This is a genomic window from Streptomyces polygonati (assembly GCF_042650325.1).
Classification (GTDB): domain Bacteria; phylum Actinomycetota; class Actinomycetes; order Streptomycetales; family Streptomycetaceae; genus Actinacidiphila; species Actinacidiphila polygonati.
Genome location: NZ_JBHSBB010000007.1, coordinates 119,288 through 175,101, shown reverse-complemented (window position 1 = coordinate 175,101; position 55,814 = coordinate 119,288). Strand labels below are relative to the sequence as shown.

Genomic DNA, 55,814 nt, shown 5'->3' with positions numbered 1-55,814 from the left:
GTCGCGCCGGTGCTGCTCGCCTTCCTGGCCGCGCAGAAGTCCTTCCTGCAGTCCATCACCTCCACCGGTCTCAAGGGCTGAGCCGCCCCGCCGAGCCCGGCGCCCCACCGACCACGACCGCCTCCACCACCACGGGACACCGGATGCCGCACCACTTCGACCTGCTCGTCATCGGGGACGCCAACCCCGATGTCGTCCTCGGACCGCTCGACGCCCCGCTTGCCTTCGGCCAGCGCGAACAACTCGTCGACACCGGTCTGCTCACCCTGGGCGGCTCGGCCGCGATCATGGCCTGCGGCGCCGCCCGGCTCGGCCTGCGCACCGCCTTCGCCGGCCGGGTCGGCGACGACGACGCCGGGCGCTTCGTCCGCGACGCGCTGGCCGCGCGCGGCGTGGACACCGGGGCGCTCCGGCTCGACCCCGACCTGCCCACCCCGCTGACGGTGGTGCTCAACCGGCACGACGACCGCGCCGTCCTCACCGCGGCCGGCACGCTGAGCGCCACCTGCGCCGAGGACGTACCCGCCGCGCTGCTCACCGGCTGCCGGCACGTGCACGCGGCCTCGTACTTCCTGATGCCCGAACTGGCCGCGGCGCTGCCGACGTTGTTCGGCGCCGCGCGCGAGGCGGGGGCCACCACCTCGCTCGACACCAACGACGACCCGAGCGGGCGGTGGGCGCCGCCGGACTTCGGCGCGGTGCTGGCCGCCACCGACATCCTGCTGCCCAACGCGGCCGAGGCGTGCGCCCTGGCCGGTCCCGGGGCCCGGACGCCGCAGGAGGCCGCCGCCGAACTCGCCGCGCGCGGGCCGCTGGTCGTGGTCAAGGACGGCGCCGACGGCGCGCTGGCCCACGACGGCCGCACCCTGACCCGCACCCGGGGCGTCCCGGCCGAACCCCGCGACACGGTCGGCGCCGGCGACAGCTTCGACGCCGGATTCGTCGCCGCCCAACTGTCCGGCCTGCCGCTGGCGCGGGCCCTCGATCTGGCGGCCGCCTGCGGCGCGCTGTCCACCCGGGCCTTCGGCGGCACCGCCGCCCAGCCCACCTGGGCCGAAGCTCTCGCAGCGGTCTCCCGCAACGGAAAGAACCAGTGATGACTCCCACGAGGATCGCCTTCATCGGCGCCGGAAGCGTCGTGTTCACCCAGGGGCTGCTGGCGGACCTGTTCGCCTTCCCCGAGCTGAAGGACGCGCACATCGCGCTGCACGACATCGACCCGGAACGCCTGGCCACCGCCGAGGGCGCCGCCCGCCGGATCGCCGAGGTGCGCGGCGCGTCACCGCGGATCACCGCGCACGCCGAGCGGCGCGCGGCGCTGGCGGACGCGCACTTCGTGATCAACATCATCCAGGTCGGTATGCGCGCCTCCACCCGCACCGACTTCGAGGTCCCCGCCGGCTACGGCCTGCGCCAGACGATCGGCGACACCCTCGGCGTCGGCGGCATCTTCCGCGCGCTGCGCACCTTCCCGGTGCTCAAGGCGCTCGGCCGGGACATCGCCGAGGTCTGCCCCGACGCCTGGCTGCTGAACTACACCAACCCGATGGCGATGAACGTGCAGTACCTGACGCAGGCCACCGGGCTGACCCGGGTGGTCGGGCTGTGCCACTCGGTGTACTGGACCGTGCGGGACCTGTCCGAGCTGCTGCGGGTGCCCTACGAAGAGATCCGGTACCGGGCGGCGGGCGTCAACCACCAGGCCTGGCTGCTGCGTTTCGAGCACGACGGCGCCGACCTCTACCCCCGGCTCGACGCCCTGATCGCCGGTGATCCCCAACTGCGCCGCCGGGTCCGGGTCGACATGTACCGCCGCCTGGGCTACTACCCGACCGAGACCAGCGAGCACTCGGCGGAGTACGTCCCCTGGTATCTGCACCACGACGGCGAACTCGACCGGCTGCGGCTGCCGGTGGGCGCCTACCTCGGCATCGTGGACGAGAACGAGGCCAGTTACGAGCGGACCCGTGCGGCGCTCGCCAGCGGCGAACGGCTGCCGGTCGAGGGGACGATGGAGTACGCGCCGCAGGTCGTCCACAGTGTAACCACCGGCACGCCGCGCACCGTCTACGGCAATGTGCCCAACCGCGGTCTGATCGACAACCTGCCCGCCACCGGTACGGTCGAAGTCCCCTGCCTGGTGGACGCGTCGGGTGTGCAGCCGACCCGGGTGGGAGCGCTGCCCGCGCAGTGCGCGGCGCTCAACCGCGCCTATCTGAGCATGAACGACCTCGTCGTCCGCGCCGCCCTCCAGGACGACCCGCGCTCGATCCGGCAGGCCGCCATGACCGACCCGGCGACCGCGGCGGCGCTGCCCGTCGAGCGGATCTGGGACCTCTGCGACGACATGGTGCGCGCCCACGCGGAGCTGCTCCAGCCCGGACTGCGGGCGACGCTGGGCCACTGACGCTGGGCCACTGAGGCAGGTCCGCACCGGCATGCCCGTGACCGGGCGTGGCCCGGCCGCCACCCGGCGTGCGGCGGTCCCGCATGCGGCGGTCCCGGCGGGATGGGACGATGGGAGGCAGCCGGGCGGGCCCGCGACAGCGCCCGGGCGGCCGTCCCGCGGCGGGTGGCGCACACACCACGGAGGGCGGGTCACCGATGAGCGCGACAGACGACGTAGCGGTCCGCAGCGCCCAGCGGCTGCTGGAGACGCTGGACGCCCAGGGCGTCCGCTTCATCTTCGGTGTCCCGGGCGCCAAGATCGACGCGGTCTACGACGCGCTGGCCGACAGCGGCCCGCGGCTGGTGGTGTGCCGGCACGAGCAGAACGCGGCCTTCATGGCCGCCGCCGTCGGCCGGCTGACCGGCGAACCGGGGGTCGTCCTGGTCACCTCGGGGCCGGGGACCACGAATCTGGCGACCGGCCTGCTCACCGCGAACACCGAGCAGGACCCGGTGGTGGCGCTGTGCGGCGCGGTGGCGCGCGAGGACCGGCTCAAACGCACCCACCAGTCGATGGACGCGGCGGCGATGCTGGAGACCGTCACCAAGTTCACCGGTGAGGTCGGCGATCCGGACAACGTGCCGGAGACGCTGATGAACGCCTTCCGGGCCGCCGTCACCGAACCGCGCGGTTCGGCCGCCGTGGTGCTGCCGATGGACGTGCTCGCGGCGAGCACCGAGGCGACGGTCACCCGGCCGCTGCCGGTCGGCCGGCTGGGCCCGGCGCCGGCCGACGCGATCCGGCGCGCCGCCCGGCTCGTCCGCGGCGCCGAGCGGCCGGTGCTGCTGGTCGGGGCGCGCGGGTCCGATCCCGCCAGCTGCGCGGCGCTCCGCGCCCTGATCGCCGACACCGAACTGCCGGTGGTGGAGACCTTCCAGGCCGCCGGCACCGTGTCCCGCGCGCTGGAGGACCACTACGTCGGCCGGGTCGGCCTGTTCCGCAACCAGCCGGGCGATGTCGTCGTCAGCCGCGCGGACGTGCTGCTCACGGTCGGCTACGACGCCGTGGAGTACGACCCGGAGCTGTGGAACACCGATGTCGGCCGCACCGTCGTGCACGTCGACGCGATCCCCGCGGGCATCGACAACCACTACCAGCCCGCGCTCGAACTGCGCGGCGAGGTGGCGGGCACCGTGGCGGAACTGGCGAAGGAGCTGTCCGGGCTCCGGGTGTCCGACAGCTTCCGGGCCGAGACCGACCGGCAGCGCGCCGCCCTGGCGCGGATCGACGACACCGCCCGGGCCGGCGCTCACACCTCCCGGGGCCTCAACCCGGCCTCGGTGGTGCTGAGACTGCGGGAGGAACTCGACGACGGGGCGACGATCGCCTGCGACATCGGGTCGGTCTACATCTATGTCGCGCGGCACCTGCGCGCGTACGAACCGCGCCGTCTGCTGTTCAGCGACGGCCAGCAGACGCTCGGTGTGGCGCTGCCGTGGGCGATGGCCGCCAGCATGCTGCGGCCGGGCACCCAGGTCGTCTCGGTCTCCGGGGACGGCGGATTCCTCTTCTCCGCCCAGGAGTTGGAGACCGCGAACCGTCTCGGGCTGAGCTTCACGCATGTGATCATGCGCGACAACACCTATGACATGGTCGGCTTCCAGGAAGTGCTCAAGTACGGCCGGAAGTCGGGCGTCCAGCTGGGCGACTACGACGCGACGGGTTACGCGGCCTCGTTCGGGGCGCACGGGCACCGGGCCACCACCGAGGACGAGTTCGTCACCGCCTTGCGGCGGGCGCTGGCCGAGGAGGGCCCCTCCGTCATCGATGTGCCGGTGGACTACAGCCGCAACACCGACCTGGCCGCCCAGCTGCACGAGGACCCCTTCGAGTAGCCGCGGGCGGCGGACAGCCGGGGACGAGGAGGAGACGTGAGCCGTTCCGAGACCGCGTTCGAACGCTTCGACCGGTGGGCGAGGACGATGCTGGCGCACCGCTCGGCCTCCGGCGGGGCCGGCCACGACGACGCCCGCGCCCGGGAGGTCTACCAGACCAGCACCATGGGGGCGCTGCTCGACGGTGTCTACGACGGGGACGTGACGGTCGCCGAACTGCTGTCCCACGGCGACTTCGGCCTGGGCACCTTCAACCGGCTCGACGGCGAGATGGTCGTCCTCGACGGTGTCTGCCACCATGTGCGCGCCGACGGCAGCGCGGAGCGGGCCGCTCCCACCGATCTGACCCCGTTCGCCGCGGTCACCCGCTTCTCGCCGAGTGTGACGCTGCCGGCGCCGTCGGGCGCCGGCCGTAAGGAGACGTTCGCGCTGATCGACCGGGCCATCCCGAGCGCGAACCTCGTCTACGGCGTCCGGATCACCGGGGAGTTCGCCTCGGTGCGCACCCGGACCGTCGCCCGGCAGACCCCTCCCTATCCGCCGCTGACCGAGGCCACCCGCGGCCAGGCCGAGACCGACTTCACCGAGGTGACGGGCACCCTGGCCGGTTTCCGGACCCCTGACTACGAGCAGGGCGTCTCGGTGGCCGGCTACCACCTGCACTTCCTCGACGACACGCACACCCGCGGCGGGCACGCGCTGGACTTCCGGCTGGCCCGGGGCGAGATCGCGATCAGTACCTCCTCCGAGCTCCATCTGAGCCTGCCCACATCCGGCCCCTTCCTCGACTCGGACCTGTCGCCCGCCGACAGCCGGGCCCAGATCCGCGAGGCGGAGGGCGGTTGACCCGGCCGGCCCGGCGGCGGGTCAGCCGCGGGCGCCGGTCCGGCGCAGTGCGTAGCCGGCCGCGCCGAGTGCCAGCACCCCGGCTCCCGACAGCACCGCGGCGGACGGCAGCGCGAAGGCGAGCAGCAGGCAGCCCGCCAGGCCGAGGACCGGCACGATCCGCGCGGGCCGGCCCTCGGCGGCGGTGAGGGTCCAGGCGGCGGCGTTCGCGATGGCGTAGTAGACCAGCACGCCGAAGGAGGAGAAGCCGATCGCGCCGCGCAGGTCGGCGGTGGCGGCCAGTACGGCGACCACGGCGCCGACCGCGAGTTCGGCGCGGTGCGGCACCGCGAAGCGCGGGTGCACGGCGGCCAGCGCGTGCGGCAGGTGGCGGTCACGGGCCATGGCCAGTGTCGTACGGGAGACGCCGAGGATCAGCGCGAGCAGCGAGCCCAGCGCGGCGACCGCCGCACCCGCCCGCACCACCGGCACCAGGCCGGGGGCTCCGGCCGCCCGTACCGCGTCGGCCAGCGGCGCCACGGCCCGGGCCAGGTGCCCGGGGCCGAGCACCGCCAGCACGGCGAGCGCCACCGCCGCGTACACCACCAGCGTGATGCCCAGCGCCAGCGGGATCGCCCGCGGAATGGTCCGCCGCGGATCGCGGACCTCCTCGCCCAGGGTGGCGACGCGGGCGTAGCCGGCGAAGGCGAAGAACAGCAGGCCGGCCGCCCGGAGCACCCCGCCGAAGCCGGTGTCCGGGCCGATGCCGAGGCGGGCGGCGTCGGCGGCGCCGCTGGTGGCGCAGGCCACCACCACCGCGGCCAGGGCCAGCAGCACCAGGGCGACGATCACCCGGCTGAGCCAGGCCGCCTTCCGCACTCCCAGGTAGTTCACCGCGGTCAGCGCGATCACCGCGGCCACCGCCACCACATGCTCCCGCCCCGGCCATACGTACGAGCCGACGGTCAGCGCCATCGCCGCGCAGGAGGCGGTCTTGCCCACCACGAAACCCCAGCCGGCCAGATAACCCCAGAAGGGGCCGAGCCGTTCGCGGCCGTAGACGTAGGTGCCGCCCGACGACGGGTAGCGGGCGGCCAGCCGGGCCGACGAGGTGGCGTTGCAGTACGCGACCAGGGCCGCGGCCGCCAGGGCCGGCAGCAGCCCGGACCCGGCCGCCGACGCCGCCGGGGCCAGGGCGGCGAAGACCCCGGCGCCGATCATCGAACCGAGCCCGATCACCACGGCGTCGAACACACCGAGCCGGCGGCTCAGTTCGCCGGGCCGTACGGGACCCGCCGACGTGCCCATCCCTCGCTCCTCCGCCGTGGCCGCGACCCGTCCTGGACCGCGGTTCGGGGGCACCCTACCCGCCGGCCCGCCGGCTGCCGTCGTGTCCCCCCGTCCCAAGACGCGAAAGGGCCGGACGCGGCGTGTCGACCGCCGTACCGTGAACGCATGGGAACGCATCATCACAACGACGATCCCTGGCGTGTGAGAGTGGACGACGGCGACGGGACACCCTGCGGCGCGGGCGTGCTGCTGGACGAGCGGCATGTCCTCACCTGTGCGCATGTCGTCAGATACGCGGGCGCGTCACCGGGCGGGACCGCGTCGCATGTACGGATCAAGAGTGTGGCGTGCACCCCGGAGTGGAGTGTCACCGCGCGGGTGGCGCCCGAGTCGTGGGTGCACAGGAACGGGACGCGGCGCGGGGACGTGGCGCTGCTCAGGCTCGACGAGCCCGTCGGCTGCCGGGGCCACGCGAGTCTGTGGCGCGCGCCGATCTCCGGCGGCCGGGTGCGCGTGTACGGATTCCCGCCGGCCGAGCCCTACGGCATCGGGACCGACGCCGAACTGGCCGGCTCCGGCGGCCGGGAGGGCGAGTGGGGGCTGCTCAACCAGATCCGGTCCGGCAGTCCGTGGATCGAGAAGGGCTACTCCGGCGCCGGGGTGGTCGCGCTCAGCGGGGAGTTCACCGGCCGGGTCATCGGCATCGTGGTGGCGGACTACGTCAACTCCGGTGCCCGGGCCGCCTGGATGCTGCCGACCGAGACCGTGCTCGCCTATCTGCCGCAGGTCGGGCGCTATGTCGCCGGCGGTCTGGCCAACCATCTGAGGCTGTCGGACGACATGTCGCCGGCCGACATACTGAGCGACACGCTGCGGCTCGCGCTGACCAGGGAACTGACCAGGCTGCTCGCCGGCCAGTGGTCGGGCACCGTCGTCGTGCGCACCGGCGGCGGCACCGGGGCGGGCAGTTCCTGGCTGGTGCGCCTGGTGCGCACCGCCGACCCGGCGGCCCGGGCCACCGTCTCGGACGCCGAACTCACCGGCGCGCCCGGGGACACGGTGCTCGGCCTCGGCGCGATCGACGCGGCGTACGACGCCCGCAGCAAGTCGATCGCCGAGGTCAGGGGCTATCTCGCCGACCGGTTCGGCCTGCGCGCCGACGACCCCGACCTCGTACGCCGTCTGCTGCGCCTCAAGCCGCCGGTGTGCCTGGTCGTCAGCGGGGTCGACCGGGCGGGCGACCCGGAGGCGCTGGTGGGCGAACTGCTCGGCCCGCTGGCGGTGCGGGCCCGCTCGCGCGGCATCCGCCTGGTGCTCGGATTCGACGGGCGGCCGCCGGCCGGGCTGGCCCACGAGGTGCTGCTCGACCCGGCGCCGCTGGTCGGCGGCGGCGCCGCGACCGCGACCGGCGCGGAGGCACAGCACCGGGTCGAGCTGCTGGCGGCCGACGAGGAGGCCGCGTGGCGGCTGCAGGCGCGGCGCGGACTGCACTTCTTCCAGCCGCCGCCGCTGCCGCCGGCCGCGGCCCCGCGGCTGCGGGTGCGGCTCGCGGTGGCCCGCGGCACCGAACCGAACGCCGAACTGGCCGCGATCCGCGCCGAGGCGGTCGCGGCCGGCGCCGCCGTCGAGCGGTTCGACCGCGAGATGCGGCGGCTGATCACCGACTGCGAGGACCTGCGCAGCACCCTGGAGCTGAACCGGCTGCGCGCCGAACGGTACTTCGGCGCCGAGGACGGCCGGCTCGCGGAGCTGCACGCCCCGGCCGCCCGGGAGCTGCGGACGCCGCCGATCGACCTGGTGTCCGCCCGGGTGCTGGTCAAGCGGTATGTGGACGAGGTCAATCGCCGTATCGACGAGGAGTGAGCCGTGGCCCGGTGCAATCGTCCCGACTGCGGTCGCGGGGTGATCGACGAGCAGGGGTTCTGCGCGGAGTGCGACCGGCGGCCGGTGGCGGAGCCGGCCGCCGCGGCGCCGCCCGCCGACAGCGCCGGCCGGACCGGAGCGGCCGTCGGCGTGGCGAATGTGCGCCCGGACCCCTGGTGGGGGCTCGAACTGGTGGGTATCGGCGCCGTACCGGACACCGCCGAGGTGCCGGCCGAGGCGTACGAGTACATCGGCGAGGAGCACCGCTTCTGCGCCGATCCCGCCTGCCGGCGGCCGGTCGGGCGCGGGCACGGCGGTACGCCGGGCCGGGCCGCCGGCTACTGCCCGAGCTGCGGCGCCGCCTTCGACTTCGCCCAGCCGCGCGGCGGCGAGACCATCGCCGGGCGCTACGAGGTCAAGCGCGCGCTCGGCTCCGGTTCGTACGGCACGGCGTATCTCGTCCACGACCGCAATCTCGGCACGGACGTAGTCCTCAAGGCCCTGAAGCGGCAGTCGGTCGCCAAGACCGCCGAGGAGGAGCGCGACGCGCTGGTCGGGCTGCGGCACGACAGCATCGTGCGCATCTTGAGCTACGAGCCCGAGGGGTCCTACCTGGTGCTCGAATACGTTCCGGGCGCACCGCTGTCGGCGCGGGCCGACACCCCTTTGGAAGTGGTGCTCGCGCACGGTCTGCAGATCCTCCAGGCACTGGACTATCTGCACGCGCGCGGCCTGCTGCACTGCGATGTGAAGCCCTCGAACATCATCCGCTTCAAGGAGGAGAGCGCGGTCGGGCCGCGCGACCGGGTGCGGCTGATCGACTTCGGGTCGGTGCGGACCGTGCGCGACACGGGTCCGGTCGCCGAATACACCGAGGCCTACGCGCCCCCGAAGCACCGCGCGCCGCGACCGGACCCGGAACACCTGCGGCCGACCGCCGGCTTCGACCTGTACTGCCTCGGCATGACACTGACCGAGCTGTGCCGGGCGCAGCTGCGCGACCGCACCGCGCCCGGTGTCGACAGCCTGCACCTGCTGCTGGCGCGCGCCACGGACAGCGCGGTGCCGGAGCGCAGATTCGTCTCCGCGCGGCAGTTCGCCGAGCAGCTCAGCGGGGTGATCCGGCAGGTGGTGACGGCCGTGCCGGGACGACGCCCGGTGCAGCGGGCCTCGGCGCTGTTCGGTTCGATGACCGAGCCGCTGCACGGCGGGCTCGGCGCCCCCCGGCCGTTCGACCACTGGCTCACGGCCGGCCCGAGCGCGGACTCCTTCCTCACGCTGTCCGCGCCGTTCGCCGCGCCGGCCCCCGGCGAGGTCGCGAAGGCGCTTCCGGCTCCGCTGGCCGATCCCGATCACCCGCCGGCCCAGGGCGCGGCCGCTGGGGCCCTCGCCGCGTGCCGGATCTCGCTCCGGCGCGGCGACGCGGAGGCGGCGCGCGAGGCCCTGGCGGCGGCGGACCTGCCGCCGGGGCACTGGCTGCGCTCCTGGTACCGCGGTCTGATCGAGCTGGCCCGTGGTGACGCCACCCGGGCGACCGAGCAGTTCACGGGCGTGCGCCGCGCGCTGCCGGGCGAACTGATCCCGCGGCTGGCGCTCGGGCTCTGCGCCGAGCTGCGCGGCGACCTCCAGGTGGCCCAACTGCACTACGGGACGGTCTTCGACACCGCTCCGGCGCTCGGCGCGGCGGGCTTCGGCCTGGCCCGGGTGCATCTGCTGGCCGGGCGGCGCGCGGAGGCGGTGGCCGTCGCCGAGCGGCTGGCGGCGGAGTTCCGCTTCGAGCGCGAGGCGCGGATCGCGGTGGTACGCCTGCTGACCGCCGTGCTGCCGATCCCGGGCTCCGACGCGCCGGCCGCCGCGGACCTGGACCGGGCCAGGGGATGGGTGGCCGGACTGGAGGTGGACGCGGCCTCGGGCGCCGGGCTGCGGGCGGAGATCGAGTACGCGCAGTTCGTCGTCGCGGGTGACCGGCTCAAGCTGTCCGAGGTGGTCCGCGAGGTCGCCGGGCAGGCCGGCACCGAGCGGGATCACACCGCGCTGGTCGATCTCGCGAACCGGCTGCGTCCCCCGGTGGTGTGGGGGCGCGGGAGACGCCGGCGGCGCGGGCGGCGCGCGGTCACGGGAGCGGCGGCCAATCCGCGCAACCACCCCTCGGGACAACGCCGGGCGGGATAAACTCATGATCCCACTGGATGATGTGGTCGGGTGGTGCGACTGGTGAACGCGTCCGCGGTCGGACTGAGTTTCGATGTCGAGGTCGACGCGCCCTGGGATCTGGCGTTCGACGACACCCGCGCGGACGCCCTCGTCACGATCAGCGCGCGCTCCGCCGCGGAAGCCGCCCCTCGGACCGGCGTCGCGGAGATCCTCATCATGGACCGGTCGCTGTCCATGGCCGGCCGGGGCAAACTCGCCGAGGCCAAACGGGCGATGTGCGCGGCCATCGACACCCTGCACGACGGTGCGTACCTCGGCGTCATCGCCGGGAACCACCGGGCCGAGGTCGTCTATCCGCCCGGCGGCGGCCTGGCCCGGGTCGACGACGAGACCAGGGCGGCGGCCAGGCGCCAGGTCGCCGACCAGCTGCCGGAGGGCGGTACGGCGATCGGCAGCTGGCTGACCTGCGCCGAGCGGCTCTTCTCCTCGGCGGCGCCGGGCGGCACCGTACGGCACGCGGTGCTGTACACCGACGGCAGGGACGAGCACGAGACCGGCGAGCAGCTCACCGCGGCACTCACCGCCTGTACGGACCGCTTCGTGTGCGACGCGCGCGGGCTCGGGGACGACTGGGACTACGCCGAACTGCTGCGGATCACCGAGGCGTTGCACGGCGGCGCCGAGGCGGTCATCGATGTCGCCGACCTCACCGGGGACTTCACCCGGCTCATGCGCAAGGCGCACGGACTGGTCGTGCCCCGGGTCTATCTGACGCTGCGGCTCAACGACCGCTTCCGGGTCGGTTTCGTCCGGCAGACGCGTCCGACCGAGGCCGATCTGACGGCCCAGCAGCAGCCGCGCGGCGGTGAGATCCATGTCCCGCTCGGCGCCTGGCCGCCGGAGGTGCGCCAGTACCAGCTGTCACTGAGCTTCGACGCCGACGCCCTGCCCGTCGACGAGGACCTGCGCGCCGCCCGCGTCGGCCTGCACGCCGAGACGCCCGGCGGCTCGCGCGAGCCGTGCGCGGAGACCAGGGCGATGGTCGTACGGCGCAGCGGCACTCCGGGGCTGGCCACCGTGCGCCCCGCCAGCCTCACCCGGGTGGAGAACGAGCGCGAACTGGGCATGGCGATGCGCGCCTGCGCCGACGCCCAGCGCGGCGGGGATCCGGCCACGGCGAACCGCGAGTTGCGGGTCGCCCTCGAACTCGCCGAACGCCTGGGCGACGCGGTACGCCTCCGGCTGCTGCGCAGGGTGTCGGCTCCCGGCCGGGACGGTGTGCCCGCACTGCGCCCGGACGTGACCCGCGGGGAGATGCAGCAGCTCGGACTCGATTCGGCCAAGACCGGCACCGCCCCGGCCGACTTGATCGATCCCGCGCCGCCCGCCGACCGGACGCGGGTGTGCCGGCACTGCGGGGCGACGACCTCCGCCCGCGTGCTCCGGCACTGCGAGAGCTGCGGCCGGCCGTTCGACGACGAGGTGGCGGACAGCCCGTGAACGCGCTCGCGCCGGCCCGGCGGACGCCGAGGTGGAGCCCGGCCCGGCCGTACGCCCGGCTGCGCGCGACGCATCCGGTCAGGGTGCTGCGCTGGCTCAGGACCGGTGTGCTGATCACCGTCGTCGCCACCGCGCTGCTGTATCCGCTGGTGGCGACCCAGGCCCACCGCGAGATCACCGCCGCCCGGCGCACCCGGGCCGGGATCCAGGACATCACCCACGCGCTGTCGGCGGCCCGCAGCGCGAGCCTCGCTCTGCGCACCACCTTCGGCAACGGGGACGTCCTGCTGACCCATACGGGTTCGGAGTTCGCCAACGACATGGCCGAGGTGAGCACCGATGTCACCTCGGCGGCCCAGGGGAACGCGGCCGGAGTGGAGGGATCGACACAGATCCAGTTCGTGCAGGGTCAGCTGACGAACTGCGACGACCTGGCCGCGGAAGCGGTCAGCGCGTATCAGACCTACCGGAAGCCTGTCGTGGTCAGCGACGCCCTGGCAGCGTTGACCGCACCCGACGAGAGGGATCCCGTGACGAACGAACCGATCCCGGACACCGGCGGCCTGATCGCGACGCTGGGGGATCTGCGGGACCTCCAGCGGGCCGCGCTGGAGCGGCAGCGCGGCTCGCGGTGGCTGGACCCGCTCTCCTTCTGGTGGCCGCTCGTCGTGCCGGCCGCCGTGATGCTGCTGCTGGCCGCCGCCACCGGTCGTCTGGTGGCGACGCACTTCCGGCGGATCGTCAGCCCGCTGCTCGGGGCCGCGCTGCTGACCGTCGCGACGGTGGCGGTCACGGTCGGCGTACTGAGCACGGAGGACGAACGGCACCTGTCCGCCGATCCGCTGGCGAGCCATCCGGTGACCCTGGCGGTCGCGCTGTCCCTGCTCTCCGGCGCCGCGGTGCTGGCGTATCTGGCCTACCGTCCCCGGCTCAACGAATACCGGTTCCAGCGGACATGAGGACTCTGCTGGCGCGGCTCGCGCGCTGCGCCCTCGCGTTCGGGCTGCTCGTCGCCTGCGCCGCGTGCGCCGGCGGACCGGCCGGCGGCCGCACGGTCACGATCATGATCCCGTGGAGCGGGGCGGAGTTCAGGGCCTTCTACTCCGTGATCAAGGACTTCGAGAAGCAGACCGGCGTCCGGGTGAACGTGGAGGTCACCCGCGCCACGACCCAGCAGCTCGACGCCGCCGTCAACGCGGGGGTCCCACCGGACCTGGCGGTGCTGCCCAGCGTGGGCGCGGTGACCCGCTACGCGGACGAGAAACTGCGGGACCGGCGGCTCCAGCCGCTCCAGGACATCGGTCCGGCGGGCTTCGTCCAGCCCTTCAGCGGGCTGATGACGGTGCGCGGGCAGGTGTTCGCGGTCCCGGTGAAGGCCGATGTGAAGACGCTGATCTGGTTCGACCCCTCGGTCACGCCTCGTCCGCCGACCACACGCGCCGCGCAACTGGCGCTGTCCGAACGCGGCGGCAGGACCTGGTGCCTGGGGCTGGCGTCCGGCCCGACCTCCGGCTGGCCGGGCGCGGACTGGATCGCGGACCTGCTGCTGGGCGGGCCCGACGGTGTCGGCACCTACGAGAGATGGATCACCGGTCAGCAGCGCTGGACCTCGGCCGAGGTCCGGGACGCCTGGACCGTCTGGCGCCGGTTCGTCGACGGCAGCCTCGGCGACGCCTCGGTCACCGAGTTCGGCGCCGCGGCCGAAGGTATGACCGCCGACCCGCCCACCTGCCGGCTCGATCACGGCGCGCTGTCCGCGATGGGCTTCGACAGCGGGAAGCGGCAGGGCGAGGACTACCGCTTCGTGCCGCCCGCCGCGGGCGCCCCGCTCCAGGTCTCCGCCGACTTCGTGGGGATGTTCGCCACCCGCAATCCGAGCGCCACGGCGCTGATCGAGTATCTGGCGGGCAAGGAGGCGCAGACCGCGTGGGTCGGGCAGAGCGGCGGCTACGCGTTCTCGGCCAGCCGCGACGTGCCGCGGTCCGCCTACCCGGCGGGGGTCGAGCAGGAGATCGCCGCGCTGCTCCAGCCGGGCGCCGGGCACATCCTGTGCTTCACCGCCGCCGACATGATGCAGCCGGACCTGTCGGCGGCCTTCTACCAGGCGGTCCTCAACTACGTAGCCGACAAAGCCCAGTTGACCACGCTGCTCGGCCAGCTCGATCAGGTCGGCGCCCACCTCGACAAAGACGACACACCCGGTGGCAAGGCCTGCGCCACCCCGCGCTGAGATCCCGGCACGACCCCAGGAGAGGACCCCATGTCTGACGCGGTCGAATTCCGGCTGGCCGACGGAACCGTCGTCCTGGTGGCTCCTCCCGGGCGGGCGGGCAGTGGCGCCGTCGGCCTGGGCGCCCGGCTGGAAAGCGCGCGGCAGACGCTGCGCGAGGCACTGGCGCCGGTGACCGCCGCCGCGTCCGAGGCGATGGACGAATTCCGGCAGCTCGCCCACCGGCCCGACGAGGTGGAGATCAGCTTCGGTGTCGTGCTGGACGGCAAGCTGGGCGGGATCATCGCGACCGCCAACGCCAGCGCCCACCTGGACATAACGCTCCGCTGGCACGCGTCCGCGACTCCCGAGGCGTCCTCGGCAACCGAGCCGCCCGAGGCTCCGGCCCGGCCGGGCGGTGACTGACCCGCCCGCCGGACCGGACCGGGCGCGCGGTTCAGCCGGCCGGGACGTCGACGGTCTCGAATTCGACGGTCCGGACTTCTTCGAGGTGGACGCGTCCGCCGATGTCGATCGTGCCGTCCGCCCCTGGGGCGGTGAGGATCTGGGAGCCCCTGCCCTGGGTGATGTTGAGGGCGCGGCCGAGCCGGTGGGTGAGCAGGAGCGCGGCGGCGCCGGTCGCCTCGTCCTCGTCGACGCCGTCGCCGCGTCCAGGGAACGCGCGGGCGCGGACCCGGCCCGCGGCTTCGTCCTGCCAGCTCCACGCGTACACCCACTCACCCGGCGGCGGCACCTCCAGGGCGTCGATCCCGGCGGGCGATCCGTACTGCCGCAAGGTGCGCGGCGGCGCCCACTCGGCGCGCGCGGTGATCCAGCTGAACTCACCGTCGTCGCGCGCGAAGACGTCCCCCACCTCCAGTTCGAGGACCTCCACGTCGAGCAGCCAGGCGGCGCCGACCAGTGGATGGCCGGCGAACGGCAGCCGCAGTCCCGGGGTGAAGATGTCCAGCACGCCACGCTCCGGATCGTCGACGAACACCGTCTCGCTGAAGCCGAGCTGCCGGGCGAGCGCCTGCCGGGACGCCCGGTCGGGCACGAGTGCGCCGTCACGCACCACGCCGAGGGTGTTGCCGTGGGCGCCGCCGGGGCCGCGGAAGACCCGGAGGACGTCGATGTCGATGCGCGCTGTGGTCACGGGGGAATTGAAACAGGCCCCGGTCCGGGCCGTGCCGGGGTGTCGCCCCCGCGGGCGGGCACGGTGTCACCCGTACGCTCTGCGGGGACGGGCCCGATCCCACGGGGCCGCCCCATGGCGTGGAGCGCCGCGGGCCGACCGGCTCCCCGGACGCACCCGCCGCCGGCGAACACGAGAGCGGAGCACAGGGCAGTGAATATCGACCTTTCCGGGAAAACCGCGCTGGTCACCGGGTCGTCGCAGGGCATCGGGCTCGCCATCGCCGAAGGGCTGGCCGCCTCCGGGGCCCGGGTCGTCCTCACCGGCCGTGACGAGGAGCGGCTCGCCGGGGCCGCCGAGCGGGTGGGCGCCGCCGGGCCGGACACCGAACCGGTCGCGGTGGCCGCCGACATCACCACCGACGAGGGCACCGCGCGGCTCCTGTCGGCCGCGCCCGACGCGGACATCCTCATCAACAACCTCGGTGTCTTCGCCTCCCGCCCCGCGCTGGAGATCACCGACGACGAATGGCGCCGCTACTTCGAGACCAACGTCCTGACCGCGATCCGGCTGACCCGCCACTACCTGCCCGGTATGACCGAGCGCGGCTGGGGCCGGGTGCAGTACATCGCCAGCGACTCGGCGGTGGTCACCCCGATCGAGATGATCCACTACGGCATGAGCAAGACCGCCCTGCTCGCGGTGAGCCGCGGCTTCGCCAAGGCGGCGGCCGGCACCGGGGTCACCGTCAACAGCGTGATCGCCGGCCCGACCCACACCGGCGGTGTCGAGGACTTCGTACGCGAGCTGGTGCCCGGGGACCTGTCGTGGGACGAGGCCCAGCGGACCTTCATGCGCGAGCACCGGCCGAATTCCTTGATCCAGCGGCTGATCGAGCCGGAGGAGATCGCCCATATGGTGGTCTATCTCAGCTCTCCGCAGGCCTCGGCCACCACCGGTGGCGCGCTGCGCGTCGACGGCGGGTATGTCGACGCGATCCTTCCGTAGCGGCTTTCCCCGGTGCCCGCCCCGGGGCGGGCCCGGCGTTCGGCGACGTGATCCTCGTTACACAATCGGGACACAACACCTCTTCGGCCGAGCGTCTTCGAGCAGTCGGAGCATGCGGCGGCCTGCCCGGACGCGTCGATGAAGCACCAGGTCAGAGCGGTCCACCGGTGCTCGGGCCGGGCGGACCCGGGGCGCCGTGCGGCCCGCCGCCGGGCCATGCGGCCGGTCCGCCCGGTGGTGCGACGGCGCGGGCGGAGCGCGCGGACAGGCGTGTAAGGAGCGCGCCGGGGGCAGGCAACTTATGCAGCCGTGGATGCACGGCGAGCGGCTGCGCCGAGGAGGAGGCAGTCATGATGTGGGCCAATCCCGCTGTCCTGCGGGAGCTGATCGAACGTTACGAACGCCTGAGCGCGGAGGTCGACGACGACACCGCGACGCCGCAGGTGAGCAGTCAGTTGCGGGACACCGCCTACACGCTGTGCGTGTCCACCGGCACCCGCGACATCGAAGCGGCACTGGACGCCGCACGCGACCGGATCGGCGCGATCGCCGGACCCGGCGCGGTCTGAGCACTTTCCCGGTGGCCGCCGCCGACAGCGCTGTGGCGGTCGGCGGCGGTCCGGGCGAGCCGGGGCTCAGGGGGCCTCGGCGCCGGCGGTGGGGGCGGAGGCGGTGACCGGGTCGGGCGCCGGGTCGGGCGCCGAAGAGGCCCTGCCTCTGGCCAGCAGCCAGGACAGGGTCCAGGTGCCGGGACCGACGACGGCGATCAGCAGGAAGCTCCAGCAGAACAGGACGGACAGTTCGCCGCCGTTCTGGATCGGCCACAGCGAGTTCTTCTGGTGGACCGAGAAGTAGGCGTAGGCCATGGAGCCGGAACTGACCACGGCGGCCACGCGGGTGCCGACCTCACCCACTCCGATGAACACCAGCACACCGCCGGTGAGTTGGATGAGACCGGCCCACCAGCCGGGCCAGGTGCCCACGGAGACCCGGCCGCCGCCGGTCCCGGCGAACAGGCCCAGGACGGTCACCGAGCCGTGGCAGACGAAGAGCAGGCTGATGACCATCCGGTACAACGACAGGACGGGGGCGTTGGCGTCGTCGAGTCTTTTGCCGATGTCTAACACGGGATCTCCTACGAGTCAGGTGCAGAGCCGGGCGGACGGACGACCGGCCCGGAGGGCGTACCGCGGACGTACCGCGTCCTCCGGGTGACGGTCAGTGCGACGACTCGTACGCACGGGCGACCCGTAGCGTTCAAAGGGTGGGCGAAGTTGCCGGTGTGGCCACCGGGGCCCGCTGGGCGGGGAGTTGCTGGAGCGGTCCCCGACCGGCTGTGCCCGGTCCGTGGCTTAGGACGCGGTCCCGGTCAGTTCCCCGGCCGCGGCGGGGACTTCGGCGCGGCTCTGGGCGATACGGTTGCGGGCCACCGCGAGCGCCAGGCCGGCGTCGCGGGTCCCGGTGGTGACGCACAGGGTGTAAGCGGTGTCGCGCAGCTTCGCCTGGAGTTGGGCATCCGTCTGACCGGCGAGTTCGAGTTGGCGGAGCCGCTCGTAGCGCTCGACGAGCGTCTGCAAGGTGGTCGGGTGGGCCCAGATCATCACTGCCTCCAATGCGCGGCCGCTCACCGGGTCGTACGCGGCCAGGAACGCGTCTGCCCCGCCGCCGCGCGTCCATGCGCACGGGGACGGCCGGTGTGTCCGGGGCCGCCGGCGGTCCCGGCGGGCTCCGCGACGACGTCAGGCCTCCATTGGCGCCCACCTTCATGTCCGGGGCCGTAACGCAACGCAGCTTTCGGACAGATGGGGCCGGACCGGCGGATGACGACGGTCCCGGCACACTCACGTCGTGTGAGGACAGGCACATGGGTGCGAGCTGAGGCATGATGACCGCATGGCAAGCGACGGGGGAGAAACGGCCCCCTCCTCACCGCCGCGGGACATGATCGCCGATCGGTACCGCATCACCGACAGGCTCGGGCGCGGCGGTATGGGCACCGTATGGCGGGCCACCGACGAACTGCTGCGGCGGCAGGTCGCGGTCAAGGAACTCCATCTGCCCGACGAGGGGTTGTCGGCCCGCCAGGCGGCGCTGCGCCGGGAGCGGGCGCTGCGCGAGGCGCGTACGGCCGCGCTGATCCGGCATCCGCATGTCGTGGTCGTGCATGACGTGGTGGAGCATCAGGGGCACCCGTGGATCGTGATGGAGCTGATCGACGGCAGTTCGCTGGCGCGCGTGCTGGAGCGGGACGGTCCGCTGCCGCCGCGTGAGGCGGCCAGGGTGGGTGCCGCCGTGGCGGGCGCGCTGCGGGCGGCGCACGAACGCGAGATCCAGCACCGGGACGTGAAGCCGGCCAACATCCTGATCGAGCACGAGTCCGGCCGGGTGGTGCTGACCGACTTCGGTATCGCCCGGGTGCCGGGCGCCGGCACCATCAGCGAGACCGGCGGCTTCGTCGGCTCGCCCGAGTACACCGCCCCGGAGCGGATGTCCGGGCGCGGGGCGGGCCCGGCCTCGGATCTGTGGTCGCTGGGCGCGCTGCTGTGTGCCGCCGTGCACGGTGAGTCACCGTTCCGCCGTGACTCGATCGGCGAGATCGTGCACGCCGTCGCGATCGACGAGCTCACGCCGCCGGCGGAGTTGGGACCGCTGCTGCCGGTGGTCCTGGCGCTGCTGGACCGCGATCCGGTCAGCCGGATGGGCGCCGTCGAGGCGCAGCGGCTGCTGCGGGCGTTCGCGGAGACCGGCGAGGAGCCGGCGCCGCGGGCCCGGGAAGCGGCGGCGCGGCCCGAGCCGGGGCCGGGACCGGCGGCGGACGCGGCCTCGCAGGCGGTGTCCACGCCCGGGCCGGAGCCGCGGCTGCCGCCGGCCGTCGATCCGCTCACGGCGGCGCCCGCCGAGGAGGAGTCCGCCGGGTCAGCGGCGACCGGGGCGGCCCGGGAGGCGTCGGACGCCGCGGCGTCCGCCGGCGACCGCGCCGAAGCGTCCCGCTTACCCGCCGCCGGCAGGCCGTCGTCGCACCGCGCCCGGGGCCGCAAGCGCAAGGGCGGGATCCAGGTGGTCGCCGTCGGCGCCCTGGTCGTGCTGGCCGTGAGCACCGGCACGGTCGCGACGTTCCTGGTGAGCCAGCGGGGATCGGACAGCGGCGCGGGAGCGGCGCCGGCGACGCCTCCCCCGTCCGGGGGCGCCTTCGCCCCGCCGACCGGCCGCTATCCCGCGCCCGGAGACGGATTCGCCCCGCCCGGCGACGGATTCCCGCCGCTGGGCGGCGACGGCCCGTTCAGTCCGCCGCCGGACGGCCAGGGACCGCCGCCCGGCGCTCCGGGGACCCCGCCGCTCCCGCCGGGCTTCCACCGCGTCTCCGACCCGGCGGGCTTCTCGGTGGTCCTGCCGCCGGCCTTCGTCCGCGAGGCCCAGCCGCCGCATACGTACTACTGGTCGCCCGACCACATCGTGCGCTTCGGCGAGCGCGAGCGGCGGCCGTATCCCGGCGGCGCGTACGCGGCGCTGAAGGCGGAGAAGGCGGCCGGACCGAGGACGTACCCGGGCTACCGGGACGGGTCGCTCACCAGCACTCAGGAGCACGGGCTGCCCGCCGTGTTGTGGGAGTTCGGCTACGAACAGGGCGGGGCGCGCGTCGCCTTCGAGCTGTGCTGGACGGAGAACGGCCGGATGTTCGACATCTCGCTGTCCGCGCCGGCGAGCTGGACGGAGCGGGCCCGCGGCACCTTCGAGATCGCCCGGGGCAGCTTCCGGACGGGCTGATCCGGTCGGCCGTTCCGACGGGCTGATCCGTCGGGCTGATCCGGGGGGGCTGGACGGCGGTCGCCGGACGGGGTGGGCGCGTTGTCAGTGGTCGGCGGTAGCTTTGCGACCAGTGATCCGGGGAGGGAACATGGGTTTTTCCGGCGACTTCGTGCTGGCCCGCAGCGAGCGGCCGTTGATGGAGCTTCCGCAGTTCGGCGCGGGCGCCTCATGCGGGACGTGCGAGGGCGGCTGCTTCCGCCCCTGCGCGGAGCTGACGGACGGCTGGCAGACGGTGCGATCCCGGCACGGCTCCCCGATCGACGGCATAAGGGACTGGCTGCGCCGGCTGGTGGCGGAGACCGGCGCGCCCGCGCTGCTCGCGAGGGTGATGGACAGCGACATCTGCCAGGTGTGGGGCCTCGCGCCGTCGGGTGCGGCCTGGACCGCGTTCCTCGATCCGGTCATGGCCGCGGACTACGACATACCGGTCCCCGGCCCGGAGGAGGTCCGCGCCACCGCCGGCCGCGTCGCCGGCTGGGCGGCCGAGGCGGGATTCCGCGCCGAGCGGGCGGCCCTGCTCTCGGTGCTGACCAAGCGCGCGGACCCGTTCGTGGAGGACCTGTTCTTCGAGCTGATCGAGGCCTGCGGTCTGCCGCCGGTCGATCCGGCGGCGGCGGGCGACGAGCCGGACCCTCCGGCGCACCCGGGCCACCGTCCGGACGCGAACTGTCCGAGCGGCGCCGAGCTGGAGGCGGCGGTGCTCGATCTGGCGCGCGACCGGCACCTGGTGCTGGAGTGCGCCGGCGACGACCAGTGCTACGCCCAGGTCTGGCTGCGGCCGGACGGAACATATCAGCTGGAGTACCGCGACCGCGGTCCCGCCGAGCACTACTGGACACGGACGGCGTCGGTGGCGCAGGTGATCACCGCCCTGACCGGCTGGGTGGCCGGGGAGGTGGCCTGGCGGGAGTCCTTCGACTGGACGTCGCTCGCCTCGTGGTTCACCGAACCGACGGCGTGAGGCCGGCCCTTCGTACCGTCACCCCGGCGGCGGCCAGCGCCTCGGTCTCCTCGCGCGGCGCCGCCTCGTCGGTCACGACCGTGTGCAGGGCGGACGCCGGGGCGACGAAGGCGAGCGCGGTACGGGAGAGCTTGGCGGCGTCGGCGACGGCGATCACCCGGCGGGCGGAGCTGATGGCGGCGCGCTTGGTGGCGGCCTCGGCGAGGTCGTAGGCGGTCAGGCCGTCGGCGGCGGTCAGCCCGCAGCAGCCGAGCACGGCGGTGTCGAAGCGGACCGCGGCCAGCGACGCCTCGGTGAGCGGCCCGGTCAGGGCGAGCTCGCCCGGGCGGGGCTCGCCGCCGGGGACCAGCAGCCGCAGCCGCGGCGCGCCGGTCAGGGCGTTCAGCGCGTGCAGCGACAGCGGCATGACGGTCAGCCGGCGCTGTTCGAGCGCGCGGGCGACCTCCAGGCAGGTGGTGCCGCTGTCGATCAGGACGGTCTCGCCGTCGGTGATCAGCCCGGCCACCTCGGCGGCGATCCGCCGTTTGACGTCGAGCCCCTCGGTGGCCCGCAGCGCGAAGGGCGGTTCCTCGCCGCGCAGCATCAGGCTCCGGGCGCCGCCGCGATAGCGCTCCAGGACGCCCTGCTCGGCCAGGATCTCCAGATCGCGGCGGACGGTCATCTCCGAGGCGCCGGTCACGGCGGCCAGCTCGCTGACGCTGAGCCGGCCGGCCTCGCCCACCGCCTCGGCGATCCGCCGGTGTCGTTCGCTACTCACCATGCCCTTATTCAACCACCGAACAGCTATGTTGTTCAAAAGTGGCCCTTCCGAACAGCATCAGCGTTTGTTATGTTCACGGTCATGCAGAGATCCCTCCGCGCCGCGCGGATCGCCACCTTCGTCTACTTCGCCCTGAACGGCTTCGTCCTCGGTATGTGGGTGGTGCACATCCCGGCGATCGAGCACCGGGCCGGCATCAGCCACGCGGTGCTCGGCTCGCTCCTGCTGCTGCTCGGCGGCGGGGCCTTCGCGGGGATGCAGCTGGCCGGCCCGCTGGCCGACCGCTTCGGTGCCCGGGCGCTGGTCCCGCTCGGCGGCGCGCTGTGCGCCGCCGCCGTCGTCCTGCCCGGACTCGCGCGCGGCGGCTGGACGCTGGGCGCCGCCCTGCTCGCCCTCGGCCTGGGCAACGGCTGCCTGGACGTCAGCATGAACGCGCACGCGGTCCAGGTCGAGCGCGGCTACCGGCGGCCGGTGATGTCCGCCTTCCACGCGGTCTTCTCGCTCGGCGCGGTGGCCGCCTCGCTCATCGGAGCCCGGACGCTGAGCTGGGGCTGGAGCGCGCCCGCCACGCTGGGCGGCACCGCGCTGGTGGGCGTGGCCGTCGCGCTGGCGACGGCGCCGGCCCTGCTGCCGCGCGAGCCGGTCCCCGCGCCCGCCGACGGCGCGCCCGAGCCGGGCCGGCGCCGTACGCCGCCGCGGATCTGGGGACTGGCCGCCGTCGCCCTGATGGTCATGCTGTGCGAGGGGGTCGCCAACGACTGGAGCGTGCTGTCGGTACGGGACGTGCTGCACGCGTCGGCGGCGACCGCCGCGCTCGCCTACGGCGCCTTCTCCACCGCCATGACCGCGGGCCGGCTGGTCACCGACCGGGTGTCGGCGCGGTTCGGCCCGGTCGCGGTGGTGCGCGGCGGCGCCTCGACAGCGGCGGTGGGCATGACCGCGGTGGTGTTCGCCCCCTGGATACCGCTCGCGCTGGCCGGCTGGGCCGTTTTCGGCATCGGCCTGTCGGGATGCGTGCCCCAGCTGTTCAGCGCGGCCGGGCACATCGACAAGGACGCCGCCGGCGCCAATGTCTCCCGGGTCGCGGGCCTGGGCTACCTCGGCATGCTGGCCGGCCCCGCCGTCATCGGCGGCCTGACCCGCCTGGTCCCGCTGAATCTGGCCTTCGTGCTCCCACTGGCCTTCTGCGTGATCGCCGCGGCGGCGGCCGGTCTGCTGGGCGAGCCCTCCCCCGAAACCACCGCGCGGGCCGGCGCCACCGATCCGGCGGCGCCGGCCTCCGCGCGTACACCCGCGTCCTGACGGTCGGTGCGCCGCCGCCGGCCGGATCAGCCGGCGAGGGGCGCCGCCTTGGCCGCCTCCACCGTCGGATAGATCGTCAGCACCTGGTCCATGCCCACCATCCTGATGAGGCGTTCCAGCACCGGCCGCGGCGCCGCGATCCGCAGATCGGTCTGCCGGCGGATCGCGAGCAGCACCCGCAGGAAGCTCGAATCGCCGAAGGTGATGCCGCTGGCGTCCAGGACCACCGCGGGGCCGTTCAGCGCGGCGCGCTCCAGCTGGAGGGTCAGCGGGAGGAGATTGTCCAGGTCCAGCTCGCCCTGCGGGACCACGACCTCGATGTCGGAGCCGGTGGCCGGCGCTGCGGGAGCGCTCTCGTTGATCGTCATGCGCGGGAGTATGCCCCGGGGTCCGGAGTTCAAAATCGCTCACCCGGACGGGTGAGCCGCGCCTCTCGGCCCCACCCGCTCCCCCGGCCCCGTCGCCCGCCCCCGGCGCGGCTGCTGGTGTGCGGCCCCGGTGCGGGGGTACGCGCCAGGACGTCGGCGGAGGCACCGCGGGCAGGGGGCCGGCAGGACAGGACACAGCGTGGCCGGCCGGCGGGCGCCGCCCGCCGGCCGGGCGGCCCTTGGGAGGCGACGATCGTGCGGATCAGTGAGGTCTACGGCAGCGAGACGACGGCCATAGCCGAGGCCAGAAGACTGGCCTCAGGCTTCTTCGGCCGCGTCCACACCGAACGCGCCCTGGCGGTCTCGGCGCACGCCGTCGAGACCACGCAGCTCGTGGTGAGCGAGCTGGTCACCAACGCGATCCGGCACACCACCGGGCCGTGCCGGCTGGACCTGGAGCTGATCGACCACGCGGTGGACATCACCGTGTGGGACACCTCCCCGGCCGTGCCGGACGTCCCGGCCCCCGACCCGGCCAGGGTCGGCCGGCACGGCATCGAAGTGGTCCTGGCGCTGTGCGGCGCCCTCCAGGTCACCCAGCAGGCCTCGGGCAAGCAGATCAGCGTCCGCATCGCCCTGGAACCGCTCCCGGCCTGACCGGAGTCCGGCCGCCGCGGGCGGGCCCGCGCCGCCTCGATGCGCGCCCCGGCGCGGGTGGCGTGACGATGGAGGTGGCGGGGGGCCGCCGGAGACGGGATCACGCGATGAATCGAGTCGGAGCCGAGTACCTGGTCGGAGAGGACTACCTGCCCGTCGCCGAACACGGGCTCATCGGCGATCTGCGGACCGTGGCGCTGGTCGGCACCGACGGCCGGATCGACTGGTTCTGCGCGCCCCGCTTCGACTCCCCCAGCGTCTTCGGCTCGCTGCTGGACGCGCGCAAGGGCGGCCACTGGACCATCCGCCCGGACTGCGAGCAGGCCAGCAGGCAGCAATTCTACTTCCCGGAGACCACCATCCTGATCACCCGGATGCTCACCGAGGACGGCATCGTGGAGATCCAGGACTTCATGCCGGTGGTCCGCGCCCATGACGAGGGGCACCGGCAGCGGCTGGTGCGGCGGGTGGTCGGCATCCGCGGCCGGATGCGGATGGCCGTGGAGATCGCGCCGCGCCTGGACTACGGCCGCGCCAGGCACCGCACCGCCCTGCTGCCGACCGGGGTGCGGTTCACCGGGGACGAGCTGAGCGTCACCGTGCACAGCGATGTGGAGCTGCGGGCGGAGGGCGACGACGCGCGCGGCCGGTTCACCATCGAGGAGGGCCAGACCGTCCTGTTCGTGCTGCACACCGCGGACCCGGTCGATCCGGCGGCCGGTGACCCGGGCACGGCGGACGCGGACGGCGTGGACGAGGAAGCCGTGGACGCGCTGTTCCGCGCCACCACCGCCTTCTGGCACGGCTGGCTGCGGCAGAGCACGTACCACGGGCGGTGGCGGGAGATGGTGCACCGCTCGGCCCTCACCTTGAAGCTGCTCACCCATGAACCCACCGGAGCGGTGGTGGCCGCCCCGACGCTCGGACTGCCCGAGCACATCGGCGGCGAGCGCAACTGGGACTACCGCTACGTATGGATCCGCGACGCGGCCTTCTCCCTCTACGCGCTGCTGCGGCTGGGCTTCACCGACGAGGCGAAGGCCTTCATCCAGTGGCTCACCGCCTGTCTGCACAACGCCGACGGGGCGGAGAACGGGCCGCTGCGGGTGCTGTACTCCATCGACGGGCACGCCCGGCTGCCCGAGACGACACTGGACCATCTGGAGGGCTACCGCGGCTCGCGGCCGGTGCGGATCGGCAACGACGCGGCCGGCCAGCTCCAGTTGGACATCTACGGCGAACTCATCGACTCCATCTATCTGTTCAACAAGTACAGCGTGGGGATCTCGCACGACAGCTGGATGGACCTGTGCGGGATCGTGGACTGGCTGATCGACCACTGGTCCGCGCCCGACGAGGGGATCTGGGAGACCAGGGCCGGGCCGCAGGACCACACCTACTCCCGGCTGATGTGCTGGGTGGCCGTCGAGCGGATGATCAGGATGGCCCGCCAGCGCGGGCTGCCCGGCGACCTGGTGCGGTGGTCGCAGGCCCGGGACCGGATCTACCACCAGATCATCGACCGCGGCTGGCACGAGGAGGCCGGCACCTTCGTGCAGCGCTTCCGCGACGGGCCCGGCGGGCCCCATCCGCCGGTGGTGGACGCCGCGCTGCTGCTGATGCCGATGGTGAAGTTCCTCTCCCCCGACGATCCGCGCTTCCGCTCCACGATGGACGCGATCGAGGACCAGCTGGTGATGGACAGCCTGGTCTACCGCTACGACCCGTCGATGAGCCCGGACGGGCTGACCGGGCCGGAGGGCACCTTCTCGATCTGCTCCTTCTGGTGGGTCGAGTCGCTGACCCGCACCGGCCAGATCGAACGCGCCCGGCTGGCACTGGAGAAGACCTTCACCTACGCCAACCACCTGGGCCTGTACGCCGAGCAGATCGGTATGACCGGCGAGCACCTGGGCAACTTCCCGCAGGCCTTCACCCATCTCGCCCTGATCAGCGCGACCACCAACCTGGACCGGGCCATGCGCTGACCGGGCCGCCGGCATGCGATCACGTACAGCGGGAAGGTCACGTCGTGGCGCCATCGGATCGCGCCACGACAGGAGATCTGACTGATGACGCGAAGCCGCGCCGACGCGCCGACCCGGCACCCCCGGCACGAGCGGCGGGGGGAGCCGCGGCTGCCGGCCGTCGTCGCGACGCTGGTGGCGGTCGGGTTGTACGTGGCCCTGCCGCAGCGGCTGCTGATAGCGCCGCGCTACATCCTCCCGGCCCTGGAACTCCTGCTCCTGATACCGCTGGTGGCTTTCAACCCCCGCCGGCTGACCCGCCAGACCCGTGCCACCAGGGCGCTGTCCCTGGGGCTGGTGTTCGTCATCGCGGCCAGCAACCTGGTCGCGCTGGGACTGCTGGTCCGCGATCTGGTGTCGGCCGGCTCCTCGGACGGCAAGTCCCTGCTGCTGGCGGCCCTGCAGGTGTGGCTGACGAATGTGATCGTCTTCGGGCTGGCCTACTGGGAGCTGGACCGGGGCGGACCGGTCAGCAGGACCCAGGCCCCGCGGGCCGAGCTGCCGCTGGCCGACTTCCGCTTCTCCCAGGACGAGAACCACGACGCGGTGCAGGAGGTCGCCGACGGCGCGAGCGTCAAGTCCGACTGGGTGCCCACGCTGGTGGACTATCTGTATGTGTCCGTCACCAACTCGACCGCTTTCAGCCCGACCGACACCATGCCGCTGTCCAGCCGGATGAAGCTGCTGATGTCGGTGGAGAGCGTGTCGGCGCTGGTGACGTCGCTGCTGGTCGTCGCCCGCGCGGTCAGCGTGCTCCACTAGGAAGGAACCGCCGGATGCGGCTGCTGCTCACCACCGACACGCATCTGCCCGGGCGGGCACGGGAGTTGCCCGCCGAACTGCTGGCGGAGGTGGACCGGGCCGATGTGGTGTTCCACGCGGGCGACTGGGTGGACACCGCGACCCTCGATCTGCTGGAGTCCCGGGCCCGGCGGCTGGTCGCGGTCTTCGGCAACAACGACGGCGCGCCACTGCGCGCCCGGCTGCCCGAGGTGGCGGCGGTCGGGCTGGGCGGGCTGCGCTTCGCGGTCGTGCACGAGACCGGGCCCGCGCGGGGCCGGGAGGAGCGCTGCGCCGAACGCTTCCCGGGCGTGGACGTCCTGGTGTTCGGCCACAGCCACATCCCGTGGGACACCACGGCGCCCGGGGGCCTGCGGCTGCTCAATCCGGGCTCGCCGACCGACCGGCGACGCCAGCCGAACTGTACGTATATGACGGCCGAGGTGGCCGGCGGCCGGCTGTCCGCGGTGCGGCTGCACGGCCTTCCCCCGCGGCGGCCCGCCGCGGGGGACGATGCGGCGGGAGGTCCCCCCGGACGCCCGCGCGCCCGGGAGGACCGGTGACTCACGGGTTGAGCGGGTGGCCGCCGTCCCCTTCGACCACGACGCGTCCGGTCGCGTCTTCCTCGTCACGGTCGGCGATGGTCACGTCGATCTCGCCGTCACCGGTGGTGTCGAACTGATAGAGATCGGCCTTGCCGTCGCCGTCGGTGTCCGTCATCCACACATCGGGTTTGCCGTCCCCGTTGGTGTCCGCGCTGAGCAGCACATGGTGCTCGTCCCCGCGGGTCTCGACTGCGTCTGCTTCAGTGTTCATGAGGGCCTGTTGCCCGAGGGGCCCGGCCGGAAACCGACAAGGAGGCACCCGCGTCTTCGTTTCGGGGGCCATCCTTCGGCAAGGCGCAGGATAGGCCGGAACATTCGACCCGCGGAAGAACCGGATGAGCCAACAGCGGTCCGGGCCGACGCGGGCGGCCGTACCGGCACGGTGAACCGCCAGGACCCGACCAGTCTCAGCGCACCGTCCCGTGAAGACAGAGCTGTTCGAAGCCATCCGAGTCATGGGGGAAGCGATGAGCGCATACCGGCGCGGCGTCGGCGGGCCGCCCGCGGTCGAGCTGTCCGTGGTATCCGGCGCGGACCTGCTTCCGGTCGCGGCGGCGGATGTACGTCAGCGGGTCCGGCGGGCCCTGCTGGACAGTGGTGAACGCTGCGACCCGATTCCCACCGAGGACGCGCTGTTGGTCGCCTCCGAACTCGCCACCAACGCCATCGTGCACGGCGGCGGTATCACCGGCTTCCAGGCCGAGGTGCTCGACGGTGTCCTCGTGCTGGCCATCAGCGACAGCGCCGATGTCGTCCCCACCATGACCCGCCGCCTTCCCGGCGACTCCCGGCCGGGCGGCTACGGCTGGCCGATCATCCAGCGTCTTGCCCACCGCGTGGTGGTCGAGCCGCGCCGGAGGGCCGCCGGGGAGGGGCCTTCCGGCGCCGGGCCGGTGGGCAAGACCATCACCGTGACGCTGCCGCTGCGCTGAGGACAAGGCCCCGGCCCGGCACAGCGGTGGCCGCCCCGGACCCGGGGCGGCCACCGCTTCCGTCCGACCCGCGCCGGGTCCTCAGCGGAGCAGGACGATGAGCGCGGCGGCCAGGATGACCAGGATCGTCGCCGAGAGCATCATGATCCGGCCGACCCTGACGGCGCCGGACACGGCCGCGTGCTCGGCCCGCGCGTGGTGGTGATGGGTCCGCCCGCCGGCGCCGCCTCGGGCGTGGGCGCTGTCGCTGCTTGTCTCCGTAGGCCACATGCAGACCGTCTGACCGCTCAGCGCGATTCCACCTCTCCCGGGGCGAAAAATCAGACGGGCGTACGGTCGCGGGAGCCGGCCGGTCCGGCCCAGCGGCGGCGCCGCCACCCGGGGTCCGGCAGTACCCCCCAGCGGCGGGGCGGCCGGAGCCGGTCCGTCGTAGCGTGGAAGACATGACGGACGAGGGCTCCACTGCGGGCGACAAGGGCGAACTGCGGGAGTTCCTGCGCACCCGCCGGGCCCGGATCACCCCCGAGGAGGCCGGGCTGACCCCCGCGCCGGGAGTCCGGCGGGTGCCGGGGCTGCGGCGGGAGGAGGTAGCCCAGCTCGCCGGGGTGAGCGTCGACTACTACGTGCGCCTGGAGCGCGGGCGCGGCAGCAATGTGTCCGAGGCGGTCCTGGACGCCATCGCGCGGGCGCTGCGGCTCAACGACGACGAGCGCGGCCATCTGTTCGCGGTGGCCCGGCCGGCCCGCACCCGGCCCCGCCCGCTGCCGCCGCAGCGGGTCAGGCCCGGTCTGTACCGGGTGCTGGAGACCATGACCGAGGTGCCCGCGATCGTCGTCGGGCGCCGTACCGACGTGCTGGCCACCAACCGGCTGGCCCGGGCGCTCTACACGGACTTCGACGCGCTGCCCTACCGCGAGCGCAACATGTCCCGCTTCATCTTCCTGGACGAGGCCGCCCGGGGGCTCTACCCGGACTGGGAGGAGGTGGCCCGCTCCAGCGTCGCCACCCTCCACCTCTACGCCGGGCAGCATCCGCACGACCCCCGGCTGGCGGAGCTGATCGGTGAGCTGTCGGTGCGCGACCCCGACTTCCGCCGCTGGTGGGCGGACCACGATGTGCACCGCCGCACCTTCGGCTCCAAGCGCTTCCACCACCCGGTGGTCGGCGACCTCACCCTGGACTACGAGGCCCTGACCGTCACCGGTGACCCGGACCAGGTGCTGGGCCTCTACACCGCCGAACCGGGCAGCCCGTCCGAGGAGGCGCTGCGCCTGCTGGCCAGCTGGAGCGGCGAGGTCGCCACCGGCGACCGGCCGCACCTGCCGCTGCCGGGCTGAGGCACCCGGACCGGCCGGCCGGGTCAGGCGCCGGGACCGGCCTCGGTCCGCGGACCGGCCTCGGGCCGGAGCACGGGTCCGCTGAGGGCCACCGGAGGCTTCGACCACCGGTCACCGGGGGCCCGGTAGGCGGGCTTCCCGCTGAGGACGCGCTGGATGAGGAAGCCCAGCGCCAAGGTGAGCGCGCCGCCCGCCGCGTCGGCGATGAAGTGATTGCCGGTGGAGAGGATGACGACGAAGGTGGCCACCGGGTAGAGCGCGCCCAGCACCCTGATCCAGGTGTGGCGGGCCAGGAAGGCCACGGTGATCCCGCTCCACGCGGCCCAGACGATGTGGACGGACGGCATCGCCGCGTACTGGTTCGACACCGTCGAGACCGCTTCCGAGCCGATCGAGCCCCAGGTGTGGTGTTCGACCACGGTGTCGATGAACCCCTGGTCGGACAGGAAGCGCGGCGGGGCCAGCGCGAAGAAGGCGAAGCCGAACAGGGCGAGCAGCGTCGCGGTGTACAGCGCGGTGCGTCCGGCCCGGTACTGGGCGGGCCGGAAGGTGTACAGCCAGATCAGCACGAGCGGCGTCACGAGGAAGTGCAGGCTGGCGTAGTAGTAGTTCATGCTGACGACCAGCCACGAGACCTTGTCCACCGCGTGGTTGAGCGTCAGTTCCAGGTCGATGTGCAGCAGGCGCTCGGTGTGCAGGATCTCCCGCGCCCGGTGCATGGCGGCCGTGCGGTGGGAGGGCACATAGCGGCGGGTCCGGCTGTAGGCCAGATACAGCCCGACCGTGAAGACCAGCTCCACCAGCAGATGGGGTCTGCCTCTGCGTCGCATCCGGTCCGGCAGCAGGGGTCCGAACTTCCGTCCGGCTTCCGGTTGCGCGGAACTCTCCGCCACGGTCTCGACCGGGCGCGTCGCGGTCACAAACGCTCCCCTCCTCGCACGGTTCATGGCTCACGGCTGGTCGGCGCCGGCCCTCCTGCGGATGCCGCGCGCGGGGCGCGTCGCTCTTTCCGGCGGGCGTCCCGACGACCCGCAAGACAATACATCGGACACCTGGGCTTCCCGCCGGTGCCCCATCGCCGTTCACCTGCCGCCGCTACACCGGTCCGGGGGTCCGCCGGACGCGATTGCCGTTGTCCCGCCTGCGCTGTACGGCCGTCGGGGTACGCCCGCGGGCGGCCGGCCGTGATCCTTCCCGGCCGGCGTCGCCGCCGGAGGAATTCACCCGTCCGGCACGTGTTCGCGCCCACGGGGACGCGAAGGCGGGCGGCCGGAGTCGCCGCTGAAGAGGGTGCGGGCGGTGCCGACCGGCTCGGCTCAGCCCGGCAGCAGGCGGCAGGCCGCCCAGGCGACGCCGGCGGCGGTGGCGTCCTCGGCGAGGGCGGCCGGCCAGTCGGGGAAGCCGCGGTCCGACACCCGCTGCCGCCAGCGGGCCCCGGCGTGCGCGCCGGCGAAGGCCGCGCAGGCGCCGACGGCCGCAGCGGCGGGCACCGGGATCGCCGGCCGGCCGGGGCTACCGGCCCGGGCGGCGAGCGCGACCCCGGCGAAGGCGCCGAGCGTGAGCCGCGAGAACAGGCCGGTCGCGCCCAGGCGGCTGGGCGTTCGGGGAAGCTTGTCCCCCACGAGTTCGCCGGCCGCGGCGGTCACCGATACGGCGGTGGCCCGGGGGTCGGCCAGCAGCGAGCCCGGACGCGTTCTGGTGGCCGGGTCGGTGGTGAGCGCGATCGCGGCCACACCGAGCTGGCTGCGCATCCCGGAGACCACGCCGATGAGCACGGTGCCCGCGATCGCCCTCACGACGTCCTCGTCGACGCTCCCCGCGCACTGCGCGACGGCGGCGGACGACCGGGGCATCCGTGATCCGACCATGCCCTCCTGATGCCCGCCCGTCCCCGCGCCTAACGGCGGACCGCCCGGAAGCACCCGGTCGGCCCCCGGCTCCGGGTCGCCGCACAGCGCAGCGCCCCCCGGACGACGAAGCGTTCGGGGGGCGCTGCGGTCACGCCGAGGCGTGGACGGGTCAGTTGCCCGCGGTGCGGTTGCGGCGCCGGGTGAAGTAGACGGCTCCGCCGCCGATCACCAGGAGGGCCGCGCCGCCGCCGGCGAAGGCGACGGTCTGCGAGCCGTTGCCGCCGGTCTCGGCGAGGTTGCCGGTCGGCGTGGTGGAGACCGGCGAGACGACCGGCGAACCGGTGGGAGGCGTGGTGCTGCCACCGCCGGAAGCCGCCGAGGTGGTCGGCGCGGGCGACGGGGACGAGGAGTCCGACACGCTCGGCGACGGGGTCGGGGTGCCGGTGTCGCTCGGGGTCGGGGTGGGGGTGGGCGTGTCCGTACCGGTCGGCGTCGGAGTCGGCGTCGGGGTACCGGTGTCGGTCGGCGTCGGGGTCGGGGTCGGCGTGTCCGTACCGGTCGGCGTCGGAGTCGGCGTCGGGGTACCGGTGTCGGTCGGCGTCGGGGTCGGCGTCGGCGTGGTGCACGGGGCACCGCCGTTCCACGCGGTGATCAGGCGGGGCGGCGTGGCCGAGTCGGGGTAGTGCGGCAGGGCGTTGCCGCCGGTGCCGTCGTACTTCTTGCCGTTGCCGTAGAGGTCGACCTGGCCGAAGCAGCTCGGCGCGGGGACGTTCAGCGCGGCCTGGGTGTTCTCGGCGTCCAGCGTCGCGGTGTCCCAGCCGAGGAGGGCCTGGGTGCCCGAGGACGCCCAGTCGGGGCCCTCGGCGCTGTACGAGGCCAGCGAGACGTGGTAGCTGCAGCCCTTGGCCGGGGTGTCGCTGAGCTTGACGATGATCGACGCCGGGGCGGTGTCACCGTTGATGCGGCCGTCCGTCGTCCAGCTCTGTCCTCCGTCGAGGGAGAACGTGACGGAGACCCGGCCGCATTTGTTGGAGTTGCCGTGTGCCTGTGCGACACCGGCGCCGGCGACCGAGAGGGCCGCCGTCATGACGGCCGCGCCGGCGACAGCGGTCGCGCGCCTGGTTATTGAACCTTGCACTGAGAGTTTGCTCCCTGATCCCGGGGCGGTCGGCCTGGAGCAGGCGGAGCGGATGAGGACACACGCGGTACGCGAGGCTCGGGCCCCCCTGGCCTGCGAGAGCCTCGCCGCCGAAGTGGAAGTGCTACGGCCTGATGGCCGATCGTTGAGTATGCCGGTCGGGCGGTGCTCCTGTACAGCGAGCGCCCGGCTCCGGGACGGAAGTTCGGACGGCGGATAACAAAAAGAGGCCATCGGAGTGAATCCGGCGGGACGACCACCCATCCGGCCCAACACCGGAATAGAGCGCGGACAGCGCCCGGTTGCGGCATACATGACTCGTGAAACACATAAGCGCTTCGGCCGTGTCGGTATCTGGTCGGGTGCGCTGAGCAGGGGTGACACGGCGGCCCGGGAGGCCGCCGCGGAGCTCGAGGAGCTCGGTTACGGCACCATCTGGGTGGGCGCCTCGCCATCGCTCGACCAGACCGGGCCGGTCCTGGAGGCCACCGGGCGGATCACCGTCGCGACCGGGATCCTCAGCATCTGGGAGCAGGACGCGGCCTCGGTGGCGCGGACGGTGGCGGATCTGGAGCTGCGCCACGGCGACCGGTTCGTGCTCGGGCTCGGCGCCAGCCACCCGTCGAGCACACCCGGATACACCCGGCCGTATTCGAAGATGGTGTCGTACCTCGAGGAGCTGGACACGGCCCCGACGCCGGTGCCCGTGCACCAGCGGGTGCTGGCCGCGCTCGGTCCGAAGATGCTGAAACTGGCGGCCGAACAGGCCGCCGGCGCGCATCCGTATCTGGTGACGGCCGAGCATGTCGCCCAGGCCCGGGCCGAGCTGGGTCCGGACGCCTTGCTGGCCCCGGAGCTGGGCGTGGTGCTCGACTCCGACCGGACCAGGGGTATGGCGACCGCGCGGGGCGCGCTCGACTACTACCTCAAGCTGCCCAACTACACCAGCAACTGGCTGCGGCGCGGCTTCACCAAGCACGACCTGTCCGGCGGCGGCAGCGACCGGCTGGTCGAGGCGCTGTACGCGGTGGGTGACGCGGACGCGATCCGGGCCCGGGTCGACGCCTTCCACGAGGCGGGCGCCGACCATGTGGCGATCCAGGCGCTGAGCGCGGAGGGGGGCCTGCCGCACAAGGAATGGCGCGAACTGGCCGCCGCGCTCCCGCTGGCCTGACGGGCCACCAGGCCGCCGGGGCCCCGGGCCCTCCCGCACGGGGTCGCGGGGGGCGGGCTCCGCGGACCTCGGCGGCTTCGGCGGACCTCGTCCGGCCTTGTCGGGCTCCGTCGGGCTCGTGCTGCGGAATCCGCGAGGTGACCGGACCATGGCAGGGCCGGTGCGGTCACCGCCGCGCGGCCGGGGCCGGCCCGGGCCGCCGGTGGACTGGGGCACGCCGGCCCGGGTAGGCGGCGTGTCCGAACCTTCGCAAAGGAGTCGTCCCCATGGCCGAAGACCTCTTCCAGGACCCGGACGCCTTGAAGCACACGCCCGTGCACGACCGCGACGGCCGGCTGATCGCCAGCGTGGCGAAGGTCTACGTGGACGTCCTGAAGGACCGCCACCCGGAGTGGGTGGCGGTGCGGGGGCAGCCGCACGGCGCCGAGGACACATTCGTCCCCCTCCGGGGCGCCGGATACGACGAGGACGGCGTGCTCCGGGTGGCGTACACGCTCGAAGAGGTCGCCGCCGCGCCCAGGATCAACGCCGATCAGCACCTCACCCTGGACCAGGAGCAGGAGCTGTATCTGCACTACGGCCTCACTCCCCCGGCCGACGAGGCGTCCGGCGCCCCGGGCGTCGGAAACGCGCGGCCCAAGGCACCGCTGACCGGGACCGACGGGGAGGTCGAGGGCGTCGCCGAACTCGGGCCCGAGCCGCCCCCAGAGCGCCCCCGGCTGCGGAAGTTCGTCCCGGCCGACAGCGAGGAGACCCGCGGCGGCGCGACCCGCTTCGACGGCGAGGAGAGCCGAGGGGGCGCGACCCGCTTCGACGGCGGGAGCGCCTGAGCCGAAGCGGGCGGCCGCCCGGCCGGTAGGAGGTTCGGGAGGGCCGGCCGCGGCCGGCCCTCCCCCCGCGGCCTCACCCCATCGCCTGCCCGTGCCCCCGGCCCGTCGCGGTGCGGGTGGGCGGGCCGGGTGAGACGTTGGCCGTTATGCCGCTCCGGTCGACCGCCTCCGCCTCGTTGCTGCTGCTGACCCTGGCCACCGGCGCCGTCAACGCCATCGGCTTCATGGCTCTCGGCGGGGTGTTCACCAGTGTGATGACGGCCAATCTGGGGTTGCTCGGCCTCGCCGCCGGCGGTGGCCGCGCCGCGCTGGCCGGGCACGCGGCGGTGGCGATCGCCGGATTCGCCGCCGGAGTGCCGATCGGTGGCCGGCTCGCCGCGACGGAGGGCGGCTCCCGGTGGGCGGGCGTCCGGGGCGCGCTGGCCGCGGAGCTGCTGATCCTGTGCGGCATCACGGCCGCCTGGGCGGCGCTGGACGGCCGCCCCGGCGGCACCGGACGGCTGGTACTGCTGGCGGCGGCAGCGGTGGCGATGGGCTGCCAGAGCGGCACCGTCCAGGTGGGCGCCCCGCCGGGCACGTCGACCACGTATCTGACCGGCGCCATCACCGGCGTGCTCAGCGAGTTGGCGAGGACCGGTGCCTTCCGCGCCCGGACCGCGCTGGTGATCGCGATGCTGCCGCTCGGTGCCGCGCTCGGCGGCCTGCTGGTCACGCGGGCCAGGGAGGCCGCCCCCGCCGCCCCGGCCCTGCTGGTCGGCGCGGCGCTGGCCCTGAGCTGGCGGGGGGCGGCGCCCTCCTGGCGGGAGACCCCGCGTGCGCACCGGGCCGGGGAGCCGCGGGAGTCCCCCGAAACGTAGAACCCATGGGGACGGCGGGCGGTAGCCGGCCGGTACCGGGGTATCCGCAGCCCGACAGACGCCTCGAACGTCCCTTGAGGAGACCCATGTTCGGACTTGCTTCCCGTCGGCTGCGCCGCACCGCCCGGCTGGTCTACGGCTGGCAGCGGCTGCGGCCGGCCCAACTGGCGGCGATGAAGGCCGTACTGAAGGGGCAGGACGTCATCGCGGTGATGCCGACCGGCGCGGGCAAGTCGGCGATCTACCAGGTGCCGGGGGCGCTGCTGAAGGGGCCGACGGTGGTGGTCTCACCGCTGGTGGCGCTGCAACGCGACCAGGTGCGCGGCCTGGTGGAGCGCGGTGGGGGCAGGGCCGCGGCCGTCAACTCCGTACAGCGGCGGTCCGACAACGAGCTGGCGTGGGAGCGGCTCAGCGCCGGGGAGATCGACTTCGTCTTCCTCGCGCCCGAACAGCTCGCCAAGGACGAGGTGGTGGAGCAGCTGGCGGCGCTGCGGCCGGCCCTGTTCGTGGTGGACGAGGCGCACTGCGTGTCGTCCTGGGGCCATGACTTCCGCCCGGAGTACCTGCGGTTGCGGCACGCCGTGGAACGGCTGGGACGGCCGCCGGTGCTGGCGCTGACCGCGAACGCCGCCGCGCCGGTCCGCAAGGACATCGTGGAGCGGCTCGGCATGCGCGACACCAAGGAGATCGTGGCCGGGTTCGACCGGCCCAATATCGAGCTGGGCGTGGTGGCCTTCCAGGACGACGCGGACAAGCGGCGGTTCGTGGTGGAGCGGGCGGCGGCCGAGCCGAAACCGGGCATCGTCTACGCCGCCACCCGGCGCGACGCGGAGGCCTACGCGGCCGAGCTGTCGGAGCTGAAGCTGGCGGCGGCCGCGTATCACGCGGGGCTGCGGGCCGGTGAGCGCGCGGAGGTGCACGACCGCTTCATGGCCGGCGAACTCGATGTGGTGGTGGCGACGTCGGCGTTCGGCATGGGCATCGACAAGGCGGACGTCCGGTTCGTCCTGCACGCGTCCGTGCCCGGTTCGCTCGACGCGTACTACCAGGAGGTCGGCCGCGCCGGGCGGGACGGGGCGCCGGCCCGGGCGGTCCTCGCCTACCGCTCGCAGGACCTCGGGCTCCAGCGCTTCTTCGCCGCCGGCGGCACCGACGCCGACACGCTGGCCGCGGTGGCGCGGGAGATCCGGGGCGGGTCGGATCCGGTCACCGCCGCGGACCTCCGGACGCGGTGCGAGCTGTCCCCGACCCGGCTGTCGGCCGCGCTCAACCTGCTGGAGCAGACCGGCGCGATCAGGACCGGCCCGGCCGGGAGCGCCTGGGCCGAACCGGGGCGCGACGAGGCGGACACGGTCGAGGAGGCGCTGCGCATCGCCGGGAACCACCGGCTGCTGGAGCGCTCGCGCGTCGACATGATGCGGGGCTACGCCGAGACGACCGGATGCCGGCGCCGCTTCCTCCTCGGCTACTTCGGCGAGGAGGTCGGTGTCCCGTGCGGGGCGTGCGACGCCTGCCTCCCGGGCCGGCGCTCCGGCTCCGGCTCCGGCACGGCCGCTCCCGTACCGGCGCCCCCGGCACCGATCCCGTCCGCCCGCCACCCCTACCGGCCGGGTGTACGCGTCGAGCACCGCCAGTGGGGCGAGGGCGAGGTGATGAGCGAGGACGACGGCAAGCTCACGGTGCTCTTCTCGACGGTGGGCTACCGCACCCTCTCCCTCTCGGTGGTGACCGAGAACCGCTTGCTCACCCCGGTAACCGGCAGCGCCCGCTGAGACCGGCGCCCGGGGCCCGCTGGGCGGCGCCCGCCGGGGAACGCTCCGACGCCCCGGGCCCGGGCCGGCTCCCCGCCGCCTGCGCCCCGGCCCACGACGGGCAGCAGCGGCCGAAGAGCCGGCCGCCCGGATCCGCCCAGGGCCGGGCCCGAAGCCCGGACCTGGGCGCCCGACTGGCGCCGAAGCCCGAGGCCGGGCCCGCGTCCGGGTTACGGGGTCGGTCCCGCTGTGACGACCGGAGCCGGTCCGCGCCCCGCGCAAGCCCCTGGCCCCGGGGGACCGGCCCCGCTAGCCCCCGCCGAGCAGGCGGCTCTTGGCCTGGCGGAACTCCTCCTGGGTGATCGCGCCGGACTGGACCAGGTGGGAGAGGCGGGCGATCTCCTCGGTCGTGGTCGCGGCGGTGTCCGCGGGTGGGGAGTCGCCGCGGCCGGCGGCGACCGCGCGTTCGACCGCGACCTTGAGTTCGGCGAAGCCCGGCTGCTGCCTGGCCCGGAAGGTGACGGTGCCCTCCTGGGCCGCCTCCCGTGCCGCGTCGCGGCCGAAGCGGGCCAGACCGCGGCCCCGCTCGGTCTCGAAGCGGATGAATCCCCTGGTCAGTCCGGCCGGGCGCCAGCCCACCGCGACGATCTCCGAGATATGCAGCCGGTGCGGCGCCGCCTCGGACGCCGGGCGCCCCAGCAGGCCGCCGCGGAAGATCGTCACCTGCTCGCCGTCGAAGACGATCCGCCCCGAGGCGCCTTTCACGTCGATGATGTCCACCATGCCCCCTGACATGTCGTGGACCGGTCATCCTGCCACGCACATACCGGTGATGACAGGCTATGTGCATACTTCGCCGCCCCGGTCCGGTACGCCCGCCCGCCACCGGCCCGCGCGCTAAAGTGGAGGCACCGCTCCGGGTAGGCGGAGCCCCTCCTCCGATCACCCGGACCGCGGCGAGACCGGCCGGACCCGAGGAGGACCCCGCATGACGTTTTCGCTTCCCGCGCCGCCGGACAGGCCGCTGCGGGCGGACGCGCGGCGCAACTACGACGCGCTGCTGGAGGCCGCCCGCGACGCCTTCGCGGAATTCGGCTCCAAGGCCCCGCTGGAGGAGATCGCCCGCCGGGCCGGCGTCGGCATCGGCACGCTGTACCGCAACTTCCCCAACCGGCAGATCCTCTTCGACGCCGTCTACGTCCACGAGGTCGAGGTGCTGTGTGCCTCGGCCGCGCGGGTACGGGAACTCGGCCCCTGGGACGCGCTGGACGGGTGGCTGCGGAATTTCGTCGCGTTCATCACGAACAAGCGGGCCTTCACCGAGGAGATGGCCCGCGAGTCCCCGATCGTGCTGGCCTGCCGGACGGCCATCTACGCCGTCGGCGAGCCGCTGCTGCGCCGGGCGCAGGACGCCGGCGAGGCGCGCGCCGACGTGGACATCGACGATGTGCTGCGCCTGCTGAGCGGTATCGCGCTGCTGGACTTCCCCGGCGGCCCGGGCCAGATCGACTTCGTCGCGGGAGTGGCCCTGGACGGCCTGCGCTATCCGCCCGCCCTGACCGGCACCCACCCCGCCGCGTCCTGACCCGCCAGGCGGCACTCATTGACCGGAGGCACCCCTCCGCTATACTGGAGGCATGCCTCCGATAAAAGGGAGGCCCTCCTCCGCCCATCGGCGGACAAGCCCCGGACCGGGGCGGGAGTACGCGAGGGAAGGCAATGAAATGACCAGGACATGGCTGATCACCGGCGCCTCGCGCGGCCTGGGCCGCGAGCTGGCCCGCGCCGTACTGGAGAACGGCGACCGCCTGGTGGCGACCGCACGCCGTCCGGAGCAGTTGTCGGAGTTCACCGAGCGTTACGGCGGCCGCGTCCGTACGGTGGCCCTCGACATCACCGACGCCGAGGCGGCGGTCGCGGCGGTCCGCACCGCGGAGACGGAGTTCGGCGGCCTGGACGTCGTGGCCAACAACGCCGGCTACGCCAACAGCGCGGCGATCGAGCACACCTCGCTGGCGGAGTTCCGGGCCCAGATCGAGACCAATCTGTTCGGCGTCATCAACGTCACCAAGGCCGCGCTGCCGGTCTTCCACCGGCAGCGCTCCGGGCTGTTCCTGCAGTTCTCCTCGATCGGCGGCCGGGTGGGCGCCACCCCGGGCCTGGCGCCCTACCAGACCTCGAAGTTCGGCGTCGAAGGCTTCTCCGAGGTGCTGGCGGCCGAGACCGCGCCGCTGGGCATCAAGGTCGTCATCGTGGAGCCGGGCGGTTTCCGTACCGACTGGGCGGGCTCGTCGATGGCGATCGCTGGCACCACGGAGGACTACGCCACCACGGTGGGCCGGATGCACCAGTACCGCGCCGACAGCGCCGGCCAGCAGCCCGGCGACCCGGCCCGCGCCGCGCGGCTGCTGGTGAAGGTCGCCGGCCTGGACGCACCGCCGCGCCGGCTCCCGCTGGGCAGCGACGCCGTCGACATCGCGCTGGCCGCCGGGCAGGTGCGCCAGGACGAGACCGCGGCCTGGGCGGCGGTCAGCCGCAGCACCGACTACGCCAGTGAGGTGGATCCCGGGCAGACGTCCCTCGCCGACCTGCTGGACCGGCGCGGCTGACCGCCCCGCCCGCGGCCGGGCGGGTCCCGGGGGCGTGCGGTGGCCCGGGCGGCGACCGGCGCGCATGCTGGGGAACGGCGAGGCGGTGCGGCGAGGTCGGCCCGCCACGAGCATCCGAGGAAAGGACGGCGCGACATGCCCATCATTTCGCGCGGTTTCCACGGCAGGCGGCCCGAGTCGGGACGGAAGCTCCCGCCGGGCCAGTACGAGACCTTCGATTTCCCGGTGCTCTCGGCCGGACCCACGCCCCGGGTGAACCGGGACGACTGGGAATTCACCATCACCACCGAGGACGGGACCCGGCACAGCTGGGACTGGGCGCGGCTGATGGCACTGCCCGCCGAGCGGCCGACGGTCGATCTGCACTGCGTCACCAAATGGTCCAAGTTCGGCACGCACTGGGAGGGCGTCTCGCTCGACGTGCTGCTGGACGATGTGGAGACCGCCGCCGACTACGCCCTCGTCCACTCCTACGGCGGCTACACCACCAACATGCCGCTGGCGGACCTGCTGGACGGCAAGGCCTGGATAGCGCACCGCTACGACGGCCAGGACCTTCCTCCCGAGCACGGCGGCCCCGCCCGGCTGCTGGTACCGCACCTGTATCTGTGGAAGTCCGCGAAATGGGTGCACGGGATCGAACTCATGCCGCACGACCAGCCGGGCTTCTGGGAGACCGCCGGCTACCACGACTACGGAGACCCATGGCGCGAGCAGCGGTACCAGGGCGATTAGGGGGTGTCGTTTGGATCTCCGTGGATGGAGGAGCGGTGTCCGGTGCGCGCGAATGCAAGGCGGAGGAGGGAGGCGACGCGGAGCGTCGTCGACCGACGAGAACGCAGCAGGCGCGCGTGCCGGGCACCGCGACGCCGCGGAGATCCGAACGACACCCCCTAGGGGCTCGGCTGCGCTGGCAGGCCGCCGCGCTGGTGGAGCGGCGCGCCGAGTCGGCGACCGCCTGGACGCTGGTCTTCGACGTCCCCGGCTGGGCCGGTCATCTGCCCGGCCAGCACGTCGACGTGCGACTGACGGCGGAGGACGGCTACAGCACCCAGCGCAGCTACTCGGTGGCCTCCGCGCCGGGCGGCGACCGCCTCGAACTCACCGTCCAGCGGGTCCGCGACGGTGAGGTGTCCCCCTATCTCATCGACGGCCTGGCGGTCGGCGACGCGGTGGAGATCCGCGGGCCGGTCGGCGGCTGGTTCGTCTGGCGCCCCGAGCAGACGGAGCCGCTACTGCTGGTCGCGGGCGGCTCGGGGCTGGTGCCGCTGATGTCGATGGTCCGGGTGCGCGCCATGCTCGGCAGCCGGGTGCCGTTCCGCCTGGTGTACTCGCTGCGCGACCCCGCCGACCGGCTGTACGGGCCCGAGCTGGACCGCGGCGCGCCCGGGCTGGACACGGGCTACGTCTACACGCGCGCCGTGCCGCCCGGCTGGGACCGGCCGGCCGGGCGGCTGGCCGCTTCGGACCTGGCGCGGTGGGGATGGCCGGCCGACATCGGGCCGACCTGCTACGTCTGCGGGCCGACCGGCTTCGTGGAGTCGGTGGCCACCTCGCTGGTGTCGCTCGGCCACGACCCGGACCGTATCCGTACCGAGCGTTTCGGCCCCAGCGGAGGATGACATGGACCCCATGGACGCGGCGGTGGAGCACGGCTACCGGGAGAACTACCAGGACGGCAACGCGCTGGCCGGACCGCTCGCGGAGATCTTCGCGGTGGATGTGACCGCGGCGGTCTCCCGCTGCGCGCACTGCGACGCCTCGGGGCCGGTGGCCGGCCTGCGGGTCTACGGCCGGGCGCCGGCCCTGGTGGCGCGCTGTCCGCGGTGCGACGGGGTCGTGCTGCGGCTGGTCAGATCCCCCGGCACCGCCTGGCTCGACATGCGCGGGACGATCGCGCTGGCCGTGCCCCTCGACCCCATGTGACCGCGGCCGTACGGCGGAAGGCAGCGGCCCCGCGGCCGGTGCGAGGCGTCGCCCCGTCACATCCGCCGCGCCGTACGGGCGCACACCGGTCACCGGCGTGGCCGTGCGATGCTGGGCATGCTCCGATCCTGGCAGGGGAACACGACAGCGCGATGACGAAGGCACGGAGGGCGCGGAGGGCACGCACCGGTATCTGGGACCGCTACTCGGCCTCCGACCCCGGGCTGCTGCGGCTGATGGCCGGGCTGCGGACGGTCGGCTCGATCGGCCTGGCGCTGGGAGTGCTCGGGCTGCTCCACTTCGCGGTGGCCCAACTCGTGGCCGGCGCGCTGGCGGCGACGGTGTCCACCGTCGGCATCCGGGACCAGCGGGTGCGCGACCAGGCGATCACGCTGGCGCTCTGCCTGCCCACCGCGCTGGTGACCGTGGCGCTGGGGACCGTGCTCAATCCCCATATCGTCGTGGGCGACATCTTCTTCGTCCTGCTGATCTTCGGGGCCGCCTATCTGCGCCGCTTCGGCGACCGGGGCGGCGCGATCGGGCTGATCGGCTTCCAGATCTACTTCCTGTCGCTGTTCGTCCGCGCCGGGACGTCCGACCTGCCCTCGCTCTGGCTGGCGCTGACCATCGCCTTCGCGGGCAGTGCCCTGGTGCGCTTCGCGATCTTCCCCGAGACGCCCGAACGCACCCTGCGGCGCCTCCGGCAGGCCTTCAGGGCCCGCACCGCCCAGCTCATCGCGACCCAGGTGGACCTCCTGGAGGCCGCGCCGGACCGGTTGGAGAACGCGGTGGCGGACCTGCGCAAGGACACCGCGCGGCTGCACGCCACCGCGCTGATGATCCAGGAGCGGCTGGACGAGGGCAGCACCGACGAGGCGACCGCGGCGCAGCTCCAGCGGCGGATCGCGGACGCCGAGATCGCCGCCGAGCGGCTCAGCGAGCTGACGCTCAACGCCCGCAGCGCCGAGCGCGCCGACACCATCGTGCTGCACCTGCCGCGGGCGACACTTCCGGCACCCGCGCGGCGCACCGGCGAGGAGGACCGGACGGTCAGCACCCTGGACCGCGAACTGCGGGCCCTGCACCTGCTGGTGGCGCGGCTCGGCGAGGACGGCCCCAGCCCCGGTAGCGCGCAGGTCCGCAACCGGCTGCTCGGCTACCGTGACGAGGAGAATCTGCCGTCCGCCCCGCCCGCCGTCCAGGAGGCCTTCCGGGGCATCGGCGAGGCCACCCGCGCCGCGCTGGGACTGCGGCTGGCGCTGGCCGGGCCGGGGGACGAGTCCGACGACACCCCGGAGGCGGCCCGCTCCCGCGAGGAGTTCGAGGCGGAGGACGTGGCGCTGGCCGGCGAGGTGACGGCGGCGGAGCGCACCGGCCTGGACCGCCGGACCACCCGGGCCGCCGTCCAGGTGTCGGCCGGCTCCGTACTCGCCATCGTGGGCGGCGAGTTCCTGTCCTCGCAGCGCTGGTACTGGGCGGTGCTGACCTGCTGGGTCGTCTTCCTCAACACCTCCTCCAGGGGCGAGATCCTGGTCAGGGGCTACCGCCGGCTGATCGGCACGGTGGCCGGCGTGGTCGCGGGGGTGGGCCTGGCCGGCGTGGTCGGCAAGCACACCTTCACGGCGTTCGTGCTGGTGCTGCTGCTGATCTTCGGGATGTTCTTCACCGCCGCGCTGTCCTACGCCCTGAGCTCCTTCTTCGTCACCGCGATGCTCGGCCTGCTCTACACGCTGCTGCACACCTACAGCCTGTCCGTGCTGCTGCTGCGGGTGGAGGAGACGGCGCTGGGCGCGGCCTGCGGCATCATCGCGGCGCTGTTCGTCCTGCCGGTCAGCACCGACGAGCACAGCGACGAGCAGCTGGTCACCGCCCTGACCCGGCTGCGGGAGGTGGCCACCGCTGCGGTCGCGCAGCTCAGCGGGGCCCCGGCCGCCGACCTGCTGGACCAGGCGCGCGAGCTGGACTCCGCGCTGGAGGAGCTGCGCCGCTCGACGAGCCCGCTGACCTACCCGATCACCCCGCTGCGGGTCCGGCGGCGCACGGTGCGCTATCTGGTGGCGCTGCTGGAGACCTGCGCCTACCACGCCCGCGCGCTGGCCGCGACGGCCGAACTGGTGCCGTACAGCCGGAGCGTGGCCGCCGACCCCCGGCTGGAGGCGGTCGGCCGGCGCATCGCGTACAACATCGACGTGCTGATCGGCCGGATCGAGGACGGGACGTCGTCGGAGCCGATCCGGACCGGCCCCAGCATCGCGTCCATGCTGGAGGGCTCCGGGTCCGCGGCGCTGCGCTCGGGCTCGGTCACCTTCCGCGTGCTGCGCCACCTCCAGCGGCTCGACGAGGGGATCGCGGGTCTGGCCAGGCCGATCGGGGCCGGTATCGAGGCCAAGGCCGCACGTCCCGCGCGGGTCCCCAAGACAGCCTGATCCAGGCCGGGTTGACGCTGCATGGTCCGCGCCGCGGCGGGGTACGTAGCCGGGGGGCAATCCGTCGGCGGATCCCCCGGGGCCGCGGAACAGCGGCTCCCGACAGCGGACCAGAGGGACAGACAGTGGCCAGTGGCACGGTGAAGTGGTTCAACTCCGAGAAGGGTTACGGGTTCATCGCCCAGGAAGGTGGCCCCGACGTCTTCGCGCACTACTCCCAGATATCCGGCACCGGCTACCGGGAACTCCTGGAGGGTGAGGCCGTGACCTTCGACGTGGCCCAGGGCCAGAAGGGACCCCAGGCGGAGAACATCGTCCGGGCGCACTGACCGCTGCCCCCGATCCGGCGCACCCTGCCCCACCGGCCGGCCGGCCGGCCATGACGGCCGGCCGGCCGGGATTCCCCGGCTCCCGGGGCCATGCGGTTGGATGAGGGTGTGACCGTTCATGACATAGCTCGGCAGCTGCCCGAGATCGCCGTCCTCCGCGACCACTGCCGGTCCCTGGCGATGCTGGAGGCGATCCTCAGCCCGGAGTGGGAGGACCGCTACCACTCGTTCGCCTCCGACTGGTCGGAGACGGAGGAGATGGCGTCGATGAGCAACGGCTCGGGCGACGAGTACTCGATCGTCTTCTCCCCCGCCGGGGCGTACGTCCGCGGCTTCGCCCACGAGTCGGCCATGAGCCCCTATGTGGAGGACGGCCCGTGGCCCGGCGTGCTGGACGAGGTGCCCGAGGTGTTCCGGTCCTGTGTGGAGGAGCCGGCCTTCTCGGACGAGGACGGCATGCCGGTCGTGACCGCCTGCCTGTGGCGTACGGTGCGCGACGACGCCTGGCGCGCCGGGACGATCGAGTTCCCCGAGGTCAGCACCGGTGACCCGGACGGAGCCGACTACTTGTTCCAACTGCTCGCGGACCGCTCGGCCGAGGCCTTCCAGCGGTTCGCCGAGGACTACTACGAAGTGCCGGTCGATCTCGCGGCGATCCGGCACGTCCACGCGCTGGGCCCGCTGACGCCCGAGGTGGTGGCCGCGCTGAATCCGGACCTCACCCTGGACGATCTGGCGCGGGACATCGAGCAGATCGGTTATCCCCGGGGCTGAGCCGCACGGCGGGCGGCGGCGCCGGGCCGGCCGGTCAGTGCAGGCAGATGGACAGGACGCACACGTGGTGCGTGGGCGGCGGCGTGGTCGGCGAGGCGGGCGGCGTGCTCACCGGCGAGGCCGTGGGGCTGCCGCCCGTCGTGGTGACGGGCGGCGGGACCGGGCGGTCGGACCGGGTCGGGACGACGGGGCCGCCCACCGCCGAGCCGGTGGCGGGGGCGGTCGACCGGGACACCGCCCGGTGCGGTCCGGCGGCGCTCGGGGAGCGGGAGCCGGCGGGCGGCGGCGCCGTACGGGAAGTGGGGGCCGCCGTACCGGGGACGGACGGGGACGGCAGGCCGGCCGCCGAGGTCGGGGGCGGAGTGGAGGGCGGCCGGTCCGGGGCGGACACCTCGGCCGGACTGTCCGGCGAACCCGCCGACACGGCCGCGACCGTCAGTCCGCCACCGATGAAGGCGACGGCCGCCGCGACGGCGGCCCGCCTGCGGTTCTTCTTCCGGCGTTCGGTCCGCGGCAGGCTCCCGGCTCGGCTGTCGCGGGGGCCGGGGGCGTCAGGCTGGGGGTCGGGATCTGGATCGGGGTCGGGGGCAAAATCCCCGGCGGGGGAGATCGGTTCGGCGGTTTCGTCGGAGGCGCCGGACGATTCGGCGGCCTCGGGAGCTTCCGCGACATCCGCCGGTTCCGCGGCATCAGCCGGTTCCGGGTCCGTCACGTCCGCCGGTATCTCACCGGGCGCGGATACGGGTACGGATACGGGTGCCGGTACGGCGGGTGGAGAACCGGCGCCGCTCGCCTGCGCCGGCTCCAGGGCATCCGGCGCGTCCGGCGGCGCGGACTCCTCGGCGTCCCCGGTCCCGGCGGCCCGCTCCGGGCGGCCCGACCGCCGCGCCGCCCTGGCCCGCGCGATGGCGCCCCGCGGGTCTATGTCGGGGGCGTAGGCACCGCACCCGGGGCACACCAGGGCCCCGTTCAGCGTGCGACGGCAGGTGAAGCAGTAGTCCATTCGCGGTCTTTCTGTGCCGGCTGCGCCACGGGGAAAAGCTGGAGTCGTGTTCGCGTTCACCCGCCACGGGGCAGCGCGAAACGCTAACAGCCGGTTCGGGAGAGGTTGCGGGGCAGTTGTGACGCTCTTGCAAAGATCGCCGTCGCCGGTGAGCAGCGGCGGGCGGCCGCCGCCCGCCTCCGCTACCCGATGGGCAGGTGGTCCCGGACGCTGCCGGTCACGCTGTCCAGGTGGTCCCGCACACCGCCGGTGACGCTGCCGGTGAGGTTGTCGGCGGTCGTGTGCAGGCCGTCCCACGCGGCGTGCACCCGGTCGGCGGTCGCGTCCGTCGCGTGCCGGGTGCCGCGCCGGGTGCGGTAGGCCAGCGAGGGCTTGCCGTGGGTGTCGGCGGCGGCGAGCAGCAGGCCGCCCAGCAGGGAGAGGTTCTTGACGAAGTGGACGCGCTGCCGGGCCCGCTCCTCCGGGTCCTCGATCGTCCAGTAGGGGTGGCCGGCCAGCGTGGAGGGCACCAGCGTGGCGGCCAGGGCGAGCGCGGCTCCTCGGGGGAAGCGCCCGAGGGCGAGCAGGGTTCCGGCGCCGAGTTGGACGGCGCTGTTGATCCGCACCAGTTGCCGCGGGTCGTCGGGCAGCTTCTTGATCCGCCCGGCGATGGACAGCGCGACCGGCTTCGCGGCCGGTCCGGCCGCCTCGGGGTGCCGGAGCGTCGCGTAGCCGCCGCTGACGAACATGGTGGCGAGCATGGGGCGGGCGAATTTCCTGAGAACGGCCATGCCGTGCGCGTGCCCCTGCGCGGGCCGCGCACACACCCCGCGGCGAACGGACCGTCAGCCGCCGGAGATCGAGGTGAGGATCTCCAGCCGGTCCTCGGGGCCGACAGGGGTGTCGAGTTCGGCGGGGCCGAGGAGGCTGTCGCCCAGGATGAGGCGGTGCGAGGGGCGCAACTCCCCCTCGGGGGTGAGCAGCAGGGGCGTCAGGACGGGATGCTGCTCGGTGAGGGCGGTCAGCGCCTCCCGCACGGTGCCGGCGCCGGGGTAGTGGAGCCGGCGCCGGTAGCCCACGTAGCGCAGCAGCGAGCCGGCGCAGACGATCATCATGGCGGTCCTCCCGGTGTCATGGTCGCCGATTCCGCCGGATTCCCGGCGCCGCGCGGGGGCTCCCCGGCCGGGGAGGGCCGCAAGGTCTCCAGCGCGAGGGCGTGCGGCTCGCCGCGGGCCGAGGTGACGCGGTGGACGAAGGCGAGGCCCGCGCCGTCCTGGTAGGCGGTGGTGGTGAGGCGGGCGCTGTCCAGCAGGCCGAGAGGCCGGTGCAGGTCGAAGGTCAGCCGGTGGTGGCCCAGCGCCAGGCTGCCCAGCAGGTGCGGGGCGGTGGCCTCCTCGGCGAGCAGCAGCGCCTCCCTGGCTTCGGCCAGCAGGTCGGGGACGGGGACGAAGGTCCACTGGTCGCCCGGTTCGCACAGGTGCCGGTGGGCGGTGACGGTCCGGTGGTGGTCGGGTGTGAGCCGCTCGGCGGTGGCTTCGAGCCGGGCGACGTGGTCGGCGAGTACGGAGTGCCGGCGGTCGGCGCCGCGCTCGTCGGGGCCGAGCCGGGCGAGGAGTTCGGCGGGCGGGGCGCCGAGCGCGGCGGCGCACAGGGTGCCGGGGGTGAAGCGGGACACGGTGGCGGTCAGCCGCACCTCGGCGAAGTCCTCGCCGTCCTCGCCGTCCTCGCCGTCCTCGCCGTCCTCGCCGTGGTGCCGGAAGACGGTGTCGCAGGTGACGCTGAGGTCGCGGGGCCGGCGGAAGACGACGGACGTCTCGCGGGTGAAGGAGTTGGCGCTCAGGAAGGTGAAGGGGCGCAGGAAACGCAGCTCCGCGGTGGCGAGCGGGAAACCGGTGCCGTAGCGGCCCATCAGCTCACCGACCGGCACCAGATGCTCCTCCAGCCAGGCGGACCAGCCGTCGACGGCGAGGGACAGCAGGGTGCGGGGGTGGATCTCCACCTCGCCGAACTGGGTGGGGTTGCTCCTGACCCGCTCGACCACGGTACGGACCACGGCCGGCTCACCGTCCCCTGGCGGGCGGCGCTTCGGCGAGCAGCCGGTCACGGGCGGCGCCGCGCCGCCACTTGCCGCTGGTGGTCTTGGGCAGCCAGCGCGGCGGCACGATATGGACCCGTACCGCCGCCAGGCCGAGGTGCCCGGAGATCCGGGCGGCTATCTCCCCGGCCAGCCGCGTGTGTTCGGCGGGGTCCTCGGACTCCGACTCGGCGACCAGCATCAGGTGCTCGTCGGGATCGGTGGGACGCATCGCGAAGGCCACACAGCGCTCGCGGTGCACGCCGGGGACGGCCTTGGCGACGGCTTCGGCGTCCTCGGGGAAGTAGTTGACCCCCCTGACGATGATCATCTCCTTGGAGCGGCCGGCGATGAAGAGATGGCCGTCGAGCAGGAAGCCCAGGTCTCCGGTGCGCAGCCAGGGCCCGTCGAAGGAGGCGGCGGTCACCGCCTCGTCGTGCAGGTAGGCGGTGGTGAGCGAGCGGCCCATCAGCTGGATCTCGCCCAGCGCCCCCTCGGGGCAGGGCTTGCCGTCGCTGTCGATGACGCGGGTCCGCACGCTGGCGACCGGCCGGCCGGCCGAGACCACCGCCTTGGCGGCGCGGTCGCCGGGCAGGACGCGTTCGATGCGCCCGGCGGCCAGGTGCTCCCGGTGGACGTACGCGATGCGCGGTGGCGCGCCGGGCACCGACAGGGCCGCCACCAGGGTCGCCTCGGCGAGGCCGTAGCCCGGGCACAGGACGTTCGGCGGGGCGCCGGCGGCTTCCACCGCCCGCGCGAACCGCTCCAGCGTCTCGGGCCGGACCGGTTCGGCGCCGTTCAGGCACAGCCGGAGCCGGGACAGGTCGAGGGTGGAGATCCAGTCGGGGTCGGCGACCTCGGCCATCCTCTGGTAGCAGAAGTCGGGGCCGGCCAGGCAGGTGCCGCCGCTGGCGGCGACGTACTCCAGGAAGGCGCGGGGCCGCCGGATCAGGGTGAGCGGGCTAAGGATGTGCAGGTCGCCGCCGTGGAAGAGCTGGACGAGGTCGGTGACGAGCCCGAAGTCGTGGTAGTGCGGCAGCCAGTTGACCCAGACGTCCTGCCCGGTGACCTCGCAGGCGCGGGCGAGCGCTTCGACCCCGTGCACGGCGGCGCTGTGGGTGAGGGTGACGCCCCGGGGAGCGCTGGTGCTGCCGGAGGTGAACTGCACGATGGCGAGCGCGGACGGGTCGGGGTCGCCGGTCCTGGCGACGGTCCCGGCGGCGTCCATCGGGATCAGCCGCAGCGTGGGGCGCAGTCGCGTCAAGTGCTCGGCGCAGGCGGCGAGTTCGGGGGCGACGACCAAGTGGCGCATCCGGGTGGTGTCCACCAGCGGGGCGAGCCGTTCGGCCTGGGCCCGCGCGCTGCCGAGCCCGGTGAGCGCGGGCATCGCGGTGGCGGCGGCGCCGTGGCGCAGCACGCCGAAGAAGGCGGTGAAGAAGGCGGCGCCGGGCTCCGCGAGCAGGCCCACCACTTCGTCGCGGCCGACCTCGTGGGTGAGCAGCACATCGGCGAACAGGGCGGACCGGTGGGCGAGTTCGGCGACGGTACAGCTCTGGCCGGCCTCGGGGAAGACCAGCCGCCGGCTGCCGGACCGGCGGGCCGCCTCGTCCAGTACGGCGGGCAGGGTCTCGGGTGCCGGGCTCATCGGCCGGCCCTCGCGGCGAGCGGGGCTGCCGTGGCGGCCGGCCGGGGTTCGGGACCGGCGGGATCAGCGGCAGTCCCGGGAGTATCGGTGGTCAGCCGGTCCTCGTACGCCTGGAGGTAGTCGTCCGAGGCCAGCGGGCTGCGCAGCACGGCGTCCGGGATCGCGAAGGCCGCGGTGAGCAGCGGCAGCCGGCCGGCCAGCGCGCTGTGCAGCCGGACCCGGCGCAGCTCCAGGCCGGTGGCCTCCTTCGGGCCGAGCATTCCATGGCCGACGAACCAGCCGATCGTCTCCTCGACGCACCGCAGGGTGTACACCTCGGCGAGGTCTTCCAGGACGCCGCGGGCGGTGGGGTCGGCGGCCCGCTCGGCGGCGGCGAAGAGCGCCGCGGCGGCCGAGCGGCGGCCGCAGGTCTCGGCCAGCTGCCGTACCTGCTCCACCTGGCCGTTCCAGGTCTCGAACACCGAGCCGCCGGAGTGTTCCCCGGTCCGCAGTGCGGCCAGGATGTCCTGCCGCATGCCGAGCGCCCGCCGGCCGAGCAGCCGCAGCCACCACCGGCCGGTTCCGGCGGCCGGGACACCGGGGCCGGCCGCGGGATCTGCTGCGGGGTCCGTGGCGGGGTCCCTTCCGGGAGCCGTTTCGGGGTCCGTTTCGCCGTCCGCCGCCGGGCCGGCTTCGGGGTCGGCGCCGGCCAGGACGGCGTCCGGCTCGTCCAGGAGCTGGCGGCCGGCCTTGATCATGATGACCTCGTTGTCGCCCTCGGCGGTGATCACGCCGTGGTTCACGACCACGTAGTCCATGATCCGGTTCACCGAGAACAGCCCCTGGGCGCCGCAGCGTTCCCGGCACACCTCCAGCACCCGGCGGGTGTTCCAGGAGGTCAGCGCCTTGCTGATGGCGGCCTGCCGGATGGTGGCCTCGTCCATCGGCAGCCCGCTCGCGCGCAGCCGGGCCATGGCGTCGCGGGTGTCGTCGAAGAGGAAGCCCATCGCGTAGGTGGCGGCCAGCTGTTCGATCAGCGCCGTGTGGTGGGTGCGGTAGTCGGCCAGGACGACCTGGCCGCGGCCGGGTGCGAAGGTGCGGCGCTGCCCGGCGTACCGTACGGCGATGGTCAGCGCGGCCCGGGACATCGCCAGCGAGCCGGCCGTCAGGCAGATCTTGCTGCCCTCGATGTTCTCGATCGAGCCGAGGAAGCGGGCGATCTTGTCCCGGAGCAGGCCGTCGAGGGTGCCGTCCGCGGCGATCCGGTCGCGCTCGTCGGCGAGCAGGGCGTCCAGGCCGACCCGTACCCGGTCGAAGGTGGTGACCGCGTTGTCGAGCGCGAGCACCGGTTTGGGCGGCAGCGGCACGATCCGCACGCCCGGGGCGGCCCGGTGGCCGTCGGTCAGCCGCACCAGGAAGGGCATGATGCCGCACTCCCGGTCGCCGACGAAGGTCCGGGCCAGCACGACGGCGAGTTTGGGGACGCCGTTGAGCGTGGTGTTGGGCATGTACTTGCGCGCTCGGGGGCGGGGGGTGTGCAGGACGAATTCGCGTGTCTCCGGGTCGTAGCGGGCCTCGGTCTCCAGGGCGACGAGGTTGTTGCCGTAGCCCAGCTCGCTCGCCATGAAGACGCCCACCGCGCGCAGGTCCTCGAGTTCCGCCACCACCGGGTCGAGGTCGGGGTGGCGGGCGGCCTGCCGGAGCAGACCGGTCAGCACCAGGTTGTAGTGCGAGGTCATGATCGCGAAGAGCGTTCCGTCGGTGATGGCCGCCCACTCGTGCAGGGCGGTCAACCGGTGGAGGTCGCCGAGCAGTTCGCGGGCCGGGTGGACGAAGCGGTTCACCGTCTCCAGCCGCGCGTAGGCCCGCGCGGTCGCGGTCGCGGTGGCCGTCCGGACCGGCTCCGTGCCGCAGGGCTCCGTGCCGCCGAAATCCGTGCCGCCGAGATCCGGGTCGTCGAACTCCGGGCCGGCGAAGAAGGCGGCCAGTTCGGCGCGCATCTCCGGCCGGCCGCCGGCCAGCAGAGCGGTCAGCTCGTCCAGCGTCTCCCGTCCCGGCTCCCCCGGTGGGTCCGCCGCGGCCGTCACCGGTCGGCGTCCCGATCCCGTGGCGGACGCCCGTGGACGTATTCCAGGACGTCGCGCGGAGTGGCGATACGGTCCAGCTCCGGATCGGAGATCACGACTTTCAGCTTGTCCTGCAATGCCTCGGCGAACTGCACCATCGCCAGCGAGTCGAAGCCGAGTTCCCGGAAGGAGGAGTCGAGCAGGTCGTCACCGGTCGCCGGCAGGGTCCGGGTGTGCGGCAGGCATTCCTGCATCAGTTCTGCGAGTGCGCCGACGGACAAGGCTTTCACAGCATCCCACCCCCACCCGGCCGGCCCCTTGGGGAACTCTTCACCGTGGGTGACCTGCCGCGCCCTCTTTTGTAGTTGAAGCCGCGAGCCGTTGTCCATGCTCAGCCGCTCCGGGGCAGGAAGGTACCCCGAACAAGACCCAGGATTGTGCGGTAGGCAAGTGCCAGCAGCGCGGCGGTGGCCAGCGCCAGCAGGACGTAGGTCAGGGAGTCCAGGCCGTGCACGTGCTCGATGCCCAGCCAGTGGACGCCGTCGGTGAACGCCGAGGCGTAGGAGAAGGCGAAGGCCCAGTAGCCGGGGCCGAAGGGGGATCGCCGGTAGGTGGTGACCAGGGTGAGCTGGACCAGGACCATCAGCACGGCGTAGCCGGCCAGGAAGGCGGCGACGATGTCGAGCCGGCCGCCGTTGATGGCGAACCAGGCGTTGCCGGCCACCACGGGCGGCGCGAGTTCGATGGCGATGGTGGGCAGCAGCGGTGGCGGCAGCGCGGGCTGGGTGAACAGGCGTACCAGCAGGATTGAGCCGAGGACGAACCAGCAGATGACGCCGTAGCCGAGCATCACATGGGCCAGCGTCGTGAAGCCCAGCATGGCGCTGCCTTCGGCGGCGATCAGGCCGCCGGCCACCGTGGGCAGGAAGTAGCCGGGATGCCACTGGTCGAGCCGGGTGTCCACCCGGATCCACAGGCCGGTCAGCCAGCCGCCGAGCAGCACGGTGAGTACGAGGAAGACCACGAAGACCGTCCTGCCCGCCACCCGGGCGTGCGGTGCCAGCGCGATGCCGAAGAGCATGGGGACGATGACGGCCAGCGAGGTGAAGGGGCCGGTGGTGGCGTCGGGCAGCTCGGTGCGCAGTCGTCCCTGGCCGATCACATTGCGCAGGTAGGCGGCCACCGTCACCAGCCAGATGACGGCCGCCGAGATCCACAGCACGTCGGCCGGCCAGGACGGCGCGTCCACCGTGTCCTCGGCCAGCGCCCACGCCTGGGCCAGACCGGCGACGCCGAAGCCGACGCCGAAGAGATTGGGGGTCAGCCGGTAGGGGGACGGCCGGTCGCGCCTCACCGGGGGTCCGCGCCGCTCGTCGGGTGACACGTGACGCCCGGGCGGCGGGGCGCGTCGCGGGCCGCCGGAAGCGCGCTCACCGGTGGAGGAAGTCGAGTAGCGCGGCGTTGCACTCGACCGGGTGGGTCCAGCCGATCCCGTGCGGGGCCCCGTCGACCACGACATGCCTCATATCGGTGATCAGGCCCGCCAATCGGTCGCCGCTGGCCTCGGGCGGCAGCACCCGGTCCGCCGAGCCCTGGATCACGAGGGTGGGCACATTGATCCTGGGCAGGTCGGCGCGGAAGTCGGTGAGCCAGGTCCGGATGCACTCCACCGACGCCGTGGCGGACGCGGACACCGCGACGTTCCAGCTCGCCTGCCGGGCCTGCTCGCTGATCCGGGTCCCCCGCAGGAGGTCGAAGTTGTAGAGATCGTCGATGAAGGCCTTCATGAACGCGGGCCGGTCGTCGGCGCAGGCCCGCGCCATCTCGTCGAAGACGGCTTCGTCGACCCCCTCGGTGTTGTCCGCGGTCTTGAGCAGAAAGGGCCCCAGCGGGCCGATCAGTACGGCCCGGCTGACCCGCGCCGAGCCGTAACGGGCCAGATACCGCACGACCTCGCCGGTGCCCATCGAGAAGCCGACCAGCGCCACATTGCGCAGGTCGAGCGCGGTGAGCAGGATGTCCAGGTCGGCGGCGAGCGTGTCGTAGTCGTAGCCGGCGCTGGGCCGGCCGGACGCGCCGAAGCCGCGCCGGTCATAGGTGATGACCCGGTATCCGCCGCGCAGCAGCGCGAGTTCCTGCTTCTCCCAGGAGTGACCGTCCAGCGGATAGCCGTGAATCATCACGACGGGCCGGCCGGTGCCGTGGTCCTCGTAGTAGACCTCGATTCCGGCGGAATTCTCCTGACCGACCTTCATATACGGCATGACCTGTTCCTCCGCTGCGTGACCGAGGACGAAAAGGGGGCCTTCCCGCAGTACGCGGACTTCGGAGTAAATCACCGGGAAACGTGTAACCGCCGTCATGACCGGCGGGTTGTGTGAACGCGTCATGGGGGGCCCTTTTCGTGCCGCGCGGTCCGGCCGGGATACTGGCATCCCCGCGCCGGGGGAACCGGGCGGGAAGCGGAGCGGCGGAGGAAGCGTGCCCACAGCGGAAGAACTGATCAGCGCCGCGTGCGTTCGCCGGCTCGCCGAGATCCTGGAGGAGGCCGCCCCGCCGCGCGCCCGGTGGCGCGCGGTCGCGGCGAGCAGCGAGGCGCTGGGCCCGCTGGCGCTGGGGCAGCGGGCCCGCACGGTCGCCGACGCCCTGCTCGCCGGCCTCCCCGGCGGCTACGACGAACTGGCCGCGGCGGTCCGCGCCGCGCTGGAGCGGCCCGAGCTGACCGGCTGGATGATCTGGCCGGTGACGGAGGCGGTCGCCACCGCCGCCACCGGCTCGGACCGGCCCGGCGACTTCGAGGACGGCCTGCGCCTGCTGGCGGCGCTGACCTCGCGGCTGACCGGCGAGTTCGCGCTGCGCACCTTCCTCGATGCCGATCTGGCCCGCACGCTGGCGACGGTACGGACCTGGGCCGGCGATCCGGACCCTTCGGTGCGGCGGCTGGCCAGCGAGGGCACCCGGCCCAGGCTGCCGTGGGCCCGGCAGGTGCCCGGCATCAATCGCGACCCGGGACTGACGGGCCCGGTCCTGGACCTGCTGTACCGGGATCCCTCCGAGGTCGTACGGCGCTCGGTGGCGAACCATCTCAACGACGTCTCCCGGCTGGACCCGGCGCTGGCGGTGGCGACCGCGCGGCGCTGGCAGCGGGACCCGGCCGCCACCACCCCGGCGCTGGTGCGGCACGCCATGCGCACCCTGGTGAAGCAGGGCGACCCGGCGGCGCTGGCGCTGGTCGGCTTTCGCGGGGAGCGGGACGCGCTGAGCGTCAGCGGGCCCGAGGTGGCGGTGCGGGAGATCCAGGTGGGCGGCGAACTGGTGTTCAGCGCGCTGATCCGCAACGCCTCGGGTGAGCCGGTGGTACTCGCCGTGGACTACGTCATCCACTACCTCAAGGCCAACGGCCGGCAGGCGCCGAAGGTGTTCAAGCTGGCCAAGCGCAGCCTCGCGCCGGGCGAGAGCGCCGAGCTGCAGCGGCGGCACTCCTTCCGCCCGATCAGCACGCGCCTCTACCACCCTGGGGCGCACGCGCTGGAACTCCAGGTCAACGGACACCGGTTCGGCCGGGCCGATTTCCTGCTGCGGGAGGCGAGCGGGGGGGGG

56 protein-coding genes (1 of these 56 cut by a window edge) are annotated in these 55,814 nt (G+C 73.8%); 35 read left to right on the top strand and 21 right to left on the bottom strand.

Annotation, left to right across the window (positions count from 1 at the left end):
* The 5 genes from ACFO3J_RS07170 to budA form a co-directional block, all read left to right on the top strand.
* Positions 1-81: the final stretch of a carbohydrate ABC transporter permease gene (locus tag ACFO3J_RS07170; RefSeq protein ID WP_386427262.1), read on the top strand. Its footprint begins 768 nt before the window's first position; only the last 81 of its 849 coding nucleotides appear in the window; the start codon falls outside the window, past its left edge; the stop codon is at positions 79-81.
* Between the two features lie 62 nt (positions 82-143).
* Positions 144-1,097: a carbohydrate kinase family protein gene (locus ACFO3J_RS07165; protein WP_386427260.1), complete on the top strand. Its 954-nt coding sequence runs from the start codon at positions 144-146 to the stop codon at positions 1,095-1,097.
* Positions 1,097-2,407 carry an alpha-glucosidase/alpha-galactosidase gene (gene melA, locus ACFO3J_RS07160; protein ID WP_386427258.1) on the top strand — a complete coding sequence of 437 codons (1,311 nt, stop codon included), beginning with the start codon at positions 1,097-1,099 and terminating at the stop codon, positions 2,405-2,407. Before ACFO3J_RS07165 ends, melA begins: the two co-directional genes overlap by 1 nt.
* Before the next feature lie 197 nt (positions 2,408-2,604).
* Positions 2,605-4,284 (top strand): acetolactate synthase AlsS, encoded by a 1,680-nt coding sequence (gene alsS / locus ACFO3J_RS07155; protein WP_386427256.1) that lies wholly within the window; start codon positions 2,605-2,607, stop codon positions 4,282-4,284.
* 36 nt (positions 4,285-4,320) lie between these two features.
* The gene (gene budA, locus ACFO3J_RS07150) at positions 4,321-5,130 is read left to right on the top strand and encodes an acetolactate decarboxylase (RefSeq protein WP_386427254.1); all 810 of its coding nucleotides are present in this window, start codon (positions 4,321-4,323) and stop codon (positions 5,128-5,130) included.
* 21 nt (positions 5,131-5,151) lie between these two features.
* Here the strand turns inward: budA and ACFO3J_RS07145 are convergent, their stop codons facing one another.
* Positions 5,152-6,417, bottom strand: a complete 1,266-nt coding sequence (locus ACFO3J_RS07145; RefSeq protein WP_386427252.1) for an APC family permease — start codon at positions 6,415-6,417, stop codon at positions 5,152-5,154.
* 147 nt (positions 6,418-6,564) lie between these two features.
* Between ACFO3J_RS07145 and ACFO3J_RS07140 the strand changes: the two genes are divergently transcribed.
* Genes ACFO3J_RS07140 through ACFO3J_RS07115 form a run of 6 tightly spaced genes read left to right on the top strand, consistent with a single transcriptional unit; the run spans position 6,565 to position 14,551 of the window.
* Positions 6,565-8,262 carry a trypsin-like serine peptidase gene (locus ACFO3J_RS07140; RefSeq protein ID WP_386427250.1) on the top strand — a complete coding sequence of 566 codons (1,698 nt, stop codon included), beginning with the start codon at positions 6,565-6,567 and terminating at the stop codon, positions 8,260-8,262.
* A gap of 3 nt (positions 8,263-8,265) precedes the next feature.
* Positions 8,266-10,434, top strand: coding sequence for a tetratricopeptide repeat protein (locus ACFO3J_RS07135; RefSeq protein ID WP_386427248.1), 2,169 nt, complete (start codon positions 8,266-8,268; stop codon positions 10,432-10,434).
* A gap of 30 nt (positions 10,435-10,464) precedes the next feature.
* The gene (locus ACFO3J_RS07130; RefSeq protein ID WP_386427246.1) at positions 10,465-11,916 is read left to right on the top strand and encodes a VWA domain-containing protein; all 1,452 of its coding nucleotides are present in this window, start codon (positions 10,465-10,467) and stop codon (positions 11,914-11,916) included.
* On the top strand, positions 11,913-12,875 hold the full coding sequence (locus ACFO3J_RS07125) for a hypothetical protein (protein WP_386427244.1): 963 nt from the start codon (positions 11,913-11,915) through the stop codon (positions 12,873-12,875). The genes ACFO3J_RS07130 and ACFO3J_RS07125 overlap by 4 nt, the downstream gene beginning before the upstream one ends.
* Positions 12,872-14,146: an extracellular solute-binding protein gene (locus tag ACFO3J_RS07120; RefSeq protein ID WP_386427242.1), complete on the top strand. Its 1,275-nt coding sequence runs from the start codon at positions 12,872-12,874 to the stop codon at positions 14,144-14,146. Before ACFO3J_RS07125 ends, ACFO3J_RS07120 begins: the two co-directional genes overlap by 4 nt.
* 30 nt (positions 14,147-14,176) lie before the next feature.
* Entirely contained in the window at positions 14,177-14,551 is a 375-nt protein-coding gene (locus ACFO3J_RS07115; RefSeq protein ID WP_386427240.1) for a CU044_2847 family protein, read from the top strand.
* Positions 14,552-14,582: 31 nt separating this feature from the next.
* Here ACFO3J_RS07115 and ACFO3J_RS07110 read toward each other — a convergent pair whose 3' ends face one another.
* Entirely contained in the window at positions 14,583-15,281 is a 699-nt protein-coding gene (locus ACFO3J_RS07110; protein WP_386427238.1) for a PhzF family phenazine biosynthesis protein, read from the bottom strand.
* Positions 15,282-15,473: 192 nt separating this feature from the next.
* Here ACFO3J_RS07110 and ACFO3J_RS07105 point away from each other — a divergent pair, with 192 nt between their 5' ends.
* On the top strand, positions 15,474-16,268 hold the full coding sequence (locus ACFO3J_RS07105) for an SDR family NAD(P)-dependent oxidoreductase (protein ID WP_386427236.1): 795 nt from the start codon (positions 15,474-15,476) through the stop codon (positions 16,266-16,268).
* Between the two features lie 350 nt (positions 16,269-16,618).
* Positions 16,619-16,837: a DUF5133 domain-containing protein gene (locus tag ACFO3J_RS07100; RefSeq protein ID WP_386427234.1), complete on the top strand. Its 219-nt coding sequence runs from the start codon at positions 16,619-16,621 to the stop codon at positions 16,835-16,837.
* Between the two features lie 66 nt (positions 16,838-16,903).
* Here ACFO3J_RS07100 and ACFO3J_RS07095 read toward each other — a convergent pair whose 3' ends face one another.
* Positions 16,904-17,395 (bottom strand): DoxX family protein, encoded by a 492-nt coding sequence (locus ACFO3J_RS07095; RefSeq protein ID WP_386427232.1) that lies wholly within the window; start codon positions 17,393-17,395, stop codon positions 16,904-16,906.
* A 225-nt stretch (positions 17,396-17,620) separates the two neighbouring features.
* Positions 17,621-17,869 carry a DUF5133 domain-containing protein gene (locus ACFO3J_RS07090; protein ID WP_386427230.1) on the bottom strand — a complete coding sequence of 83 codons (249 nt, stop codon included), beginning with the start codon at positions 17,867-17,869 and terminating at the stop codon, positions 17,621-17,623.
* A 292-nt stretch (positions 17,870-18,161) separates the two neighbouring features.
* Here ACFO3J_RS07090 and ACFO3J_RS07085 point away from each other — a divergent pair, with 292 nt between their 5' ends.
* Entirely contained in the window at positions 18,162-20,033 is a 1,872-nt protein-coding gene (locus ACFO3J_RS07085; protein ID WP_386427228.1) for a serine/threonine-protein kinase, read from the top strand.
* Between the two features lie 130 nt (positions 20,034-20,163).
* Positions 20,164-21,036: a hypothetical protein gene (locus tag ACFO3J_RS07080; protein ID WP_386427226.1), complete on the top strand. Its 873-nt coding sequence runs from the start codon at positions 20,164-20,166 to the stop codon at positions 21,034-21,036.
* Here the strand turns inward: ACFO3J_RS07080 and ACFO3J_RS07075 are convergent.
* A complete protein-coding gene (locus ACFO3J_RS07075) occupies positions 21,017-21,796 on the bottom strand; it encodes a DeoR/GlpR family DNA-binding transcription regulator (protein ID WP_386427224.1) in 780 nt (259 codons plus the stop codon). The two genes, ACFO3J_RS07080 and ACFO3J_RS07075, sit on opposite strands and share 20 nt — an antisense overlap.
* An 81-nt stretch (positions 21,797-21,877) precedes the next feature.
* Between ACFO3J_RS07075 and ACFO3J_RS07070 the strand changes: the two genes are divergently transcribed.
* On the top strand, positions 21,878-23,098 hold the full coding sequence (locus ACFO3J_RS07070; protein WP_386427222.1) for an MFS transporter: 1,221 nt from the start codon (positions 21,878-21,880) through the stop codon (positions 23,096-23,098).
* A 26-nt stretch (positions 23,099-23,124) separates the two neighbouring features.
* Here ACFO3J_RS07070 and ACFO3J_RS07065 read toward each other — a convergent pair whose 3' ends face one another.
* Positions 23,125-23,466: an STAS domain-containing protein gene (locus tag ACFO3J_RS07065; RefSeq protein ID WP_386427220.1), complete on the bottom strand. Its 342-nt coding sequence runs from the start codon at positions 23,464-23,466 to the stop codon at positions 23,125-23,127.
* A gap of 255 nt (positions 23,467-23,721) precedes the next feature.
* On the opposite strand from ACFO3J_RS07065, the gene ACFO3J_RS07060 reads away from it, so the two are divergent.
* The 4 genes from ACFO3J_RS07060 (at position 23,722) to ACFO3J_RS07045 (ending at position 27,493) form a co-directional block, all read left to right on the top strand.
* Positions 23,722-24,123: an ATP-binding protein gene (locus tag ACFO3J_RS07060; RefSeq protein ID WP_386427218.1), complete on the top strand. Its 402-nt coding sequence runs from the start codon at positions 23,722-23,724 to the stop codon at positions 24,121-24,123.
* Positions 24,124-24,230: 107 nt separating this feature from the next.
* The gene (locus ACFO3J_RS07055; protein ID WP_386427216.1) at positions 24,231-26,111 is read left to right on the top strand and encodes a glycoside hydrolase family 15 protein; all 1,881 of its coding nucleotides are present in this window, start codon (positions 24,231-24,233) and stop codon (positions 26,109-26,111) included.
* 84 nt (positions 26,112-26,195) lie between these two features.
* Positions 26,196-26,912, top strand: a complete 717-nt coding sequence (locus ACFO3J_RS07050; RefSeq protein WP_386427214.1) for a hypothetical protein — start codon at positions 26,196-26,198, stop codon at positions 26,910-26,912.
* Positions 26,913-26,926: 14 nt separating this feature from the next.
* Positions 26,927-27,493, top strand: a complete 567-nt coding sequence (locus tag ACFO3J_RS07045; protein ID WP_386427212.1) for a metallophosphoesterase family protein — start codon at positions 26,927-26,929, stop codon at positions 27,491-27,493.
* A gap of 1 nt (position 27,494) precedes the next feature.
* Here the strand turns inward: ACFO3J_RS07045 and ACFO3J_RS07040 are convergent, their stop codons facing one another.
* On the bottom strand, positions 27,495-27,746 hold the full coding sequence (locus ACFO3J_RS07040) for a hypothetical protein (RefSeq protein ID WP_386427210.1): 252 nt from the start codon (positions 27,744-27,746) through the stop codon (positions 27,495-27,497).
* Positions 27,747-28,002: 256 nt separating this feature from the next.
* Here ACFO3J_RS07040 and ACFO3J_RS07035 point away from each other — a divergent pair, with 256 nt between their 5' ends.
* A complete protein-coding gene (locus ACFO3J_RS07035) occupies positions 28,003-28,467 on the top strand; it encodes an ATP-binding protein (protein WP_386427208.1) in 465 nt (154 codons plus the stop codon).
* 81 nt (positions 28,468-28,548) lie between these two features.
* Here the strand turns inward: ACFO3J_RS07035 and ACFO3J_RS07030 are convergent, their stop codons facing one another.
* Positions 28,549-28,737, bottom strand: a complete 189-nt coding sequence (locus ACFO3J_RS07030; protein ID WP_386427206.1) for a hypothetical protein — start codon at positions 28,735-28,737, stop codon at positions 28,549-28,551.
* 173 nt (positions 28,738-28,910) lie between these two features.
* Between ACFO3J_RS07030 and ACFO3J_RS07025 the strand changes: the two genes are divergently transcribed.
* Positions 28,911-29,804 carry a helix-turn-helix domain-containing protein gene (locus tag ACFO3J_RS07025; protein ID WP_386427204.1) on the top strand — a complete coding sequence of 298 codons (894 nt, stop codon included), beginning with the start codon at positions 28,911-28,913 and terminating at the stop codon, positions 29,802-29,804.
* 23 nt (positions 29,805-29,827) lie between these two features.
* Here ACFO3J_RS07025 and ACFO3J_RS07020 read toward each other — a convergent pair whose 3' ends face one another.
* From ACFO3J_RS07020 to ACFO3J_RS07010, 3 genes are all read right to left on the bottom strand, one after another.
* The gene (locus ACFO3J_RS07020) at positions 29,828-30,724 is read right to left on the bottom strand and encodes a phosphatase PAP2 family protein (protein ID WP_386427202.1); all 897 of its coding nucleotides are present in this window, start codon (positions 30,722-30,724) and stop codon (positions 29,828-29,830) included.
* Between the two features lie 396 nt (positions 30,725-31,120).
* Positions 31,121-31,672, bottom strand: a complete 552-nt coding sequence (locus ACFO3J_RS07015) for a DUF4126 family protein (protein WP_386427200.1) — start codon at positions 31,670-31,672, stop codon at positions 31,121-31,123.
* A gap of 151 nt (positions 31,673-31,823) precedes the next feature.
* Positions 31,824-32,792: an LAETG motif-containing sortase-dependent surface protein gene (locus tag ACFO3J_RS07010; RefSeq protein WP_386427198.1), complete on the bottom strand. Its 969-nt coding sequence runs from the start codon at positions 32,790-32,792 to the stop codon at positions 31,824-31,826.
* A 313-nt stretch (positions 32,793-33,105) separates the two neighbouring features.
* Here ACFO3J_RS07010 and ACFO3J_RS07005 point away from each other — a divergent pair, with 313 nt between their 5' ends.
* From ACFO3J_RS07005 to ACFO3J_RS06990, 4 genes are all read left to right on the top strand, one after another.
* Positions 33,106-33,966 (top strand): LLM class F420-dependent oxidoreductase, encoded by an 861-nt coding sequence (locus tag ACFO3J_RS07005; protein ID WP_386427196.1) that lies wholly within the window; start codon positions 33,106-33,108, stop codon positions 33,964-33,966.
* Between the two features lie 266 nt (positions 33,967-34,232).
* Positions 34,233-34,796: a hypothetical protein gene (locus ACFO3J_RS07000; protein ID WP_386427194.1), complete on the top strand. Its 564-nt coding sequence runs from the start codon at positions 34,233-34,235 to the stop codon at positions 34,794-34,796.
* 146 nt (positions 34,797-34,942) lie between these two features.
* A complete protein-coding gene (locus tag ACFO3J_RS06995) occupies positions 34,943-35,653 on the top strand; it encodes a DUF1275 family protein (RefSeq protein WP_386427192.1) in 711 nt (236 codons plus the stop codon).
* A gap of 86 nt (positions 35,654-35,739) precedes the next feature.
* Positions 35,740-37,425 (top strand): RecQ family ATP-dependent DNA helicase, encoded by a 1,686-nt coding sequence (locus tag ACFO3J_RS06990; RefSeq protein ID WP_386427190.1) that lies wholly within the window; start codon positions 35,740-35,742, stop codon positions 37,423-37,425.
* Positions 37,426-37,713: 288 nt separating this feature from the next.
* Here ACFO3J_RS06990 and ACFO3J_RS06985 read toward each other — a convergent pair whose 3' ends face one another.
* The gene (locus ACFO3J_RS06985; RefSeq protein ID WP_386427188.1) at positions 37,714-38,199 is read right to left on the bottom strand and encodes a DUF4429 domain-containing protein; all 486 of its coding nucleotides are present in this window, start codon (positions 38,197-38,199) and stop codon (positions 37,714-37,716) included.
* Positions 38,200-38,392: 193 nt separating this feature from the next.
* On the opposite strand from ACFO3J_RS06985, the gene ACFO3J_RS06980 reads away from it, so the two are divergent.
* The 8 genes from ACFO3J_RS06980 (at position 38,393) to ACFO3J_RS06945 (ending at position 45,468) form a co-directional block, all read left to right on the top strand.
* A complete protein-coding gene (locus ACFO3J_RS06980) occupies positions 38,393-38,989 on the top strand; it encodes a TetR/AcrR family transcriptional regulator (RefSeq protein WP_386427186.1) in 597 nt (198 codons plus the stop codon).
* Between the two features lie 139 nt (positions 38,990-39,128).
* The gene (locus ACFO3J_RS06975) at positions 39,129-40,013 is read left to right on the top strand and encodes an oxidoreductase (RefSeq protein WP_386427184.1); all 885 of its coding nucleotides are present in this window, start codon (positions 39,129-39,131) and stop codon (positions 40,011-40,013) included.
* 135 nt (positions 40,014-40,148) lie between these two features.
* Complete coding sequence (locus tag ACFO3J_RS06970; RefSeq protein ID WP_386427182.1) at positions 40,149-40,748, top strand: sulfite oxidase-like oxidoreductase; 600 nt, start codon at positions 40,149-40,151, stop codon at positions 40,746-40,748.
* A 116-nt stretch (positions 40,749-40,864) separates the two neighbouring features.
* Positions 40,865-41,635: a ferredoxin reductase gene (locus ACFO3J_RS06965; protein WP_386427180.1), complete on the top strand. Its 771-nt coding sequence runs from the start codon at positions 40,865-40,867 to the stop codon at positions 41,633-41,635.
* Position 41,636: 1 nt separating this feature from the next.
* On the top strand, positions 41,637-41,939 hold the full coding sequence (locus ACFO3J_RS06960) for a DUF6510 family protein (protein ID WP_386427178.1): 303 nt from the start codon (positions 41,637-41,639) through the stop codon (positions 41,937-41,939).
* A 152-nt stretch (positions 41,940-42,091) separates the two neighbouring features.
* Positions 42,092-44,365 carry an FUSC family protein gene (locus ACFO3J_RS06955; RefSeq protein WP_386427176.1) on the top strand — a complete coding sequence of 758 codons (2,274 nt, stop codon included), beginning with the start codon at positions 42,092-42,094 and terminating at the stop codon, positions 44,363-44,365.
* 125 nt (positions 44,366-44,490) lie between these two features.
* Positions 44,491-44,694 (top strand): cold-shock protein, encoded by a 204-nt coding sequence (locus ACFO3J_RS06950; protein WP_386427174.1) that lies wholly within the window; start codon positions 44,491-44,493, stop codon positions 44,692-44,694.
* A 108-nt stretch (positions 44,695-44,802) separates the two neighbouring features.
* A complete protein-coding gene (locus ACFO3J_RS06945) occupies positions 44,803-45,468 on the top strand; it encodes a hypothetical protein (protein ID WP_386427172.1) in 666 nt (221 codons plus the stop codon).
* Positions 45,469-45,502: 34 nt separating this feature from the next.
* Here the strand turns inward: ACFO3J_RS06945 and ACFO3J_RS06940 are convergent, their stop codons facing one another.
* From ACFO3J_RS06940 to ACFO3J_RS06900, 9 genes are all read right to left on the bottom strand, one after another.
* Positions 45,503-46,471, bottom strand: a complete 969-nt coding sequence (locus ACFO3J_RS06940) for an SCO2400 family protein (protein WP_386427170.1) — start codon at positions 46,469-46,471, stop codon at positions 45,503-45,505.
* A gap of 182 nt (positions 46,472-46,653) precedes the next feature.
* Positions 46,654-47,241 (bottom strand): DoxX family membrane protein, encoded by a 588-nt coding sequence (locus tag ACFO3J_RS06935; protein ID WP_386427168.1) that lies wholly within the window; start codon positions 47,239-47,241, stop codon positions 46,654-46,656.
* Positions 47,242-47,295: 54 nt separating this feature from the next.
* Complete coding sequence (locus ACFO3J_RS06930) at positions 47,296-47,565, bottom strand: MoaD/ThiS family protein (protein ID WP_386427166.1); 270 nt, start codon at positions 47,563-47,565, stop codon at positions 47,296-47,298.
* Positions 47,562-48,503, bottom strand: coding sequence for a hypothetical protein (locus ACFO3J_RS06925; RefSeq protein WP_386427164.1), 942 nt, complete (start codon positions 48,501-48,503; stop codon positions 47,562-47,564). The genes ACFO3J_RS06930 and ACFO3J_RS06925 overlap by 4 nt, the downstream gene beginning before the upstream one ends.
* Positions 48,504-48,510: 7 nt before the next feature.
* A complete protein-coding gene (locus tag ACFO3J_RS06920) occupies positions 48,511-50,169 on the bottom strand; it encodes an AMP-binding protein (RefSeq protein WP_386427162.1) in 1,659 nt (552 codons plus the stop codon).
* Positions 50,166-52,235, bottom strand: coding sequence for an acyl-CoA dehydrogenase family protein (locus ACFO3J_RS06915; RefSeq protein WP_386427160.1), 2,070 nt, complete (start codon positions 52,233-52,235; stop codon positions 50,166-50,168). The genes ACFO3J_RS06920 and ACFO3J_RS06915 overlap by 4 nt, the downstream gene beginning before the upstream one ends.
* Positions 52,232-52,504, bottom strand: coding sequence for an acyl carrier protein (locus tag ACFO3J_RS06910; RefSeq protein ID WP_386427158.1), 273 nt, complete (start codon positions 52,502-52,504; stop codon positions 52,232-52,234). The genes ACFO3J_RS06915 and ACFO3J_RS06910 overlap by 4 nt, the downstream gene beginning before the upstream one ends.
* 101 nt (positions 52,505-52,605) lie before the next feature.
* Positions 52,606-53,568, bottom strand: coding sequence for an SLAC1 family transporter (locus tag ACFO3J_RS06905; protein WP_386427156.1), 963 nt, complete (start codon positions 53,566-53,568; stop codon positions 52,606-52,608).
* 76 nt (positions 53,569-53,644) lie between these two features.
* Positions 53,645-54,478: an alpha/beta fold hydrolase gene (locus tag ACFO3J_RS06900; RefSeq protein ID WP_386427154.1), complete on the bottom strand. Its 834-nt coding sequence runs from the start codon at positions 54,476-54,478 to the stop codon at positions 53,645-53,647.
* A 217-nt stretch (positions 54,479-54,695) separates the two neighbouring features.
* Between ACFO3J_RS06900 and ACFO3J_RS06895 the strand changes: the two genes are divergently transcribed.
* Positions 54,696-55,814: DNA alkylation repair protein (locus tag ACFO3J_RS06895; protein WP_386427152.1), on the top strand; the 1,119-nt coding region annotated here is incomplete at its 3' end.

Coding starts and splice junctions, on each gene's coding strand:
- ACFO3J_RS07165 (WP_386427260.1), top strand. CDS start 144: ATGCCGCACCACTTCGACCTGCTCGTCATCGGGGACGCCAACCCCGAT.
- melA (WP_386427258.1), top strand. CDS start 1,097: ATGACTCCCACGAGGATCGCCTTCATCGGCGCCGGAAGCGTCGTGTTC.
- alsS (WP_386427256.1), top strand. CDS start 2,605: ATGAGCGCGACAGACGACGTAGCGGTCCGCAGCGCCCAGCGGCTGCTG.
- ACFO3J_RS07145 (WP_386427252.1), bottom strand. CDS start 6,417: ATGGGCACGTCGGCGGGTCCCGTACGGCCCGGCGAACTGAGCCGCCGG.
- ACFO3J_RS07140 (WP_386427250.1), top strand. CDS start 6,565: ATGGGAACGCATCATCACAACGACGATCCCTGGCGTGTGAGAGTGGAC.
- ACFO3J_RS07120 (WP_386427242.1), top strand. CDS start 12,872: ATGAGGACTCTGCTGGCGCGGCTCGCGCGCTGCGCCCTCGCGTTCGGG.
- ACFO3J_RS07115 (WP_386427240.1), top strand. CDS start 14,177: ATGTCTGACGCGGTCGAATTCCGGCTGGCCGACGGAACCGTCGTCCTG.
- ACFO3J_RS07100 (WP_386427234.1), top strand. CDS start 16,619: ATGATGTGGGCCAATCCCGCTGTCCTGCGGGAGCTGATCGAACGTTAC.
- ACFO3J_RS07090 (WP_386427230.1), bottom strand. CDS start 17,869: ATGATCTGGGCCCACCCGACCACCTTGCAGACGCTCGTCGAGCGCTAC.
- ACFO3J_RS07085 (WP_386427228.1), top strand. CDS start 18,162: ATGGCAAGCGACGGGGGAGAAACGGCCCCCTCCTCACCGCCGCGGGAC.
- ACFO3J_RS07080 (WP_386427226.1), top strand. CDS start 20,164: ATGGGTTTTTCCGGCGACTTCGTGCTGGCCCGCAGCGAGCGGCCGTTG.
- ACFO3J_RS07075 (WP_386427224.1), bottom strand. CDS start 21,796: ATGGTGAGTAGCGAACGACACCGGCGGATCGCCGAGGCGGTGGGCGAG.
- ACFO3J_RS07070 (WP_386427222.1), top strand. CDS start 21,878: ATGCAGAGATCCCTCCGCGCCGCGCGGATCGCCACCTTCGTCTACTTC.
- ACFO3J_RS07065 (WP_386427220.1), bottom strand. CDS start 23,466: ATGACGATCAACGAGAGCGCTCCCGCAGCGCCGGCCACCGGCTCCGAC.
- ACFO3J_RS07055 (WP_386427216.1), top strand. CDS start 24,231: ATGAATCGAGTCGGAGCCGAGTACCTGGTCGGAGAGGACTACCTGCCC.
- ACFO3J_RS07050 (WP_386427214.1), top strand. CDS start 26,196: ATGACGCGAAGCCGCGCCGACGCGCCGACCCGGCACCCCCGGCACGAG.
- ACFO3J_RS07045 (WP_386427212.1), top strand. CDS start 26,927: ATGCGGCTGCTGCTCACCACCGACACGCATCTGCCCGGGCGGGCACGG.
- ACFO3J_RS07040 (WP_386427210.1), bottom strand. CDS start 27,746: ATGAACACTGAAGCAGACGCAGTCGAGACCCGCGGGGACGAGCACCAT.
- ACFO3J_RS07035 (WP_386427208.1), top strand. CDS start 28,003: ATGAGCGCATACCGGCGCGGCGTCGGCGGGCCGCCCGCGGTCGAGCTG.
- ACFO3J_RS07030 (WP_386427206.1), bottom strand. CDS start 28,737: ATGTGGCCTACGGAGACAAGCAGCGACAGCGCCCACGCCCGAGGCGGC.
- ACFO3J_RS07025 (WP_386427204.1), top strand. CDS start 28,911: ATGACGGACGAGGGCTCCACTGCGGGCGACAAGGGCGAACTGCGGGAG.
- ACFO3J_RS07015 (WP_386427200.1), bottom strand. CDS start 31,672: ATGGTCGGATCACGGATGCCCCGGTCGTCCGCCGCCGTCGCGCAGTGC.
- ACFO3J_RS07005 (WP_386427196.1), top strand. CDS start 33,106: ATGACTCGTGAAACACATAAGCGCTTCGGCCGTGTCGGTATCTGGTCG.
- ACFO3J_RS07000 (WP_386427194.1), top strand. CDS start 34,233: ATGGCCGAAGACCTCTTCCAGGACCCGGACGCCTTGAAGCACACGCCC.
- ACFO3J_RS06995 (WP_386427192.1), top strand. CDS start 34,943: ATGCCGCTCCGGTCGACCGCCTCCGCCTCGTTGCTGCTGCTGACCCTG.
- ACFO3J_RS06990 (WP_386427190.1), top strand. CDS start 35,740: ATGTTCGGACTTGCTTCCCGTCGGCTGCGCCGCACCGCCCGGCTGGTC.
- ACFO3J_RS06985 (WP_386427188.1), bottom strand. CDS start 38,199: ATGTCAGGGGGCATGGTGGACATCATCGACGTGAAAGGCGCCTCGGGG.
- ACFO3J_RS06980 (WP_386427186.1), top strand. CDS start 38,393: ATGACGTTTTCGCTTCCCGCGCCGCCGGACAGGCCGCTGCGGGCGGAC.
- ACFO3J_RS06975 (WP_386427184.1), top strand. CDS start 39,129: ATGACCAGGACATGGCTGATCACCGGCGCCTCGCGCGGCCTGGGCCGC.
- ACFO3J_RS06970 (WP_386427182.1), top strand. CDS start 40,149: ATGCCCATCATTTCGCGCGGTTTCCACGGCAGGCGGCCCGAGTCGGGA.
- ACFO3J_RS06960 (WP_386427178.1), top strand. CDS start 41,637: ATGGACCCCATGGACGCGGCGGTGGAGCACGGCTACCGGGAGAACTAC.
- ACFO3J_RS06955 (WP_386427176.1), top strand. CDS start 42,092: ATGACGAAGGCACGGAGGGCGCGGAGGGCACGCACCGGTATCTGGGAC.
- ACFO3J_RS06940 (WP_386427170.1), bottom strand. CDS start 46,471: ATGGACTACTGCTTCACCTGCCGTCGCACGCTGAACGGGGCCCTGGTG.
- ACFO3J_RS06935 (WP_386427168.1), bottom strand. CDS start 47,241: ATGGCCGTTCTCAGGAAATTCGCCCGCCCCATGCTCGCCACCATGTTC.
- ACFO3J_RS06930 (WP_386427166.1), bottom strand. CDS start 47,565: ATGATGATCGTCTGCGCCGGCTCGCTGCTGCGCTACGTGGGCTACCGG.
- ACFO3J_RS06920 (WP_386427162.1), bottom strand. CDS start 50,169: ATGAGCCCGGCACCCGAGACCCTGCCCGCCGTACTGGACGAGGCGGCC.
- ACFO3J_RS06900 (WP_386427154.1), bottom strand. CDS start 54,478: ATGCCGTATATGAAGGTCGGTCAGGAGAATTCCGCCGGAATCGAGGTC.